At 74.1% G+C, this 57,671-nt stretch carries 47 protein-coding genes, 1 pseudogene and 4 riboswitches (2 of these 52 cut by a window edge); of the genes and pseudogenes, 29 read left to right on the top strand and 19 right to left on the bottom strand.

The window, feature by feature from the left end; genetic code table 11:
• From ACFQBR_RS13575 to ACFQBR_RS13520, 12 genes are all read left to right on the top strand, one after another.
• Positions 1-1,023: the 3' portion of an NADH-quinone oxidoreductase subunit D gene (locus tag ACFQBR_RS13575; RefSeq protein WP_267946789.1), read on the top strand. Its footprint begins 273 nt before the window's first position; 1,023 of the gene's 1,296 nt are visible here — the last part of the coding sequence; its start codon lies off the left edge, out of view; it ends in the stop codon at positions 1,021-1,023.
• On the top strand, positions 1,020-1,772 hold the full coding sequence (gene nuoE, locus ACFQBR_RS13570; RefSeq protein ID WP_344177196.1) for an NADH-quinone oxidoreductase subunit NuoE: 753 nt from the start codon (positions 1,020-1,022) through the stop codon (positions 1,770-1,772). The genes ACFQBR_RS13575 and nuoE overlap by 4 nt, the downstream gene beginning before the upstream one ends.
• Positions 1,769-3,088 (top strand): NADH-quinone oxidoreductase subunit NuoF, encoded by a 1,320-nt coding sequence (nuoF, locus tag ACFQBR_RS13565; RefSeq protein WP_344177199.1) that lies wholly within the window; start codon positions 1,769-1,771, stop codon positions 3,086-3,088. The genes nuoE and nuoF overlap by 4 nt, the downstream gene beginning before the upstream one ends.
• On the top strand, positions 3,085-5,565 hold the full coding sequence (locus ACFQBR_RS13560) for an NADH-quinone oxidoreductase subunit G (protein ID WP_267946786.1): 2,481 nt from the start codon (positions 3,085-3,087) through the stop codon (positions 5,563-5,565). The genes nuoF and ACFQBR_RS13560 overlap by 4 nt, the downstream gene beginning before the upstream one ends.
• Positions 5,562-6,929: an NADH-quinone oxidoreductase subunit NuoH gene (gene nuoH / locus ACFQBR_RS13555; protein WP_267946785.1), complete on the top strand. Its 1,368-nt coding sequence runs from the start codon at positions 5,562-5,564 to the stop codon at positions 6,927-6,929. Before ACFQBR_RS13560 ends, nuoH begins: the two co-directional genes overlap by 4 nt.
• The gene (gene nuoI / locus ACFQBR_RS13550) at positions 6,922-7,473 is read left to right on the top strand and encodes an NADH-quinone oxidoreductase subunit NuoI (RefSeq protein WP_267946784.1); all 552 of its coding nucleotides are present in this window, start codon (positions 6,922-6,924) and stop codon (positions 7,471-7,473) included. The genes nuoH and nuoI overlap by 8 nt, the downstream gene beginning before the upstream one ends.
• Positions 7,470-8,459: an NADH-quinone oxidoreductase subunit J gene (locus ACFQBR_RS13545; RefSeq protein ID WP_378553487.1), complete on the top strand. Its 990-nt coding sequence runs from the start codon at positions 7,470-7,472 to the stop codon at positions 8,457-8,459. Before nuoI ends, ACFQBR_RS13545 begins: the two co-directional genes overlap by 4 nt.
• The gene (nuoK, locus tag ACFQBR_RS13540) at positions 8,447-8,746 is read left to right on the top strand and encodes an NADH-quinone oxidoreductase subunit NuoK (RefSeq protein ID WP_013156051.1); all 300 of its coding nucleotides are present in this window, start codon (positions 8,447-8,449) and stop codon (positions 8,744-8,746) included. Before ACFQBR_RS13545 ends, nuoK begins: the two co-directional genes overlap by 13 nt.
• Positions 8,747-8,760: 14 nt before the next feature.
• A complete protein-coding gene (gene nuoL / locus ACFQBR_RS13535) occupies positions 8,761-10,704 on the top strand; it encodes an NADH-quinone oxidoreductase subunit L (protein ID WP_267950533.1) in 1,944 nt (647 codons plus the stop codon).
• Positions 10,705-10,707: 3 nt separating this feature from the next.
• Positions 10,708-12,366, top strand: a complete 1,659-nt coding sequence (locus ACFQBR_RS13530) for an NADH-quinone oxidoreductase subunit M (protein ID WP_267946783.1) — start codon at positions 10,708-10,710, stop codon at positions 12,364-12,366.
• Entirely contained in the window at positions 12,363-14,015 is a 1,653-nt protein-coding gene (nuoN, locus tag ACFQBR_RS13525) for an NADH-quinone oxidoreductase subunit NuoN (RefSeq protein WP_378553482.1), read from the top strand. Before ACFQBR_RS13530 ends, nuoN begins: the two co-directional genes overlap by 4 nt.
• 217 nt (positions 14,016-14,232) lie before the next feature.
• A complete protein-coding gene (locus ACFQBR_RS13520) occupies positions 14,233-15,237 on the top strand; it encodes a polyprenyl synthetase family protein (protein WP_267946782.1) in 1,005 nt (334 codons plus the stop codon).
• Positions 15,238-15,500: 263 nt separating this feature from the next.
• Here ACFQBR_RS13520 and ACFQBR_RS13515 read toward each other — a convergent pair whose 3' ends face one another.
• The 3 genes from ACFQBR_RS13515 to rarD form a co-directional block, all read right to left on the bottom strand.
• A complete protein-coding gene (locus tag ACFQBR_RS13515; RefSeq protein WP_344177205.1) occupies positions 15,501-16,634 on the bottom strand; it encodes a hypothetical protein in 1,134 nt (377 codons plus the stop codon).
• A gap of 208 nt (positions 16,635-16,842) precedes the next feature.
• Positions 16,843-17,784, bottom strand: a complete 942-nt coding sequence (locus tag ACFQBR_RS13510; RefSeq protein WP_378553478.1) for a flagellar associated protein — start codon at positions 17,782-17,784, stop codon at positions 16,843-16,845.
• Positions 17,785-17,906: 122 nt separating this feature from the next.
• Positions 17,907-18,884, bottom strand: coding sequence for an EamA family transporter RarD (rarD, locus tag ACFQBR_RS13505; protein ID WP_267946779.1), 978 nt, complete (start codon positions 18,882-18,884; stop codon positions 17,907-17,909).
• Between the two features lie 298 nt (positions 18,885-19,182).
• Between rarD and msrA the strand changes: the two genes are divergently transcribed.
• The 9 genes and pseudogenes from msrA (at position 19,183) to ACFQBR_RS13460 (ending at position 31,287) form a co-directional block, all read left to right on the top strand.
• Positions 19,183-19,839 (top strand): peptide-methionine (S)-S-oxide reductase MsrA, encoded by a 657-nt coding sequence (gene msrA, locus ACFQBR_RS13500; RefSeq protein ID WP_344177210.1) that lies wholly within the window; start codon positions 19,183-19,185, stop codon positions 19,837-19,839.
• A gap of 282 nt (positions 19,840-20,121) precedes the next feature.
• Complete coding sequence (locus ACFQBR_RS13495) at positions 20,122-21,204, top strand: alpha/beta fold hydrolase (RefSeq protein ID WP_344177213.1); 1,083 nt, start codon at positions 20,122-20,124, stop codon at positions 21,202-21,204.
• Positions 21,205-21,298: 94 nt separating this feature from the next.
• Positions 21,299-21,508: riboswitch (cobalamin riboswitch) on the top strand.
• 60 nt (positions 21,509-21,568) lie between these two features.
• The gene (locus tag ACFQBR_RS13490) at positions 21,569-22,627 is read left to right on the top strand and encodes an ABC transporter substrate-binding protein (RefSeq protein ID WP_344177215.1); all 1,059 of its coding nucleotides are present in this window, start codon (positions 21,569-21,571) and stop codon (positions 22,625-22,627) included.
• Positions 22,624-23,640, top strand: coding sequence for a FecCD family ABC transporter permease (locus ACFQBR_RS13485; protein WP_344177217.1), 1,017 nt, complete (start codon positions 22,624-22,626; stop codon positions 23,638-23,640). The genes ACFQBR_RS13490 and ACFQBR_RS13485 overlap by 4 nt, the downstream gene beginning before the upstream one ends.
• Positions 23,637-24,455, top strand: a complete 819-nt coding sequence (locus ACFQBR_RS13480; RefSeq protein ID WP_344177220.1) for an ABC transporter ATP-binding protein — start codon at positions 23,637-23,639, stop codon at positions 24,453-24,455. The genes ACFQBR_RS13485 and ACFQBR_RS13480 overlap by 4 nt, the downstream gene beginning before the upstream one ends.
• 14 nt (positions 24,456-24,469) lie before the next feature.
• Positions 24,470-24,607, top strand: a riboswitch (cobalamin riboswitch).
• A gap of 34 nt (positions 24,608-24,641) precedes the next feature.
• Positions 24,642-28,232: a cobaltochelatase subunit CobN gene (cobN, locus tag ACFQBR_RS13475; RefSeq protein WP_378553471.1), complete on the top strand. Its 3,591-nt coding sequence runs from the start codon at positions 24,642-24,644 to the stop codon at positions 28,230-28,232.
• Positions 28,229-28,954, top strand: coding sequence for a precorrin-6A synthase (deacetylating) (gene cobF / locus ACFQBR_RS13470; protein WP_344180448.1), 726 nt, complete (start codon positions 28,229-28,231; stop codon positions 28,952-28,954). The genes cobN and cobF overlap by 4 nt, the downstream gene beginning before the upstream one ends.
• Positions 28,951-30,360: pseudogene (locus ACFQBR_RS13465) on the top strand (cobyric acid synthase); the annotation flags it as partial. The gene cobF and the pseudogene ACFQBR_RS13465, both read left to right, overlap by 4 nt.
• Before the next feature lie 174 nt (positions 30,361-30,534).
• The gene (locus ACFQBR_RS13460; protein ID WP_344180454.1) at positions 30,535-31,287 is read left to right on the top strand and encodes a cobalt-precorrin-6A reductase; all 753 of its coding nucleotides are present in this window, start codon (positions 30,535-30,537) and stop codon (positions 31,285-31,287) included.
• Between the two features lie 110 nt (positions 31,288-31,397).
• Here the strand turns inward: ACFQBR_RS13460 and ACFQBR_RS13455 are convergent, their stop codons facing one another.
• The 6 genes from ACFQBR_RS13455 to ACFQBR_RS13430 all read right to left on the bottom strand — a co-directional run bounded on the left by ACFQBR_RS13455 (position 31,398) and on the right by ACFQBR_RS13430 (position 39,244).
• A complete protein-coding gene (locus tag ACFQBR_RS13455) occupies positions 31,398-32,078 on the bottom strand; it encodes a DUF2306 domain-containing protein (RefSeq protein WP_344180447.1) in 681 nt (226 codons plus the stop codon).
• A gap of 87 nt (positions 32,079-32,165) precedes the next feature.
• Positions 32,166-32,834, bottom strand: coding sequence for a response regulator transcription factor (locus ACFQBR_RS13450; RefSeq protein WP_267946768.1), 669 nt, complete (start codon positions 32,832-32,834; stop codon positions 32,166-32,168).
• Positions 32,831-33,970 carry a sensor histidine kinase gene (locus ACFQBR_RS13445; protein WP_344180444.1) on the bottom strand — a complete coding sequence of 380 codons (1,140 nt, stop codon included), beginning with the start codon at positions 33,968-33,970 and terminating at the stop codon, positions 32,831-32,833. Before ACFQBR_RS13445 ends, ACFQBR_RS13450 begins: the two co-directional genes overlap by 4 nt.
• A 77-nt stretch (positions 33,971-34,047) precedes the next feature.
• Positions 34,048-36,438 (bottom strand): cobyrinate a,c-diamide synthase, encoded by a 2,391-nt coding sequence (locus tag ACFQBR_RS13440; protein ID WP_344180442.1) that lies wholly within the window; start codon positions 36,436-36,438, stop codon positions 34,048-34,050.
• A 77-nt stretch (positions 36,439-36,515) separates the two neighbouring features.
• Positions 36,516-37,130, bottom strand: a complete 615-nt coding sequence (gene cobO, locus ACFQBR_RS13435) for a cob(I)yrinic acid a,c-diamide adenosyltransferase (RefSeq protein ID WP_344180440.1) — start codon at positions 37,128-37,130, stop codon at positions 36,516-36,518.
• Positions 37,130-39,244: a VWA domain-containing protein gene (locus ACFQBR_RS13430; RefSeq protein WP_378553465.1), complete on the bottom strand. Its 2,115-nt coding sequence runs from the start codon at positions 39,242-39,244 to the stop codon at positions 37,130-37,132. The genes cobO and ACFQBR_RS13430 overlap by 1 nt, the downstream gene beginning before the upstream one ends.
• 27 nt (positions 39,245-39,271) lie before the next feature.
• A riboswitch (cobalamin riboswitch) is annotated at positions 39,272-39,408 on the bottom strand.
• 56 nt (positions 39,409-39,464) lie between these two features.
• Between ACFQBR_RS13430 and cbiE the strand changes: the two genes are divergently transcribed.
• The gene (gene cbiE / locus ACFQBR_RS13425) at positions 39,465-40,703 is read left to right on the top strand and encodes a precorrin-6y C5,15-methyltransferase (decarboxylating) subunit CbiE (RefSeq protein ID WP_267946762.1); all 1,239 of its coding nucleotides are present in this window, start codon (positions 39,465-39,467) and stop codon (positions 40,701-40,703) included.
• Here the strand turns inward: cbiE and ACFQBR_RS13420 are convergent.
• From ACFQBR_RS13420 to ACFQBR_RS13400, 5 genes are all read right to left on the bottom strand, one after another.
• Positions 40,686-41,468, bottom strand: coding sequence for a cobalt-precorrin-4/precorrin-4 C(11)-methyltransferase (locus ACFQBR_RS13420; protein ID WP_344180438.1), 783 nt, complete (start codon positions 41,466-41,468; stop codon positions 40,686-40,688). The two genes, cbiE and ACFQBR_RS13420, sit on opposite strands and share 18 nt — an antisense overlap.
• Positions 41,453-42,967: a precorrin-2 C(20)-methyltransferase gene (locus ACFQBR_RS13415; protein ID WP_344180436.1), complete on the bottom strand. Its 1,515-nt coding sequence runs from the start codon at positions 42,965-42,967 to the stop codon at positions 41,453-41,455. The genes ACFQBR_RS13420 and ACFQBR_RS13415 overlap by 16 nt, the downstream gene beginning before the upstream one ends.
• Positions 42,964-43,629: a precorrin-8X methylmutase gene (locus tag ACFQBR_RS13410; RefSeq protein ID WP_344180434.1), complete on the bottom strand. Its 666-nt coding sequence runs from the start codon at positions 43,627-43,629 to the stop codon at positions 42,964-42,966. Before ACFQBR_RS13410 ends, ACFQBR_RS13415 begins: the two co-directional genes overlap by 4 nt.
• On the bottom strand, positions 43,626-44,561 hold the full coding sequence (locus ACFQBR_RS13405; protein ID WP_344180432.1) for a nitrite reductase: 936 nt from the start codon (positions 44,559-44,561) through the stop codon (positions 43,626-43,628). Before ACFQBR_RS13405 ends, ACFQBR_RS13410 begins: the two co-directional genes overlap by 4 nt.
• Positions 44,562-44,615: 54 nt before the next feature.
• Positions 44,616-44,819: riboswitch (cobalamin riboswitch) on the bottom strand.
• Positions 44,820-45,045: 226 nt separating this feature from the next.
• A complete protein-coding gene (locus ACFQBR_RS13400; protein ID WP_344180430.1) occupies positions 45,046-45,780 on the bottom strand; it encodes a PepSY domain-containing protein in 735 nt (244 codons plus the stop codon).
• A 159-nt stretch (positions 45,781-45,939) separates the two neighbouring features.
• Between ACFQBR_RS13400 and ACFQBR_RS13395 the strand changes: the two genes are divergently transcribed.
• The 5 genes from ACFQBR_RS13395 (at position 45,940) to ACFQBR_RS13375 (ending at position 50,899) form a co-directional block, all read left to right on the top strand.
• Positions 45,940-46,605, top strand: coding sequence for a response regulator transcription factor (locus ACFQBR_RS13395; protein ID WP_267946756.1), 666 nt, complete (start codon positions 45,940-45,942; stop codon positions 46,603-46,605).
• On the top strand, positions 46,602-47,975 hold the full coding sequence (locus tag ACFQBR_RS13390) for a sensor histidine kinase (protein ID WP_267946755.1): 1,374 nt from the start codon (positions 46,602-46,604) through the stop codon (positions 47,973-47,975). Before ACFQBR_RS13395 ends, ACFQBR_RS13390 begins: the two co-directional genes overlap by 4 nt.
• 182 nt (positions 47,976-48,157) lie before the next feature.
• A complete protein-coding gene (locus tag ACFQBR_RS13385; RefSeq protein WP_344180428.1) occupies positions 48,158-49,291 on the top strand; it encodes a hypothetical protein in 1,134 nt (377 codons plus the stop codon).
• Between the two features lie 54 nt (positions 49,292-49,345).
• A complete protein-coding gene (locus ACFQBR_RS13380; protein ID WP_344180426.1) occupies positions 49,346-50,239 on the top strand; it encodes a phosphorothioated DNA-binding restriction endonuclease in 894 nt (297 codons plus the stop codon).
• Positions 50,240-50,323: 84 nt separating this feature from the next.
• Complete coding sequence (locus ACFQBR_RS13375; RefSeq protein WP_344180424.1) at positions 50,324-50,899, top strand: TetR/AcrR family transcriptional regulator; 576 nt, start codon at positions 50,324-50,326, stop codon at positions 50,897-50,899.
• Positions 50,900-50,950: 51 nt separating this feature from the next.
• Here the strand turns inward: ACFQBR_RS13375 and ACFQBR_RS13370 are convergent, their stop codons facing one another.
• The 5 genes from ACFQBR_RS13370 to ACFQBR_RS13350 form a co-directional block, all read right to left on the bottom strand.
• On the bottom strand, positions 50,951-51,505 hold the full coding sequence (locus ACFQBR_RS13370) for a PIN domain-containing protein (protein WP_344180422.1): 555 nt from the start codon (positions 51,503-51,505) through the stop codon (positions 50,951-50,953).
• Between the two features lies 1 nt (position 51,506).
• On the bottom strand, positions 51,507-51,956 hold the full coding sequence (locus ACFQBR_RS13365) for a helix-turn-helix domain-containing protein (RefSeq protein ID WP_344180420.1): 450 nt from the start codon (positions 51,954-51,956) through the stop codon (positions 51,507-51,509).
• Positions 51,957-52,163: 207 nt separating this feature from the next.
• Complete coding sequence (locus ACFQBR_RS13360; protein ID WP_267946752.1) at positions 52,164-53,720, bottom strand: tripartite tricarboxylate transporter permease; 1,557 nt, start codon at positions 53,718-53,720, stop codon at positions 52,164-52,166.
• A complete protein-coding gene (locus ACFQBR_RS13355; RefSeq protein WP_344180418.1) occupies positions 53,720-54,376 on the bottom strand; it encodes a tripartite tricarboxylate transporter TctB family protein in 657 nt (218 codons plus the stop codon). Before ACFQBR_RS13355 ends, ACFQBR_RS13360 begins: the two co-directional genes overlap by 1 nt.
• Positions 54,373-55,365, bottom strand: coding sequence for a Bug family tripartite tricarboxylate transporter substrate binding protein (locus ACFQBR_RS13350; RefSeq protein WP_344180416.1), 993 nt, complete (start codon positions 55,363-55,365; stop codon positions 54,373-54,375). The genes ACFQBR_RS13355 and ACFQBR_RS13350 overlap by 4 nt, the downstream gene beginning before the upstream one ends.
• Before the next feature lie 210 nt (positions 55,366-55,575).
• Between ACFQBR_RS13350 and ACFQBR_RS13345 the strand changes: the two genes are divergently transcribed.
• The gene (locus ACFQBR_RS13345) at positions 55,576-57,240 is read left to right on the top strand and encodes a sensor histidine kinase (protein ID WP_267946749.1); all 1,665 of its coding nucleotides are present in this window, start codon (positions 55,576-55,578) and stop codon (positions 57,238-57,240) included.
• Positions 57,237-57,671: the 5' portion of a response regulator gene (locus ACFQBR_RS13340; RefSeq protein WP_267946748.1), read on the top strand. It continues 252 nt past the right edge of the window; the window shows 435 of its 687 coding nt (coding positions 1-435); its start codon is at positions 57,237-57,239; its stop codon lies off the right edge, out of view. The genes ACFQBR_RS13345 and ACFQBR_RS13340 overlap by 4 nt, the downstream gene beginning before the upstream one ends.

Raw genomic sequence — 57,671 nt, 5'->3', positions numbered from 1 at the left:
CTGACGCCGCTCTTCAACGAGACGGCGTACTGCCTGGCGGTCGAGAAGCTGCTCGGCATCACCGAGCGCGTCCCCGAGCGCGCCAGCGTCATCCGCGTGATGATGATGGAGCTCAACCGGATGGCCTCCCACTTCGTGGCGATGGCGACGTTCGGCATGGAACTCGGCGCGACCACGGTCATGACCAACGGGTTCCGTGAGCGCGAGATGATCCTGGACATCTTCGAGCTGGTCACCGGCCTGAGGATGAACCACGCCTACGTCCGCCCCGGCGGCGTGGCGCAGGACCTGCCGCCCGGCGCGGTCGGCCAGGTCCGGGAGCTGCTCAAGGAGATGCCCAAGCGCATCCAGATCATGCGCAAGCTCCTGGACGAGAACCCCGTCTACCTCGCCCGCACCAAGGACGTCGCCTACCTCAACCTGCCCGGCTGCATGGCGCTCGGCGTCACCGGGCCGCTGCTGCGCGCCTCCGGACTCGCGTTCGACCTGCGCAAGTCCAAGCCCTACTGCGGCTACGAGGGCTACGAGTTCGACGTCCCCGTCTCCGACGGCGGCGACGTGTACGCCCGCTACCGGGTGCGCATCGCCGAGATGGAGGAGAGCCTGAAGATCATCGAGCAGTGCCTGGACAAGCTCGGTCCCGGCCCGGTGATGATCCAGGACGCCAAGATCGGCTGGCCCGCCAAGCTGGCCCTCGGCCCCGACGGGCTGGGCAACTCGCCCGACCACATCGCGCACATCATGAGCAGCTCCATGGAAGCCCTGATCCACCACTTCAAGCTGGTCACCGAGGGCTTCCGGGTGCCCGCCGGCCAGGCCTACGCGGCCGTCGAGAGCGCCAAGGGCGAACTCGGCTGCTACGCCGTCAGCGACGGGGGCACCCGCCCCCACCGCGTGCACTTCCGCGACCCCTCGTTCACGCACCTCCAGGCCGTCGCCGCCATGTGCGAGGGCGGCACGGTGGCGGACGTGATCGCGGCCGTGGCCAGTATCGACCCGGTGATGGGAGGCGTGGACCGGTGAACCAGAACGACACCACACCCGACAGCGCGGACAGCGCGCAGGTCGTGCGCGAGAGGTTCCCCGACGAGGTCACGGCCCGTCTGGAACCGGACGCCAAGGAGATCATCGCCCGCTACCCCCGGCAGCGCTCCGCCCTGCTCCCCCTGCTGCACCTGGTGCAGTCCGAGGAGGGGCACGTGAGCACGGCCGGGATGCGCTTCTGCGCCGACCAGCTCGGCATCACCCTCGCCGAGGTCAACGCGGTCGCCACGTTCTACACCATGTACCGCCGCCGCCCCGGCGGCGACTACCAGGTGGGCGTGTGCACCAACACCCTGTGCGCCGTCATGGGGGGCGACGAGATCTTCGCGTCCCTCAAGGACCACCTCGGGGTCGGCCACAACGGGACCACCGAGGACGGCAAGGTCACGCTGGAGCACCTGGAGTGCAACGCGGCCTGCGACTTCGCCCCCGTCGTGATGGTCAACTGGGAGTTCTTCGACAACCAGACGCCCGACACCGCCAAGCGGCTGGTCGACGACCTGCGGCTCGGCAACGACGTCGCCCCCACGCGCGGCCCCGCGAGCCTGTGCACCTGGAAGCAGGCCTCCCGCGTGCTCGCCGGGTTCGACGACGGCCGCGCCGGCGAGGGCGTCCAGGCGGCGGGCGCCTCGCTCGCCGGACTCGACGTGGCCCGGCGCAACGGCTGGACCGCGCCCGACCCCGCGAACCTTCCCGCCCGCGACCAGGGTGAGGAGGGCGCCAAATGACCACCCTGACCCCGATCCTGTCCCGCAACTGGGACCGCACCGACTCCTTCACCCTCGACGGGTACCAGGCCACCGGCGGCTACGACGCGCTGCGCAAGGCCCTGGCCATGGAACCCGACGCCATCGTGGACCTGGTCAAGCAGTCCGGCCTGCGCGGCCGCGGCGGCGCCGGGTTCCCCACCGGGATGAAGTGGGGGTTCCTGCCCAAGGACAACCCCAACCCGCGCTACCTCGTCGTCAACGCCGACGAGTCCGAGCCGGGCACCTGCAAGGACATCCCGCTCATGCTCGCCAACCCGCACGTGCTGGTGGAGGGCGTGGCGATCGCGTCGTACGCGATCAAGTCCAACCAGGCCTTCATCTACGTGCGCGGCGAGGTCGTCCACGTCATCCGCCGCCTGCGCAAGGCCGTCGCCGACGCCTACGAGGCCGGACTGCTCGGCCGGGACATCCTCGGCAGCGGCTTCGACCTCGACGTCGTCGTCCACGCCGGGGCGGGCGCCTACATCTGCGGCGAGGAGACCGCCCTCCTGGACTCCCTGGAGGGCTACCGGGGCCAGCCCCGGCTCAAGCCGCCGTTCCCCGCCGTGGCCGGGCTCTACGCCTCGCCCACCGTGGTCAACAACGTCGAGTCCATCGCCAGCGTCCCCGGCATCGTCGCCAACGGCGCCGAGTGGTTCACGTCCATGGGCACCGAGAAGTCCGCCGGCTTCGGCTTCTTCTCCCTGTCCGGGCACGTCACCCGGCCCGGCCAGTACGAGGCGCCGCTCGGGATCACCCTGCGCGAGCTCCTCGACATGGCCGGAGGGGTGCGGGCCGGGCACAGCCTCAAGTTCTGGACCCCCGGCGGCTCCTCCACGCCCATCTTCACCGACCAGCACCTGGACACCCCGCTCGACTTCGAGTCGGTCGGGGCGGCCGGGTCCATGCTCGGCACCCGCGCGCTCCAGGTCTTCGACGAGACCACCTGCGTGGTCCGCGCCGTCGGCCGGTGGATCGCCTTCTACGCGCACGAGTCCTGCGGCAAGTGCACGCCCTGCCGCGAGGGCAACTACTGGATGGTCCAGGTCCTGGACCGCATCGAGCGCGGCGAGGGCACCGAGGCCGACCTCGACAAGCTCCTCGACATCTGCGACAACCTGCTCGGCCGCTCGTTCTGCGCCCTCGGCGACGGAGCGACCAGCCCGGTCATGTCCTCCATCAAGCACTTCCGCCAGGAGTACATCGACCACGTCGAACAGGGCGGCTGCCCGTTCGACCACGCCAAGTCCACCCTGTGGGGCGACCGCCCGGCCGCGACGGGAGGAAACCAGTGACCGTCACCTCCAACTCCTCCGGCGGATCGGCGCCGGCGCCGCCGCCCGAGGACCTGATCACCGTCACCATCGACGGGTTCCGGATCCAGGTGCCCAAGGGCACCCTCCTGATCCGGGCCGCCGAACTCCTCGGCATCCAGATCCCGAGGTTCTGCGACCACCCGCTCCTCGACCCGGTCGGCGCCTGCCGCCAGTGCCTGGTCGAGATCCCCGACATGGGCAACGGCCGCGGCATGCCCAAGCCGCAGGCCTCCTGCACCATCACCGTCATGGAGGGGATGGTGGTCAACACCCACCTCACCTCCCCGGTGGCGGAGAAGGCCCAGCGCGGGATCATGGAGTTCCTGCTCATCAACCACCCGCTGGACTGCCCGGTCTGCGACAAGGGCGGCGAGTGCCCCCTCCAGAACCAGGCCGTGTCCACGGGGCGGGGCGAGACGCGCTTCGTCGACGTCAAGCGCACCTTCCCCAAGCCGATCCCGCTGTCCACCGGGGTGCTGCTCGACCGGGAGCGCTGCATCCAGTGCGCCCGCTGCACCCGGTTCGCCGCGCAGATCGCCGGGGACCCGCTCATCGAGCTGATGGAGCGCGGGGCCCAGGAGCAGGTCGGCATCGCCGACGGCGAGGCCTTCAACTCCTACTTCAGCGGCAACACCGTGCAGATCTGCCCGGTGGGCGCCCTGACCGGCTCCGCCTACCGGTTCCGGTCACGGCCCTTCGACCTGGTCTCCACCCCCAGCGTGTGCGAGCACTGCGCCGGGGGCTGCGCCCAGCGCACCGACCACCGCCGGGGCAAGGTCACCCGCCGCCTGGCCGGGGACGACCCGCAGGTCAACGAGGAGTGGAACTGCGACAAGGGCCGGTGGGCGTTCACCTACGCCACCCAGCCCGACCGCCTCACCCGCCCCCTCGTCCGCGACGAGGAGACCAAGGCCCTGGAGTTCGCGTCCTGGTCCGAGGCGATCACCCTCGCCGGGCAGGGCCTGGCCGCCGCGCGCGGCCGGGTCGGCGTGCTCACCGGGGGCCGCCTCACCTACGAGGACGCCTACGCCTACGCCAAGTTCGCGCGGGTCGCCCTCGGCACCAACGACGTGGACATGCGCGCGCGCGACCACTCCGAGGAGGAGGCCGCGTTCCTGGCCGCCCACGTCGCGGGAACCCCCGTCGGCGTGGACTTCACCGCCCTGGAGAAGGCGCCCGCCGTGCTCCTGGCCGGGTTCGAGCCGGAGGACGAGTCGCCCTCCACGTTCCTGCGCCTGCGCAAGGGCGCCCGCAAGCGCAAGCTGAAGGTCTTCTCGGTCGCCTCGCACGCCAGCCTGGGCCTGACCAAGACCGACGGCACGCTCGTCCGCGCCGTGCCCGGCGACGAGGGCCGCGTCCTCAACGCCCTCGACGTCGACCACCCCGAGGTCGTGGAGGCCATCGGTCAGGAGGGCGCGGTCATCGCCGTCGGGGAGCGGCTCGCCGCCGTCCCCGGAGCGCTCACCGCCGCCGCCGCCCTGTCCCGCCGCACCGGGGCCCGGCTCGTCTGGGTGCCGCGCCGGGCCGGGGAGCGCGGCGCCGTCGACGCCGGAGCGCTGCCGGGCCTGCTGCCCGGCGGACGCCCCGTGGCCGACCCCGCCGCACGCGCCGAGGTCGCCCGCGCCTGGAACGTCGGGTCCCTGCCCGAGCGCCCGGGCCGCGACACCGCCGCGATCATCGCCGCCGCCGCGGCCGGGGAGCTCGACGCCCTGGTCGTCGCCGGGGTCGAGCTGGACGACCTGCCCGACCCGGACGCCGCCCGCGCGGCCCTGGCCAGGGTGCCGTTCATCGTCAGCCTCGAACTGCGCGCGAGCGAGGTCACCGACCGCGCCGACGTGGTCCTCCCCGTCGCCGCCGTCGCGGAGAAGTCCGGCACCTTCGTCAACTGGGAGGGCCGCCACCGGCCCTTCGGTGACGCGCTCAAGGTCCCCGGAGCCCTCTCCGACCTGCGGGTCCTCTCCGCCGTCGCGGACGGCATGGACGTGCACCTCGGCCTGCCCGACGCCGCGTCCGCCTACCGCGAACTGCTCGAACTGGGCCTGTGGACGGGGAACCGGCCCTCCGGCCCCTCCACCCGGCCGGTCGCCGTCCCCGAGCCGGAGGCCGGGCAGGCCGTCCTGTCCACCTGGCGGCAGCTGCTCGGCACCGGGCGCATGGAGGACGGCGAGCCGTTCCTCGCCGGCACCGCCAGGCCGCCCCGCGCCTACCTGTCCAGGACCACCGCGGACGAGGTCGGGGTCCCCGACGGCGGGATGCTCGGCGTCACCGGCGCACACGGCTCCGTCACCGTCCCGGTCGTCGTCGCCGACATCGCCGACCGCGTCGTCTGGCTCCCGGCCAACGCCCGCGGCTGCGTCGTCCGACGCGACCTCGGCAGCGGCGCCGGGGACACGGTCATCCTGTCCGCGCCCGAATCCGCGGGCGCGTCCCACCACACCGCCGGGAGGCAGCAGTGAGCCCCGCCGTCCACACGGGCGTCCTCCAGCTCGCCTCGGAGGAGACCCTGGGCGCCTTCGGCAACGACCCGTGGTGGATCACCACGATCAAGGCCCTGGCGATCTTCGTCTTCCTCATGCTCTGCGTGCTGATGATGATCATGGCCGACCGCAAGGTCATGGGCCGCATGCAGCAGCGCCACGGACCCAACCGGATGGGCCCCTTCGGCCTCCTCCAGTCCCTGTTCGACGGCATCAAGCTCTCCCTCAAGGAGGACCTGATCCCGCGCGGGGTGGACCGGTTCGTCTACATCGCCGCGCCGATGATCGCGGCCGTGCCCGCGTTCATCGCGTTCTCGGTCATCCCGATCGGGCCCGAGGTGAACATGTTCGGGGTCACCACCCCGCTCCAGCTCACCGACCTGCCCATCGCCGCCCTGGTCGTCCTGGCCACCGCGGCGCTCGGCGTGTACGGGTTCGTGCTCGGCGGCTGGGCGTCCCAGTCGCCGTACGCCCTGCTCGGCGGCCTGCGGGCCTCCGCCCAGGTGATCAGCTACGAGATCGCGATGGGCCTGTCCTTCGTCGCGGTCTTCATCATGTCCGGCACCCTCACCACGTCGGGGATCGTCGAGTCCCAGCGCGGGCTCTGGTTCGCCGTGCTGCTCCTGCCGTCCTTCCTCATCTACCTGGTGACGATGGTCGGCGAGACCAACCGGCTGCCCTTCGACCTCGCGGAGGGCGAGGGCGAGATCGTCGGCGGCTTCATGACCGAGTACGGGTCCATGAAGTTCACGATGTTCTTCCTCGCGGAGTACGTGAACATGTGCACGGTCGCGGCCGTGTCCGTCACGCTCTTCCTCGGCGGCTGGCTCGCCCCGCCCGGGGTCAGCGCGATCCTGCCCGGCGCCAACGAGGGCTGGTGGCCCGCCCTGTGGTGGCTGCTCAAGTTCCTGTGCGTCATGTTCCTGTTCATCTGGGCGCGCGGCAGCCTCCCCCGGGTGCGCTACGACCAGCTGATGAAGCTCGGCTGGAAGGTGCTCATCCCCATCCAGCTGGTGTGGATCACCGCCGTCGCCGTCGTCCGGATGCTCGTCCTGGACGGCGCGTCGCCGATCGTCATCGGCCTCGTGGTCGCCGGGTTCTCCGCCGCGACGATCGGGGCGTTCGCCGCCTGGGCGCGCTCCGCCCGCCGCGAACGCGCCGAGGAGGCGCGCCTGCGGGCCGAGAGCCGGCGCCGCGCCCACAAGGATCCCGCCTTCGGCGGGTTCCCGGTGCCGCCGAGCACCGCCCCGCACTACGGCAGCAGCGTGCTCGCCGAACCGCCGCGGACGGCCCCGGTCGCCGCCGAGAGCAACAAGAAGGGTGAGGAGGTTTCCGGTGCTTGAGTGGCTCAACCCCGTCAAAGGATTCGGCGTCACCTTCCACACCATGTTCAAGAAGGTGCCGACGGTCGAATACCCGGAGGTCAAGCGCCCCACGGCGCCGCGCTTCCACGGCCGACACCAGCTGAACAGGTGGGCCGACGGCCTGGAGAAGTGCATCGGGTGCGAACTGTGCGCCTGGGCCTGCCCGGCCGACGCCATCTACGTGGAGGCCGGTGACAACAGCGACGACGACAGGTACTCGCCCGGCGAGCGCTACGGCCGCATCTACCAGATCAACTACCTGCGCTGCATCCTGTGCGGGCTGTGCGTGGAGGCGTGCCCCACGCGCGCCCTCACGATGACCAACGAGTACGAGCTGGCCGACACCAGCAGGCAGAGCCTGATCTGGACGAAGGAGCAGCTGCTCGCCCCCCTCAAGGAGGGCATGGAGCAGCCGCCCCACCCGATGCGCCTCGGCGACACCGAGCAGGACTACTACGCCACCGGGCGCGGCCAGCACGGGACGCAGGGCGCCCCGGCGGAGAGCGCGGAGGGGGTCCGTTGAACCCGCTCTCCACGACCCACCACGGCGTCAACGTCCCGCTCGACGCGCCCGTGGACGCCCCGCTGTACCTCGCCGCGCCCATCACGGGCGGGGAGGCCACCGCGTTCTGGATCCTCGGCGCGGTCGTCCTCCTGGGCGCCCTCGGCGTGGTCTTCTCGCGCAAGGCCGTCCACTCGGCCATGTCCATGGCGCTGACCATGGTCGGCCTGGCCATCTTCTACGGCATCAACGCGGCGCCGTTCCTGATGGTCGTCCAGATCGTCGTCTACACCGGCGCCGTCCTCATGCTGTTCCTGTTCGTGCTGATGCTCATCGGCGTCAGCTCGGCCGACTCCCTCGTGGAGACGCTCAGCGGACAGCGGATCATGACCGCCGTCGTCGCGCTCGCCTTCGTGGGCGCCCTGGCCACCGGCATCACCCGCATCTCCGTGGGCGACCCGGTCGGGCTGGGCGCCGGGGCGGCGGCCGCCGGGGGCACCATCCCGTGGATCGCGGGCGAGCTGCTCCTGCGCTACGTGGTCGCCTTCGAGGCCACCGGCGCGCTGCTCATCACCGCCGTCCTCGGCGCCATGGTGCTCGCGCACACCGCCCGCACGAAGAAGCGGCGCACCCAGCGGGAGATCTCCGAGGACCGCATCCGCGGCGACCACCCGACCCCGCTGCCCGGACCGGGCACCTACGCCCGGCACAACGCGATCGACATGCCCGCGCTGCTGCCGGACGGCACGGTCTCCAAGCTCTCCCTCAACCCGGTGCTCACCGCCCGCGACCCCGAGTACCAGTCGCGGGTGCCCGCCGACGTCCGCACCGGCAGTCCCGCGCTGCCCGGCGGGGCCTCGGACCCGGCCTCCGCCAAGGAGGGCGAGCCCGTCTCCGACACCGGCGAGGGCCCCGGCGGCGACCCGGACGACGGCGCCGACGGGACCGGCGGCACCGAGAACAGCAACGGCAACGGGCAGGAGGTCGAGTCCTCGTGGACCCGATGAACTACATCGTCCTCGCGGCGCTGCTGTTCACCATCGGCGCCGTCGGCGTACTCGTCCGGCGCAACGCGATCATCGTCTTCATGTGCGTGGAGCTCATGCTCAACGCCTGCAACCTGGCGTTCGTCGCGTTCGCCCGGATGCACGGGGACATCGAGGGCCAGGTCATCGCGTTCTTCGTGATGGTCGTCGCCGCCGCCGAGGTGGTGGTCGGCCTCGCGATCATCATGCAGATCTTCCGAACCCGCAGGTCCGCGTCGCTCGATGACGCGAACCTGCTCAAGCACTAGAAGGCGACGTGGCAGTGACATCTCACGCGTACCTCGCCGCCGAACCCGCGGTGGCGACCGCCGCCGACAGCGCGGTGCTGTCGAACGCCTGGCTGCTGATCGCCCTGCCGCTCGCGGGCGCGGCGATCCTGCTGCTCGGGGGGAGGCGAACCGACAAGTGGGGGCCCTGGCTGGCCACGGCCCTCCCGGTCGCCGCCTTCGCCTGGGCGCTCCTGGCCCTGTTCGACCTCCTGGGCCGGGGCGCCGACGCCCGCAGCGTCGCCGTCCCCGTCTACCAGTGGTTCGCCGTCGGCGACTTCTCCGCCGGGGTGGACCTCCTGGTCGACCCGCTCTCGATCAGCTTCGTCCTGCTGATCACCTTCGTCGGCTCCCTGATCCACATCTACTCCCTCGGCTACATGTCCGAGGACCCCGGCAAACGGCGGTTCTTCGCCTACCTCAACCTGTTCGTCGCCGCCATGCTCGTGCTGGTGCTCGCGGACAACTTCGTCCTGCTGTTCCTCGGCTGGGAGGGCGTCGGCCTCGCGTCCTACCTGCTCATCGGGTTCTGGCAGTACAAGCCGACCGCGGCCACCGCCGCCAAGAAGGCGTTCCTGATCAACCGGGTCGGCGACATCGGCCTGCTGGTCGCCATCATGATCATGTTCACGGCGCTGGGCGCGGTCAGCTTCAGCGACGTGTTCGCGGCCGTCCCCGGGGCCGGCGACGGCGTCCTGCTCGCCGTCGGGCTGCTACTGCTCCTCGGCGCGTGCGGCAAGTCCGCGCAGCTTCCCCTCCAGGCCTGGCTCCTCGACGCCATGGAGGGCCCCACCCCGGTGTCCGCGCTCATCCACGCGGCCACCATGGTCACCGCGGGCGTGTACCTCATCGTGCGCGCCGGGCCCGTCTTCGAGGCCGCGCCCGTCGCCCAGACGGTCGTCACCGTCGTGGGCGCCGCGACCATGATCGCGGGCGGGATCATCGCCTCGGCCAAGGACGACATCAAGAAGTCCCTCGCCGGGTCCACGATGAGCCAGATCGGCATGATGGTCCTCGCCGCCGGGCTCGGCCCCGTCGGCTACGTGGCCGCCATCGCCCACCTGGTCACGCACGGCTTCTTCAAGGCCGGGCTGTTCCTCGGCGCCGGATCGGTCATGCACGCCATGAACGACGGCGTGGACATGCGCCGGTACGGGGCGCTCCGCAAGGCCATGCCGGTCACGTTCGCGACCTTCGGCCTCGGCTACCTCGCCATCATCGGGTTCCCGCTGCTGTCCGGCTGGTGGACCAAGGAGAGCATCATCTCCGCGGCCTTCGGCGTCGGCGGCACCCGGGGCCTGGTCCTCGGCACCGCCGTCATCGTCGGCGCCGCGCTCACCGCCTTCTACATGTCGCGGATGGTCTTCATGACCTTCTTCGGCGAGAAGCGCTGGGAGGAGGGCGTGCACCCGCACGAGTCGCCGGTCAGCATGACCGCTCCCATGGTGGTGCTGGCGATCGGCTCCGTCGCCCTGGGCGCGTTCATGACCCTCGGCGACCGGTTCGCGAACTTCCTGGCCCCGAGCATCGGGGCCCACCCGCACCACTTCGACGTGGCGCACGCGTTCACCGCCCCCTACGGGATCGCGGCCCTGGCCGTGATGGCGGGCGGTGTTGCCCTCGCCTGGGTGGTCTACCTGCGCAGGCCGGTGGCGAGGACCGCGCCCAAGGCCAACCTCGTCACCGCCTTCGCGCGTGAGGAGCTGTACGGAAACCAGATCAACGAAGGCCTGCTGATGCGGCCCGGACAGGTCCTGACCAAGGTCCTGCTCGTGGTCGAGGACAAGATCATCGACGGCGCGGTCAACGGGCTCGGCACGGGTGTGCGCGACTCCTCCCGCGGACTGGGCAGGGCGCAGACCGGCTTCGCCCGGACGTACGCGCTCACGATGCTCCTCGGCGCCGTCATCGTCGCCGCGACGCTGGCTGTGAGGTTCTAGACAATGATCCCCTGGCTCACTATCGCGATCGCGCTCCCCGTGATCGGCGCGGCCGTCATCTGGGCGCTGCCGCGCGTGAAGACGTCACAGGCCGCCGCCCCCGCGGAGGCCTCCGCGGGCGCCGCGGCCACGGCCGGGGCCGCTGCGGCCACGGCCACCAGGGCCCCGGCGGCCACCGCCGCGGGGGCCGCCGGGTCGCCCGCCGGGACCGCCAAGCGGGTCGCGCTCGGCTTCTCGGTGCTCACCCTCGTCGTCCTCGCCGCCATGGCGCTGAGGTTCGACACGTCCGCGGCGGGCGGCCTCCAGTTCGAGGAGGTCTACCCCTGGATCCCGCGCTTCGGCGTCCACTTCGCGCTCGGCGTCGACGGGATCGCGCTGACGCTGATCCTGATGTCGGCGGTCCTGGTGCCGCTCGTCATCCTCGCGGCCTGGAACGAGAACGAGGACAGGGAGGACGGCGGACGCGGCTACTTCGCGCTCATCCTGGTGCTCGAAGCCATGATGATCGGTGTCTTCGCGGCCACCGACGTGTTCCTGTTCTACGTGTTCTTCGAGGCCATGCTCATCCCGGTCTACTTCATGATCGGCCGGTACGGGCGAGGTGAGGACAGGGCCAAGGCGGCCGTCAAGTTCCTGCTGTACAGCCTCGCCGGCGGGCTGATCATGCTGGTCGCGGTGATCGGCGTGTACGTCATCGGCGGGACCTTCCTGTGGACCGACCTCGTGGGCGAGGGCAGCGCCCTCGCGGCGGTCGACCCGGGCACCGCGCGGTGGCTCTTCCTCGGCTTCTTCATCGCCTTCGCCATCAAGGCGCCGATGTGGCCCGTGCACACCTGGCTGCCCTCGGCGGCGGGGGCCTCGCGCCCCGGCACCGCCGTGCTGCTCGTCGGCGTGCTCGACAAGGTCGGCACCTACGGCATGCTCCGCTACTGCCTGGAGCTGTTCCCGTCCGCGGTCTCGTGGTTCGTGTGGCCGGTGGTCGCACTGAGCCTGGTGAGCATCGTCTACGGCGCGATCCTCGCCATCGGGCAGAGCGACATGATGCGCCTGGTCGCGTACACGTCCGTGTCCCACTTCGGGTTCATCACCCTGGGCATCTTCGCCCTGACGCCGCAGGCGCAGGCCGGAGCCGCCCTCTACATGGTCAACCACGGGTTCGCGACCGGCGCGCTGTTCCTCGTCGTGGGCTTCCTCGTCGCGCGGCGCGGGTCGTCGCTCATCGAGGACTACGGCGGCGTCCAGAAGGTCGCGCCCAAGCTCGCCGGGGTGTTCCTGGTCGCCGGCCTCGCGGGCCTGGCGCTGCCCGGCCTCGCCCCGTTCGTCAGCGAGTTCCTCGTGTTCGTCGGGGTGTACGCGTTCCACCCCGCCCCCGCGGTCATCGCCGCGTCCGGCGTCGTCCTGGCCGCGCTCTACATCCTGTGGATGTACCAGCGCACCATGACCGGCGAGACCCCGGCCCGGCTGTCCGGACTGCGGGACCTGTCCGGGCGCGAGATGTGGGCGGTCGCCCCGCTGCTCGCGCTCATCATCGCGTTCGGCCTCTACCCCCAGCCCCTGCTCAACGTGATCAACCCCGCCGTCGAGCGCACCGTGGAGGTCGGGACCGCCGACACCGCGGGCGCCGGGGCGGACGGGGCCTCTGAGGAAGGAGGCGAGGAGTGATCCCCCACATGGACCTCCCCGTCGTCACCGAGGGACCGCCGGAGATCAACTGGTGGCTGCTCGCCCCGCTGCTCACGCTGTTCGCGGCGGGCGTCCTGGGCGTGCTGTTCGAGGCGTTCGTGCCGGCCAGGCGCAGGCGCCGCCTCCAGATCGGGCTGGCGGCGCTCGCGCTGCTGGCCGCGTTCGTGCTGCTCGTGCTCCAGATCGGCACCCTCCCCGAGGGGCAGGCCGGGGTGACCGTCGCCGCCGGCGTGCTCGCCGTGGACCGTACGGTGATCTTCTTCCAGGGCACCATCACCGTGCTCGCGCTGATCAGCCTGCTGCTCATCGCCGAGAACCGGGACGGCCGGGACGCGTTCGCCGCCCAGGCCGCCACCGTCCCCGGCAGCGAGGAGGAGCGCGCGCACATCCTGGCGGGCTCCCAGCACACCGAGGTGTACCCGCTGGTCATGTTCGCCGTGCTGGGGATGCTGATGTTCCCCGCCTCGAACGACTTCCTGACGATGTTCATCGCCCTGGAGGTCATGAGCCTCCCGCTGTACCTGCTGTGCGGGCTCGCGAGGCGGCGGCGCCTGTTCTCCCAGGAGGCCGCGGTCAAGTACTTCCTGCTCGGCGCGTTCTCGTCGGCGTTCTTCCTGTTCGGCATCGCCCTCGTCTACGGGTACGCCGGATCGGTGAACTTCGGCACGATCAGGGCGGCCGTGGAGGCCGGCGGGGCCGAGATCTTCCAGGGCGAGGGGGGCGACGGCGAACCGCTCCTGCTGATGGGCATCGGCCTCGTCGCCATCGGACTGCTGTTCAAGGTCGGCGCCGTCCCCTTCCACAACTGGAAGCCCGACGTCTACCAGGGCGCCCCGACCCCCATCACCGCGCTGATGGCCTCCTGCACGCTGGTCGCCGCGTTCGGCGCCCTGCTGCGGGTGTTCTTCGTGCCGTTCGGCACCTCGGCGGCCAGCTGGGAGCCGATGCTGTGGGCGGTCGCGGTGCTGACGATGGTGGCCGCCGCGGTCATCGCCGTCACCCAGCGGGACATCAAGCGCCTGCTGGCGTACTCGTCGGTCGTGCACGCCGGGTTCATCCTGACGGCGGTCGTGGCCAACAGCACCGACGGGCTCGCGGGCGCCATGTTCTACCTGGCGGCCTACGGGTTCACGACCCTGGGCGCGTTCGCGGTGGTGACCCTGGTGCGCACCAAGGACGGCGGGCAGGAGCTCGGCGACCTGGAGCGGTGGGCCGGGCTCGGACGCCGCTCCCCGGCGCTCGCCGGTGCGCTCGCCCTGTTCCTGCTGGCCTTCGCCGGTATCCCGCTGACCAGCGGTTTCATCGGCAAGTTCGCGGTGTTCGAGGCGGCGGTCGCGGCCGGGGCCACGCCCCTGGTGGTCGTGGGCGTGCTCAGCAGCGCGGTGACCGCGTTCTTCTACGTGCGGATCATCGTTGTGATGTTCTTCCGGGATCCGGAGGGCGACGGCCCGACCGTGGTGCGCGCGGGCGCGGCCACCGGCGGGGTCATCACGATCGGGGTGGCGGCCACGCTGCTCCTCGGCCTGTACCCCGGTCCGGTGCTGGACCACCTGCTGCCGTCCTCCGAGACGGGCCCGGAACCGGTCGCCGTCATGGTGGACCAGGCCTCCACGGACACCGACGGGTGAACACCGCCGGTCAGAGATCCGGATCGCCCGTGAAACCCGGGTGATCCGGATCCGGCCGCCGTGTACCCGGGTGTGGCTTTGGCTGAGCATTCCGGGTCGGATACCGTGGCAAGTCGGATCATGTTCATGTGCTGAGCACGCGGCGGCCCCCGGGCCTCCTTCCGAGGGTCTCCCCGAGAGGCCGCCGACGTGCCCGTTCAACAGGTGGAGCTTTACGGTGAGCGGTGCTGTCCCGAGCGGGTTTCTCGCTCTGCCGAGAGTCGACCCGACCCTCGCCCGGGAGGTCCAGGACAACCTCGAGAAGGTCGAGGACCTGCTCCGGGACTCTGTGGCCTCCAGTGACCCCCTGCTGTCCGAGGCGGCGTCCCACCTGCTCGCCGCGGGCGGCAAGCGGTTCCGGGCCACCCTCGTGCTCCTCGCGGCCCACTTCGGCGACCCCACGGTCCCCGACCTCATCCCCGCCGCGTCCGTCGTGGAGCTGACCCACGTGGCCACCCTCTACCACGACGACGTCATGGACGAGGCGGAGATGCGCCGGGGCGAGCCCAGCGCCAACCAGCGCTGGGGCAACAGCATCGCCATCCTCACCGGCGACTACGTGTTCGCCAAGGCCTCCGAGATGCTCGCCGACCTGGGCACCGAGGCCGTCCGGCTCCAGGCGGTCACCTTCGGCCGCCTCGTCCAGGGCCAGATCCTGGAGACCTCCGGACCCAGCGAGGGCACCGACCCCCTGGACCACTACCTGCGGGTCATCAGCGACAAGACCGCCTCGCTCATCGCCTCCTCGGCGGAGTTCGGCGGCATGTTCGGCAAGGTCGACCCGGAGACCATCGGGACCCTCACCCGGGCGTGCGACGCGCTCGGCATGGCCTTCCAGCTCTCCGACGACATCCTGGACGTCGCCAGCGAGAGCACCGACTCCGGCAAGACGCCGGGCACGGACCTGCGCGAGGGCGTGCTCACCCTGCCGATGTTCTACGCGCTGCGCTCGCAGGACCCCGCCGACGCGCGGCTCCGGTCGCTCCTCGGCCGCCCGCTGGGCGACGAGGAGGCCGAGGAGGCGCTCAAGCTGCTGCGCGTCCACCCGGCCATGGCGGAGGCGGAGGCCACCCTGAGGGGCTGGGCCGACAAGTCCCGCGGAGAGCTGGCCACGCTCCCGGAGGGACCGGCCAGGAATGCCTTCGAGGCGCTCTGCGACTACGTGGTCGAGCGCTCCGGCTGACACCGGGACGCCGGGCGGCCGCCCCCCGTGACCCCGGCCCCATCGGAGGCCGGACGCGGCGCGGCGCCGCCCCGGGAGGGGACGGCGCCGGCGGTCGGGCGGTCCGGTCGGGCGGCGCGGTGGCCCGAGGGGTTCCCAGACCCGCCCCTCTCGGCAACGTCCCCCGTACCCGCGGCCCGCAGGGCGTCGAGCCCGTCCGCAGGTCCTGGTCCGTCGGGGCAGGTCCCCCTCGGGTCGCACCGGTCACCGTCCCGGACGGCCCGCTAGCTGATGACGGGAAGCGCCTCGGAGCCCGGCAGCTGGGTGAAGGTCGGGTGCTGGACCATGTTCGCGGGGACCTCCTGCTCCTTGGTCCCCCCGTCGATCGACACGATGTCGCTGGTGTCGATGTCGTTCAGCAGGTCGGTGCCCCGGCCCAGGCTCGCCACGAGCTCCTCCGCGGTCTCCGTGTTCGCGCCCTCCACCAGGGTGGGCAGGCCCGTGTCGGCGGCGGCCCGGGGCAGCGCCTCGGCGGCCTGCGGCAGGGCCTCGGCGGCCTGCGGCAGCGCCTCGTCCACCGGGGCGATGCCGGTGCCCGTGATGCGGGGCACGCCGGCGTCGGCCAGCGGGCCGCCCAGCCCCAGGACTGTCGTGCCCTCGGGGGCGGAGAACACGGTGTCGGTCAGGCCGGCCAGGGGCTCCACGGGGGCGCTCTGCCGGACGGTGCCCCGGCCCAGCGGGGCCACGACCTCGTCCAGGACGATGCTCCCGTTCCCGGTCAGGGCGGTCAGGTCCGAGGGGTCGGGCAGCTCGGCGGCCTGCGGCAGCGTGGTGAGTTCGCGCGTGCCCGGCAGCTCGATCCGGTCGCGCAGGGCGTAGGTGGCCTCCACGGTGTGCGGCACCACCTCGACGAGGGTCGCCTCGGCCTCGGACCCGACGCCCCGCGCGGTGTCCTCCAGCACCCCCCCGGCCGCCACGGCGCGCTCCTCCACGACGGCGCCCGCGGTGTGGCCGACGGTGTCGTGGGGGTTCCCGTCCAGCCCCGTGGCGTCCTGGGCGCCGGACACGGTGTCGGCCAGGGCGGGGACGGGGTTGGGGACGGTCCCGACCGGGGTGGCGACGTCCGTGCCCCGGGGCAGCGGCGCGGAGAGGTCGGGGGCGGGCCGGTCCGGGTTGTGCGCGCTGTCCTGGAGCTCGGACAGGGCGGTGCCCGCGATGGGGCCGACCCCTCCGGGGGCCAGGCTGTTCACGGTGGGGGCGACGCCCTCCACCAGGGCCCGCTCGACGAGCGGCGTGATCTCGCGGACGGGGGAGTCGAGTCCCTCGGCGCCCGCGATCCCGGCGCCGAGGGCGACGAAGCCCGCGGTGCCCGCGGCGAGCAGGACGGCCCTGGCTGAGATTCGCTTGGCCTGCGTCATGGAATTCCTTCCGGAAGCTGTGGTCGGTGCATTCGTGGAAGCCGTGCGCCCGGGGCGCCGACGACCTGGGCCGGAGGTGGACCACCGGCTGACATGAATCACGTGAACGGCGGCACGGGACTCAGGTCAGCTCCCAGGAGGTGCGGCGGGGACGCCGCGCTGGGAACGGTCCGCGCGCGGGAAAGGGACACCGCGCGGTGGGACCGCCCTAGTCGGGGGAGACGGTGGGGTCGTCGCTGGGACCGCTCGGCACGGGGTGCAGCGAGCGGGAGGCCAGGAGCACGGCGGAGGCCGCGGGAGCGGTGACGGGCGGGGCCGTGAGGTAGCCGGCGACCGCGGGGGCGGCGCCGCCCGCGGGCGCGGCGGAGCCGGTGGCCAGCTGGGCGGAGGGCGCCGTCGCGGAGGAGGCGCCGGTGTCACCGGGCTCCCCGTCCGCCTCGGCGGAGGGGACCTCGACGGCGGGTGCGGCGGACGGTGCGAAGGCGTACACGGGCCCGTGCCCGCCGGGGGTCCCGGCGGAGGCGGACGGGGCGTCATGGCGCCCGTTCCGCCCACGGGCGTGGTCGGCGGATTCCGGCTCCCCCCCGCGGGCCCGGGCCCCACCCGGGGCCGGGGCGTCCTGGACGCCGGACACGGCGTCGACGGCGGGGGAGAGGAGGTTCTGGGCGGTGTCCCGACGGGTCCGGTCGAGGTCCCCGACCACCCGGCGGGCCCCTTCGCGGAGCTCGTCCACCGGCCAGCCGGGATCGTCCAGGAGCCCGGCCGCGTCGTCCCCGTCATGGCGGCCCAGGCCCTGGTGGACGGTGCCGAGGGTCCGGGAGACCGGTTCGGCGACCCGCTCCGGGACGACCTCGTCGAGGGAGCCGGGGCGGTCGAGCCCGAGCGCGCCGGCGTTCCCCAGCGCGTCCGCGCCGGTGCCGCCGAGCGCGGCGCCGGTCCCGGTGAGCGCGCCCGTCCCGGTCCGCGCGAGGGCCCCGGTCCCGTCGAGGGCGCCGCCGAGGGCGTCCGCGTGGACGGGTGAGGCCCCGAAGAGCCACAGGGTGGTGAGGAACGCCCCCACGAGGAGCGGCAGGCCGAGCAGGGAGGGGCTCATGGAGCACGCGGCCGAGGCGACGCGCATGGCGCGGGCCGTTCGGCTGGTGCGGGGCATGAGGGACCCTCCGGGACGTGCTGCCTGGTCGGAACCGGTACGGTGACCGGTTCGCGACCTGACGTTAGCACAGTGTCACGCAGGGTAGTTTGTGTTCTCCGAAACGGGGAAATCCGTCCGGGTCACTCCTCGTTGTCCGGTCGGGCGTGCTTCTCGGGCTCCCTCTCCCGTTCGGCCTCCTGCGCCATGAGGTCCAGCCTGGCCCTGGTCCGTGCACGGGAGCGTGAGCGGACGCCGCTCAGCTGGTCGAGGGCGAACACGCACAGCGCCGACCAGACCAGGGCGAAGCCGATCCAGCGGGCGAGCGGCATCTCCTCGCCCTGGACGAGCCAGCCGATGAAGAACATCATGGTCGGGGCGATGTACTGGAGCATGCCGATGATGCTCAGGGGCACCTGGCGGGCGGCCACGCCGAAGAGCAGCAGGGGCAGGGCGGTCACGAACCCGCCGCCGACCAGCAGCGCCGTGTGGGCGGGCGACACCGAGAACGCGGTCCCGGCCCCCGTGGCCTCCAGGTAGACCACGAAGCCCAGCGCCGGCAGGAACATCACCAGCGTCTCGACGGTCAGGCTCTGCATCCCGTCGAGGTCGACGTACTTCTTGACCGCGCCGTACGCGGCGAACGAGGAGGCCATGAGCAGCGCGAGCCACGGCGTCACGCCGTAGCCGACCGTCATCACGGCCACGGCGAGGACGCCCAGGCCGACCGCCACCCACTGGGCCGTGCGCAGCCGCTCGGAGAACAGCAGCACCCCCAGGCACACCGACATCAGGGGGTTGATGAAGTACGCCAGGGAGGCCTGGAGGGTCTGCTCCACGGAGACGGAGTAGATGAACCCCCACCAGTTGAGGGAGATCAGGACGGCCGCGGCGGCGACGGGCAGGAGGCGCCGGGGGCTGCGGAGCACGGCGGGGAGCCAGGACCAGCCCCGGCGGGCGAACAGGAGGATGACGCACATCGCCAGCAGGGCCCACACCATGCGGTGGGCGAGGATCTCGCTGGGTTCGGAGGCGGAGAGGAACGGCCAGTACAGGGCCGCGAAGCCCCACAGGAGGAAGGCGCTTGCCCCGAGGGCGACGCCGCGGTTGGATTCCGGCACGTACGCAATGGTAGGACGAATCCTCGGGCGTGTCTGCCTCATATCGGGCGATACCCGGACTCGTGAGACGGGTCATGCTCCCAGTGGTCGGGGTGGTCGGGGGGCGCCATCGACCGCCCGCCCGGGCAGACCTTCGACGCCGGGCCGCGGGCGGGGAGGGGGCGCGCCCGTGCCGGGCCGGTCGGGGGGAGGTCCTCCGCGCCGCAGGAAGGGGCCCGCCCGCCCCGGTCGCGGCGGGGTCGTCCACAGGCGGGAACAGGGTCGTGCGCCGCGCCCTCGCCGCGGATAGCCTGGGGTCATGTTCGGGAGAAAAGCGACCATGGTCGACCCAGCGCGTGCCCTGCCCGGCCGGGACACCCCGATGCCGGTGCACGCGGTGCACACCGTGCTCGGCACGCCACTCACCCCGCCCTACCCCGAGGGGAGCGAGATCGCCGACGTGGCGATGGGCTGCTTCTGGGGGGCCGAGCGGATCTTCTGGCGCCTCGGCGCCGAGCGCGGCATCGTCACCACCGCGGTCGGCTACGCGGGCGGCTACACGCCCAACCCCACCTACGAGGAGGTCTGCTCCGGCCTGACCGGGCACACCGAGGTCGTGCGGGTGGTGTTCGATCCCAGCCGGATCACCTACCCGGAGGTCCTCAAGGCCTTCTGGGAGGGCCACGACCCGACCCAGGGGCTGCGCCAGGGCAACGACGTCGGCAGCCAGTACCGCTCGGCGATCTACTACCACGACGAGGCCCAGAAGGCCGTCGCCGAGGCCACGCGCGACGCCTTCCAGCCGGTGCTGACCGCCGCCGGGTACGGCCCGATCACCACCGAGATCGCGCCGCTCAAGGCCTTCTACTTCGCCGAGGAGTACCACCAGCAGTACCTGTCCGACGCCAAGAACCCCAACGGGTACTGCGGCATCGGCGGTACGGGCACCAGCTGCCCCATCGGCGTCGTGGGCTAGCCGTCCGGGACGGGCCCGGCCGCAGGAGCGCGGCCGGGCGGGGTCCCGGTGCGCCGGAGCCGTCCGACCGCGGCCGGGCCCCTGTGTCCGCCTCGGCCCGCGACCGGGTGAGGGGCCTCGCCGTCCCGGGGCCGCGCACGCCAGCGGTCCCGGCCGCCTGCCTCCCCACGGTGTGGAGTTCGCCTTGCCCACGCCCCGGGGCAACTTGCCGGAACCGCAATTTTTAGTGCCATAAGTGGAGATCCTGTCGAGACTGGGCGCACCTCGACAGAAAGAGCCCCCATGAGCACCGACCAAGCGACCACGTCCGGGGACGGCGTCCGCGCCCCCGGACCGACAACCACCCCGCGGCCGTCCCCGTGCGGCCTCCTCCGATCCGCGCGGGCGACGGTGGCCCTCCTGCTCGCCCTCCTGCTCATGGTCGGCGCCGCGGCCTGCGCCACGCCGGCCCCCGAGGAGGAGGTTCCCCCCTACGCGGCCGCCACCCGGGGCGACCCCGAGTTCGAGGGCACGTTCCGGCACGAGTTCGCCGACGTCGACGGGGTCCGCATGCACTACGTGACCGGCGGCAGCGGCACGCCGCTGGTGCTGATCCACGGCTGGCCGCAGACCTGGTACGGCTGGTGGTCGATCATGCCCGAACTCGCCGAGCACCACACCGTCTACGCCGTCGACCTCCCCGGACTGGGCGACAGCGCCGGTTCGCCGACCGGTTACGACAAAGCCACTCTGGCCGGGTACGTACACACCCTGATCGCCGACGAGCTCGGGGTGGACGACGCCGCTGTCGTCGGGCACGACCTCGGAGCCGCGGTGGCCTTCCAGTACGCCGCCCGGTTCCCCGAGGACACCGAACACCTCGGCTACCTCGACCTGCCGCTCCCCGGACCCGGGATCGACGCGTCCGCCTACCGCTCGATGAGCTGGCACATCGCCTTCCACTCCCAGCCCGAGGTCCCCGAGACGGTGGTCGGCGACGACGTCCGCGACTACCTGGCGCTGTTCTACCCCCAGGTCTCCTTCAACGGGACGGCGTTCGGGGGCACCTCGGACCGGTCCCCGTTCACCGAGGCCGAGATCGACGAGTACGCGCGGACCTACTCCAGGCCCGAGGCCCTCACCGGCGGTTTCGACCTCTACCGCACCCTCGACGAGGACGTCCGCGACACCGTTGAGGCGGAACCGGTCGACGTCCCGGCCCTGGTCATGACCGCCCAGGGGCAGCTCGACCCGGTCCGGGCCACCGTGGACACGCGCATGACCGACATCGTGCGCGCGGTGGAGGTGCCGGACGCGGGGCACTGGCTCGTCGAGGAGAACCCCGAGTTCGTCACCGCGGAGCTGCTCCGCTTCCTCGACGGGTGACCCGGCCCCGGGGCGGCGTTCCGGCACGTCGCCAGGGCGCCCGCGCCGGTGCGCCGCCCGGGCCCCGCCCGCCCCGGAGGGCGCGCGGGGCCCTTGGTACCCTTCCGGGGCCAGTCGTACCACCTAGGTGGTCAGGGAATCCGGTGCGAATCCGGAGCTGACGCGCAGCGGTGTGGGGGACGGGCGGGGTACACGAGCCACTGGGGCACGCGCGCGGACGGAAGCGCCCGCGCGCACCGCCCTGGGAAGGCACCCCGTCCGGACGAACCCGAGTCCGAAGACCTGCTGGCCCCTCCGCGTCGAGTGCGCGGAGGCGCATCCATGCCAGGCTCCGCGTTCGAGTCCCGACACCTGAGGCATACCCATGTCGCGCCACGCCCTCCTGTCCTCCGCCCTCCCCTCCCTCGCCCTCCTGCTCGCCCCCGTCCTCGCCCTCACCGCCTGCGGCCCGCAGGACGACCGGGGCGGCGACGGCACCGAAGCGGCCGCCGGGTCCGGCTACCCCCGCACCGTCGACAACTGCGGCCACGAGGTCACCCTCGACGCGCCCCCGCAGCGGGCGGTCTCCCTCAACCAGGGCACCACCGAGATCCTCCTCTCCCTGGGCCTGGAGGACCGGGTGGTCGGCACCGCCACCTGGACCGACCCGATCATGGAGGGCCTGGAGGAGGCCAACGGGGACATCCCGCGGCTGGCCGAGAACAACCCCTCCTTCGAGCGGGTCCTGGAGGCCGAGCCCGACCTCGTGACCGCCTCCTTCGTCTCCACACTCGGCGCCGGCGGGGTCGCCACCCGCGAACAGTTCGAGGAGCTGGGCGTGCCCTCGTACGTCTCCCCGACCGACTGCGCCGCGGGCAAGGACAACGAGGGCGGCGGGGACGGCTCCCGGAGCGAGCCGCTCACCCTGGACGCCGTCTACGGCGAGATCCACGACCTGGCCGAGATCTTCGGCGTGGAGGAACGCGGGGAGGAGCTCGTCGGGGAGCTCCGGGACCGGGTGGGCGCCGCGACCGAGGACCTGGAGGTCGAGGACGTCTCCCTCATGTACTGGTTCGCCAACGCGCAGTCGCCCTACCTCGCGGGCTGCTGCGGCGCCCCCGGCGCCATCACCGGCGCCGTCGGCGCGCAGAACGCCTTCGACGACACCCACAGCGAATGGCCCCAGATCAACTGGGAGACCGTCGCGGACCGCGACCCCGACGTCATCGTGCTCGGCGACCTGACCCGCGACTCCCAGACCGCGGAGAGCGCGGCGGCCAAGATCGAGTTCCTGGAGGACAACCCGGCCACCCGCAACCTCACCGCCGTGCGGGAGGAGCGGTACGTCCTGCTCAGCGGCCAGGCGATGAACCCCTCGATCCGCACGGTCGAGGGCATCGAACTGGTCGCCGACGGCCTGCGCGAGCTCGGGTACGCCCGTTGAGCGGTGCGCGCCCGGCGCTGCTCGTCACCTCCGGCCTGCTGCTCCTCGGCCTGTCGGTCTCGGTCGCCGTCACCATCGGGCCCGCCGACCTCACCCCCGCCGAGGTCTGGAGGTCGGCCGCCGCCCGGTTCGGGTGGGGCGAAAGCCCCCTGACGCGGTTGCGCGAGGGCATCGTGTGGAACCTGCGCATGCCCCGCACCCTGCTCGCCGCGGTCTGCGGGGCCGGCCTGGCCGTGTGCGGCGCGGTCATGCAGTCCCTGCTCCGCAACCCGCTGGCGGACCCCTTCGTGCTCGGGGTCTCCTCCGGCGCCTCCACCGGGGCGGTCCTCGTGACCGTGCTCGGCTGGGGCGCCGGAGCGGTCTCGCTCCCGGCGGGGGCCTTCGCGGGCGCCCTGCTCTCCTTCGGCATGGTGATGCTGCTCAGCCACAGCCTCGGCGGGAGCATGGACCGCGTCGTGCTGTCCGGGGTCGCGGCCATGCAGCTGTTCTCGGCGCTGACCTCGTTCATCGTGCTGACCTCGGCGGACGCCGACACCACGCGCGCGGTGCTGTTCTGGCTGCTGGGCTCCCTCGGCGGCGCCGGATGGACCGACGTGCTCCTGTGCGCCGCGGTGCTGTGCCTCGTGCTCGCCGTCTGCCTCGCCCACACCACCACCCTGGACGCCTTCGCCTTCGGCGAGGAGGCCGCGGCGAACCTGGGCGTCCGGGTGGGCCGGGCCCGCGTGCTGCTGCTGAGCGCCACCGCACTGCTCACGGCGGTGCTGGTCAGCTCCACGGGCGCGATCGGGTTCGTGGGCCTGGTCCTGCCGCACGCCGCACGGGCCCTCACCGGCTCCTCCCACGCCCGGCTGCTGCCGGTCACCGCGCTGGCGGGGGCGGTCTTCCTGGTGTGGGTGGACACGGTCGCCCGGACCGCGCTGGACCCGCAGGAGATCCCGGTGGGGGTGGTCACCTCCCTCATCGGGGTGCCCGCCTTCATCGCCGTGCTGTACCGAGTGAGGAGGAAGACGTGAACCACCCGGTCCGGGACCCGGGGGAGGGGCTGCGCGCCGACCGGGTCAGCCTCGGGATCGGCGGCCGTCTCGTGCTCGACGGCGTCACCCTCGCCACCCGCCCCGGTGAGACCGTCGGCCTGCTGGGACCCAACGGGTCGGGCAAGTCCACCCTGCTGCGGCTGCTCGCCGGGGTGCTCGCCCCCTCCGCCGGGGCGGTCACCCTGGACGGCCGGCCGCTGGACCGGGTCGGCCGCCGGGCCGTGGCACGGCGGGTGGCCACCGTCCAGCAGCAGGCGCACACCCAGACCGAGCTGACGGTCCGCGAGGTGGTGGCCCTGGGACGCATCCCGCACCGCCGGTCCTGGACGCCCATGACCCCGGCCGACCTGGAGGCCGTGGCGCGGGCGCTGGAGCGCACCGGACTGGCGGACCGGGCCGACCAGTCCTGGCACACCCTGTCCGGCGGCGAACGCCAGCGCGCCCAGATCGCCCGGGCCCTGGCCCAGGAACCCGGTGAGCTCCTGCTCGACGAACCCACCAACCACCTCGACATCCAGTACCAGCTCGACCTGATGGAGCTGGTCACGGGCCTGCCGGTGACCACCGTGATCGCCCTGCACGACCTCAACCTGGCGGCGATGTACTGCGACCGCCTGGTCGTGCTCCGGGACGGCCGGGCGGTCGCCGGGGGCACGCCCTCCGAGGTCCTGACCTCCGACCTCATCGGAGAGGTGTACGGGGTCCCGGCCGAGGTCACCCCGGGGGCCGACGGCCCGGTGGTCCGCTTCCTGCGCCGGGGCGCCGTCCCCCCGGGGCGGGCCGACCGCTCCTGACGTCCCCGCCGGGACCGGAGGAGGGGCTCCCGGCTACAGTGTGAATCCTTTGCCCGTGGTACAGGAACCCGGTGAGATTCCGGGGCGGTTCCGCCACTGTGACACCCCGACGAGGGGTGCAGCCAGACACTGGCCCGGGCAGTCCGACCGCCGACGGGGCGAGAACCCCGAGGGAGGAGCCCGGCCATGACGGTCCGGATCGCTCTGCTGTCCACGTCCGACACCGACCTGCTGTCCGCGCGGGCCAGCGGCGCCGCCTACCTGTGGGCCAACCCGTCCCGCGCCTCCGACGCCGAACTCACCGGCGCCGTCGGGCGCGCCGACCTCGTGGTGGTGCGCCTGCTGGGCTCCTCGCACGACCTGTGGCCCGGTCTGGCCGCCGTCCGCGAGCGGGGCACGCCCCTGGTGGTCCTCAGCGGCGAGCAGCAGCCCAGCGCCGAGCTCATGGAGCACTCCACCGTGCCCATCGGGGTGGCGACCGAGGCCCACCGCTACCTGGCCGAGGGCGGTCCGGCCAACCTCGGCCGCCTGCACGCCTTCCTGTCGGACACCGTGCTGCTGACCGGGGAGGGGTTCGAGCCCCCGTCGGCGCTCCCGCCGTGGGGCTTCGCCGAGCGCGAGCGGCCGCACGGCCAGGGCCTCCCCGAGGTGGGAATCCTCTACTACCGGGCCCACGAGGCGGGCGGCAACACGGCGTTCGCGCACGCCCTGGCCGACGCCGTCGACGCGACCGGCCGGGCCGTGGGCGTCCCCGTCTTCGCCGGGTCGCTGCGCTCGGCCCCCGACGACCTCTACGAGGCGCTCGGCGGCTTCGACGCCCTGGTGGTCACGGTCCTCGCGGCGGGCGGCAGCGTGCCCGCGTCCGCGAGCGCGGGCGGCGACGACGAGGCCTGGGACGTGGAGCGCATGGCCGCCCTGGACGTCCCCGTCCTCCAGGGCCTGTGCCTGACCAGCTCACGCGCGGACTGGGAGGGTTCCGACGACGGGGTCACCCCGCTCGACTCGGCCACCCAGATCGCCATCCCCGAGTTCGACGGCCGCATCATCACGGTGCCGTTCTCCTTCAAGGAGATCGACAGCGACGGGCTGCCCCGCTACGTCGCCGACCCCGAGCGCTGCACGCGGCTGGCCGGGACCGCCGTCGCCCACGCCCGGCTCCGGCACGTGCCGCCCGCCGAGAAGCGGATCGCCGTGGTCCTGTCCGCCTATCCCACCAAGCACGCGCGCATCGGCAACGCCGTCGGGCTCGACACCCCCCGCTCCCTGGTGCGCCTGCTGCGCCGCCTGCGCCGGGAGGGCTACGACCTGGGCGCGCCCGACGCCCTTCCCGGCCTGGACCTGCCCGACGAGACCGAGGCGGGCGACGCCCTGATCCACGCCCTGATCGCGGCGGGCGGCCAGGACGAGGACTGGCTGACCTCCGTCCAGCTCACCGAGGCCCACGTGCGCATCACCCCCGAGCAGTACGCCGCCTGGACCCGGGACCTGGACCCGGCGCTGAAGGAGGCGATGACCGAGGCGTGGGGCGCCGCACCCGGCAAGCTGTACGTGAACGAACAGGGCGAACTCGTGCTGGCCGCCCTCCGGGCGGGCAACGTCGTCGTGCTGGTCCAGCCCCCGCGCGGTTTCGGCGAGAACCCGATCGCGATCTACCACGACCCCGACCTGGCCCCCAGCCACCACTACCTGGCGGCCTACCGCTGGCTGGAGCACGGGTTCGGCGCGCACGCCGTCGTGCACCTGGGCAAGCACGGCTCCCTGGAGTGGCTGCCCGGGAAGAACGCCGCGCTCTCCGCCGGCTGCGCCACCGACGCGGCCCTGGGCGACCTCCCGCTGGTCTACCCGTTCCTGGTCAACGACCCGGGGGAGGGGGCCCAGGCCAAGCGCCGGGCCCACGCCACGGTCGTCGACCACCTCATCCCCCCGATGGCCCGGGCCGAGAGCTACGGCGACATCGCACGCCTGGAGCAGCTCCTCGACGAGCACGCCAACATCGCGGCGATGGACCCGGCCAAGCTGCCCGCGGTCCGCGGCGAGATCTGGGCCCTGATGCGCGCCGCCGAGATGCACCGCGACCTCGGTCTGGACGAGCGGCCCGGCGACGAGGAGTTCGACGACTTCCTGCTGCACGTCGACGGCTGGCTGTGCGAGATCAAGGACACCCAGATCCGCGACGGCCTGCACGTGCTGGGGGCGGCGCCGGAGGGCACGGCCCGGGTGAACCTGGTCCTGTCCGTGCTCCGCGCCGCCCAGGTCTGGGGAGGCGTGGGCGGCGCGGTGCCCGGCCTGCGGGCCGCCCTCGGCCTCAAGGAGGACGCGCCCACCCAGGAGGTCGACGCGGTGGAGGCGCTGGCACGCGGCCTCGTCGAGCGCATGGAGGCCGCAGGGTGGGACCCGGCGGCCGCGCAGGACCTGCACGACGACCCCGGGGTGCGCCGCGTCCTGGAGTTCGCCGCCGAGCAGGTCGTCCCCCGGCTGGCCCGCACCACCGACGAGATCGACCACGTCCTGCACGCCCTGAACGGCGGTTTCGTCCCGGCGGGCCCGTCCGGCTCCCCGCTGCGCGGACTGGTCAACGTGCTGCCGACCGGCCGCAACTTCTACACGGTCGACCCGCGCGCGGTCCCCTCCCGGCTCGCCTGGCAGACCGGCCAGGCCATGGCGGAGTCCCTGCTGCGCCGCCACCTGGACGAGACCGGCGCCTACCCGGAGTCGGTCGGCCTGTCGGTGTGGGGCACCTCCGCGATGCGCACCTCCGGCGACGACATCGCCGAGGTCCTGGCCCTGCTCGGGGTCCGGCCCGAGTGGGACGAGGCCTCCCGGCGGGTCGGCCGGCTCCACGTGGTGCCGCTGGAGGAGCTGGGGCGTCCGCGCATCGACGTCACGGTGCGCATCTCCGGCTTCTTCCGCGACGCCTTCCCGCACGTGGTCGCCATGCTGGACGACGCGGTCGGCCTCGTCGCCGGGCTCGACGAGCCGGACGAACAGAACTACGTGCGCGCCCACACCAACGCCGACCTGGCCGAGCACGGCGACCGGCGCCGCGCCACCACCCGGATCTTCGGCTCCGCCCCCGGCTCCTACGGCGCGGGCATCCTCCAGGTCGTGGAGTCCGGCAACTGGCGCGACGACCGCGACCTCGCCGAGGTCTACACGGCCTGGGGCGGTTTCGCGTACGGCCGCGACCTCGCCGGCGTGCCCGCGGCCGACGACATGCGGACCAACTACCGCCGGATCAAGGTCGCCGCGAAGAACATCGACAGCGCCGAGCACGACATCGCCGACTCCGACGACTACTTCCAGTACCACGGCGGCATGATCGCCACCGTGCGCGCCCTCAGCGGGGCCGACCCCAAGGCCTACGTCGGCGACTCCACCTCGCCCGACGCGGTGCGCACACGGCCCCTGGCGGACGAGACCGCCCGCGTGTTCCGGGCCCGGGTGGTCAACCCCCGCTGGATCGCGGCCATGCGGCGGCACGGCTACAAGGGCGCCTTCGAGCTGGCCGCGACCGTCGACTACCTGTTCGGCTTCGACGCCACGGCCGGGGTCGTGCACGACTGGATGTACGAGAAGCTCGCCGCCGAGTACGTCCTGGACGCCGAGACCCAGGAGTTCCTGCGCCGCTCCAACCCCTGGGCGCTGCACGGCATCGTCGAGCGCCTGCACGAGGCCGCGCGGCGCGGGCTGTGGGCGGAGCCGGACCCGGCCACCCTGGAGGCCCTCACCGAGGTCTACCTGGAGGTCGAGGGGGACCTGGAGGAGCGGTCCGAGTGAGGGTGCGGATCCTGGGGATCGGCATGGGCCCCCACCACGTCACCGGCGAGGTCGCCGAGGCCCTCCGGGACTGCGACTACGCGGTGGCCGTCGACAAGGGGGCGGACGACGGGCTGCTCGCCCTGCGCCGGGCCGTCTGCGACGCCTTCGGCGTCCCGCTGGCCACCGTGGCCGACCCCGAGCGCGACCGCGACGACCCCGCCGACTACCCGGCGGCGGTCGCCGACTGGCACGAGGCCCGCGTGGCCGCCTTCGAACGGGTGCTCGGCGAGCGCGGCGGCACCGCGGCCTTCCTGGTCTGGGGCGACCCCTCGCTGTACGACTCCACCCTGCGGATCGTCGCGCGGATCGCCGAGCGCGGGAACGTCGGCGTGGACTACGACGTGCTGCCCGGGATCAGCGCGCCCCAGGTCCTGGCCGCCCGGCACCGGATCGTGCTGCACGAGGTCGGCCGTCCGGTGCACGTGACCCCGGCGCGGCGGCTGGGCGAGGCCGTCGAGGCGGGGCAGGACAACATCCTCGTCATGCTCGGCGGACGGCACGGGTTCGAAGGCCTGGAGGACTGGTCCCTCTGGTGGGGGGCCAACCTGGGCGCCGACTCCGAGGAACTGGTCGCCGGACGCGTGGGCGAGGTACTGCCCGAGATCGCGGCGGCCCGCCGGAGGGCCAGGGAGAGGGCCGGCTGGATGATGGACACCGCGCTGCTGAGGAGGCCGGAGTGACAGGGCTCCTGGTCGCCGGGACCACCTCCGACGCGGGCAAGAGCGTGGTCACCACCGCCCTGTGCCGGGCCTTCGCCCGCCGGGGCGTGCGGGTGGCGCCGTACAAGGCGCAGAACATGTCCAACAACTCGATGGTCTGCCACGGCCCGGACGGGCGCCCGGCGGAGATCGGCCGCGCCCAGTGGGTGCAGGCGCTGGCCGCCCGCGCCCTCCCCGAACCCGCGATGAACCCGGTGCTGCTCAAACCGGGCAGCGACCGGCGCAGCCACGCCGTCCTGCTCGGCCACCCCGCCGGGGAGGTGTCCTCCTCCGACTGGGAGGCGGGGCGGCGCCACCTGGCCGAGGCCGCGCACGCCGCCTTCGACGACCTGTCCGCGCGCTACGACGTCGTCGTCGCCGAGGGCGCGGGCAGCCCCGCCGAGATCAACCTGCGCGCGGGCGACTACGTGAACATGGGCCTGGCCCGCCACGCGGGGATGCCCGTGGTCGTGGTCGGCGACATCGACCGGGGCGGGGTGTTCGCCGCGATGTACGGGACGGTGGCGCTGCTGGAGCCCGAGGACCAGGCCCTGATCGCCGGTTTCGCGGTCAACAAGTTCCGTGGCGACCACGCCCTGCTCCGGCCGGGGCTGGACGATCTCGAACGGATCACCGGCCGCCGGGTGTTCGGGACCCTGCCGTGGGACCCGGGGCTGTGGCTGGACTCCGAGGACGCCCTCGACCTGGAGGGACGGCGGGCCGACGGGGAGGCGGCGCTGCGGGTGGCGGTGGTGCGCCTGCCCCGGATCAGCAACTTCACCGACGTGGACGCGCTCGGCCTGGAACCCGGGCTCGACGTGGTCTTCGCCTCCGGTCCGCGCGACATCGCCGACGCCGACCTCGTGGTGCTGCCGGGCACCCGTTCCACCCTCGCCGACCTGGCCTGGCTGCGCTCGCGCGGACTGGACACGGCGATCACCGGACACGTCCGCCGCGGACGCCCGCTGCTCGGCGTCTGCGGCGGCTTCCAGATGCTCGGGCACACCGTCACCGACCCCGAGGGGGTCGAGGCCGCCCCCGGGGCGTCCGCCGAGGGGCTGGGCCTCCTCGACGCGCGCACCGAGTTCACCGCCGACAAGGTCCTCCGCCTGCCGGAGGGGAAGGCCCTGGGCGCGCCCGCGAGCGGTTACGAGATCCACCACGGCCGGATCACGGTGGGCGGGGGCGCGGAGGAGTTCCTGGGCGGGGCGCGTTCGGGCAACGTCTTCGGGACCATGTGGCACGGCAGCCTGGAGGGCGACGCCTTCCGGGCGGCCTTCCTCGCCCGGACGCTGGGGTACGGGCCGTCCGGGACGGACTTCCCCGCGGCGCGCGAGCGGCGCATGGACCTGCTCGCCGACCTGGCGGAGCGGTACCTGGACGTCGACGCCCTGCTCGGGCTGGCCCTCGACGGGGCTCCCGCCGGTCTGGCCGTGCTCGGTCCGGGAGCCTCCCTCCCGTCACCCTCCACCACCCTCAACGGACGGCCTGCGGCCGCGGTGCCTCCCTCTTCGTCACCCTCCACCACCCTCGACGGACGCCTTCGGCACAGCCCTTCTTCTGTGCGGCTCCTGCTCCTGGGGGGTACGTCCGAGGCCCGTGAACTGGCCGCCCTGCTGGTCGGGGCGGGCGTGGACGTGACCACGTCGCTGGCCGGCCGGGTGGCCCGGCCGCGCCTGCCGGTGGGGAAGGTGCGGATCGGCGGGTTCGGGGGAGTGCCCGGACTGCGCGCCGCCCTGGCCGACTACGACGCGGTCGTGGACGCCACCCACCCCTTCGCGCTCGGCATGACCGCCAACGCGGCCGCCGCCTGCACGGACCTGCCGCTGCTGCGGTTGGAGCGGCCGGGGTGGGAGCCCGACCCGGCCTGGCACCACGCCGACACCCACGAGGAGGCGGCTGAGCTGGCGGCCGGGCTCGGCGAGCGGCCGTTCGTGACGGTCGGCCGCCAGGAGCTGGCCCGCCTCGTGCCCGCCCTGGGCGGGCACGCGGTCCTGGCCCGGGTGGTGGACGTGCCCGGACTCGAACTCCCCGCCGCCTGGCGGCTGGTGACCAGCCGGGGGCCGTACCACCTCGACGGTGAGCTGGAGCTGATGGCCGGGCACCGGGCGGACGTGCTCGTCACGAAGGACTCCGGGGGAACCTACACCTGGCCGAAGATGGAGGCCGCCGCCCGGCTCGGCGCCCCGGTCGTGGTGGTGCGGCGCCCGCCCGGCCCCCGGGGCGTGCCCACCGTCCACGACGTGGCGGACGCCTTCGACTGGGTGACCGGCCTGGGCGGGTCCCCGAGGGAAGTCCCCCGGGTCAACCCCTGAGGGCGATGCGTGCCCGGGCGTCGGCCGGACAACCCCCTCTCCCCCGGCCCGGCGCTCCCGGGACCCGTCGGGACCGCCGGGACCGCCCGCCGACGACCCGGCCACCGCCTTCATCCCGGTGAGCGCTCCGGAACGCGCCGGACGCCGCGGGGGCGACGAAGGGTCCTGTGGATGACCCACTCGGCCACCACCATGTTGATCGCCCACCCCGCTCCCATGAGCAGACCCCTGCTGAGCTCGTCGTACTCACCGACCAGGAGTGTCCAGGGCACGTGGGTCAGCACCTGCGTCCCGGCCCCCTGCCCGATCGCGTAGGCGCGGATCATCCAGGCGCCGTGCCGGGCGAACTCCCGGCGCCGCGCCGCCACGAAGCCCAGGACCAGGGCTGCGGCCATGGCCGTCCCGAGCACCAGCCGCTGCACAGTGAGGAAGCCCGTGTCGATCGCCGGAACCGCGTAGAACAGCGTCATCCACACTCCCGACAGCGCGGCGATCAGCCCCAGGGGGACGAGTATCCGGCCGGAGACCCTGTGCCAGCGGGGACGTCGGCGGCGCAGTGTCGAGGAGAACTGGAAGGCGCCCAACAGGCAGTAGGGGCTCGCGGTGAGGATGTGCAGCACGACGGGCAGGGGCGAGGCGGCGAAACGGGCGTTGTCGGCGGTGACCGGCGCGCCGGTGGCCAGCTCGCCGAGGCGGAAGGCCCCGGCGATGAGGGGGACGACGCTCAGCACGATCAGGAGGGCGATCACGGTCCACTCGGCCCGGGCCGGGGGTCTCACGGTGGTGGTCATGCCCCGATCGTGGCCGTCGGGAGGGGGCCCGCACATCGGAGGAGGGGCCCGGTTCCGCTCGGCCGAAAGTACGGGTGCCGCACCGTACTACCGGCCCCGGCGCCCCCGCACGCGGCCGGTCTCGTAGGCCCACATGGCGATCTCGACGCGGTTGCGGGCCCCGAGCTTGGCCATCAGGCTCGTGATGTGGGTCTTCACCGTGCTCAGCGCGATGTGGAACTCCTCGCCGATCTCGGTGTTGGTACGACCGTGCGCCACGGCGGCGAGGACCTGCTCCTCCCGGCCGGTCAGGGGCTGCAGGGGCTGGGCCGGGGGCCCGGTCGGCCCGGAACCGGCGAACGCGTCGAGCAGCCGGGCGGTCACGCTCGGGGCGATGAGCGCCTCACCCGCCGCGGCGGCGTGCACGGCCCGGGTGAGCAGGTCGGTACCGGCGTCCTTGAGCAGGAACCCCCGGGCACCCGCCCTGAGGGCGGCGTAGACGTACTCGTCGAGATCGAAGACGGTGATGACGACCACGGCGAGGGGGTCCTCGACCTCCGGTCCGGCGAGGGCGCGGGTCGCCTCCACACCGTCGAGGACGGGCATCCGGATGTCGAACAGGCACACGTCCGGGCGCAGCCGCCGCCCCAGTTCCACGGCCTCGCGCCCGTCGGCGGCCCGGCCGACCACCTCGATGCCGGGTTGGGCGTCCAGGATCATGGACAGGCCGGTACGCACGATCTCCTGGTCGTCGGCCACGACCACCCGGATACTCACGCGGGCGCCCCCGAACGGGGCAGCACGGCGGTCACGGTCCAGCCCCCGTCAGGGTTCGGGGCCGCTTCGCAGGTGCCTCCGAGCAGTTCGGCGCGCTCCGCCATGCCGATGATCCCGTACCCCGGCGGAGCGGCCGGTCGCAGGCGGCCGGTGTCACCGTCGTCGCTCACACTCAGGCGCACCGAGGCGTCGTCGGCGTCGACGCGGACCCTGACGAGGCCGGCGTCGCGGGCGTGGCGCCGGGCGTTGGTGACCGACTCCCGGGCCAGGCGGTGGAGAGCGGCCGTGACCGCCGGTGCGAGGTCGTGGAGAGCGCCGCCGATCTCCACCTCCACGGCCGGGCCGGGTCCGGCCCGGCAGGCGAGTTCCTCCAGGTCACCGAGGTGAGGGCTGGGCGCCCGTTCGGCGGGTTCGCCCCGGCGCAGGGCGCGGACCATGGTGCGCATCTCGCCCAGGGCGCGCGAGGCCTCGGACTCGATCACCGCGAGGGCCTCGACGGCGGCCTCCGGCCTGGTCCGGGCGACCGCCTGCCCGGCCTGGGCGCGGATCGCCATGGCCGAGACGTGGTGGGCGATGGTGTCGTGCAGTTCACGGGCGATGTCTTCGCGTTCGAGCAGTCGGGCGCGGTCGATCTCGCGCGCCCTGGCCCTGCCCCGGTACCGCAGCGCCGCGCCGAGGGCGCCGGTGGCGAACAGGACGGCGGCACCGCCCAGGAGGTCCGCCGCCTGCGCCGCGTCGAGGAACAGGTCGACGGAGGAGGACAGGAGGACGATCGCGGCCCCCGCCGCGACCTCCCTGCCGGACCCCCACCGCACCAGCGCGTAGGGCAGTGCCAGGAAGTACACCGTCGTGTACATCTGCCCGGCCCCTCCACCGGTCGCCAGGGTGAGCACGATCGCGCTGCCGAAGACCGCCGCGACCACGAGCAGCGGGCGGGTCCGCCGCCACAGCAGGGCGGGGGCCAGGCCGGCGACCACCGCGACGGTCGGGACCGGCCAGGGCAGGTCCGGCCGCAGGGCGCCTTCGGTCAGCGCCGCCAGTGCGCACACCACGACGAGGGCCCCGTCCCACCACGTGGGCCCCCGAGCGCCGGGAGGGCGGGGTTCGTTCCACAGGGAACGGAGTAAGCCGTGCACGGCATCAGGCTAGCCGGACCGCTCCTCCGGCGGATCGGCCGAAAGTCGGAGGAGAGGTCGCCCGGGTGGACGTTCCGCTACTCCGCAGACAGGGCGGCGAGCAGCTTCCGTGTGGTCTCGGGCGGGCGCACGGCCACGCGCACCCAGTCGGCGTCCAGACCCGGGAAGGTGTCGGCCCGGCGTACGGCGATGCCCTGTTCGCGCAGCCGCGCGTGGACCCCCTCGCCCGCCTTCACCAGCACGAAAGGCGCCCGGGAGGGCACGAACCCGATCCCCGCTCCGCGCAGCCCCGCCTCCAGGCCGGTGCGCCACTCACCGAACTCCGCCGCGCGGCGCTCCGCCTCCGCGCCCGCCTCCTCGCCCGTGCAGGCGACGGTGGCGGCGATCGCGGGCGCCGACACCGACCAGGGCGTCTGCACCCGGGCCAGACCGCGCACGACGGCCTCGTCGCCGACCGCGTACCCGGCGCGGATACCCGGGACCGACCAGTGCTTGGTGAGACTGCGCAGCACCACCAGGCCCCCGATCCGCTCACCGGCCAAGGACTCCGGCTCCCCGGGCAGGGCGTCCATGAACGCCTCGTCCACCACGACCAGCCGGCCGGGCCGGCACAGCCCGCGCAGCGCCTCGGCCGGGTGCAGGACACCGGTGGGGTTGGTGGGGTTGCCGACCACCACCAGGTCCGCGTCCTCGGGGACGGCGGCGGGATCGAGGGCGAAACCCCGGCTCTCCGGGCAGAGCACGGCGGTGACGGTGTGCCCGGCCTGCTCCAGGGCGGCGTGCGGCTCGGTGAACTGGGGGTGCACGACGACGGGCCGACGCCACGGCCGCAAGCGGGCGACCAGGGTGAACGCCTCTGCCGCGCCCGCCGTCGGCAGGACCTCGGCGGGCCGCCGCGCGTGCCGGCGCGCGACGGCCTCGCGCGCGGGCGCGGGGTCGGGGTAGACGTCCGCGTGGTCCAGGCTCTCGCGCAGGGCCCGGTCGAGCCAGGCGGGCCGTTCCCCCGGATAGACGTTGACCGCGAAGTCGAGCATGCCGCCGCGCGCCTCCACGTCGCCGTGGTGGCGCAGCGGGTCGGCCACCGGTCCGGCGCCGGGGACGGCCGCCGTCCGGGCGGCGGGGGAGGGCACGGCGGGAGCCGGAACCGGAGCCGGTGCTCTGTGCACGGCCTCGGCGAACCTCGCGGCGAGCTGCGGGTGCCCGGCCCAGTGCACGTGCAGGTAGGAGGCGTGCAGGGTCGGGGAGGCGAAGCCCTCCGGCGAGCCGTCGACCACCCAGGCCGGGTGGTCCCCGTGCCCGGGTGTGAGCGCCGTGCGGTGGAACTCGTGGCCGGTGACCCGCTCCCCGGCCCGGGTCAGCAGCGTGTCCCCCGGCGAGACCGCCTCGGGGTAGCGCAGGGTGAGCCGCTCCGTCATGCGGGCGACGGCCGGGACGGCACCCGCCATGGCGTGGCCGTCGAGCGCGCCGGCGAGGTAGAGCAGGCCGGCGCACTCGGCGACCGTCGGGACCCCGCCGCGGACCGCCTCGCGCAGCTCGGCCAGCAGGCCCCGGTTCGCGGCGAGCTCGCCCGCGTACACCTCCGGGAAGCCGCCGCCCAGGTAGAGGCCCCGGGTACCGGCCGGCAGGCCGGCGTCCTCCAGGGGGTCGAACGCGACGACTTCGCACCCGGCGGCCGTGAGCAGCTCCTCGGTCTCGGTGTAGCGGAAGGTGAAGGTCCGGCCCCCGGCCACGGCGACCACCGGGCGCGGGCCCGCGCCCGGGCCCGCCACCTCCGCGGCCGGGTCCCAGGGGCGGGCGTCCAGCGCGGGCGCGGAGCGGGCCGCCTCCAGCAGCGCGTCCAGGTCGACATGGCCCGCGATGTGCTCGCCGAGCCGCTCGACCACCCGTGCCGAGTCCTCCCGCTCCGACGCCGGGACGAGCCCGAGGTGGCGGGACGGGCTGGCGATCCGCTCGTCGCGGGGGATCACGCCGAGGACCGGCAGGCCGACCGAGCGGGTGATCTCGGCGACGTTGCGCGCCGAACCGGCCTTGTTGAGGAGCACGCCGACGACCTCGACCGCCGGGTCGTAGGCGGCCATGCCCGCCACCAGCGCGCCCACCGACCGGGACATGCGGGACACGTCCACGACCAGGACCACGGGCGTGCGGGTCAGGGCCGCGACGTGCGCGGAGGAGGCGAAGCCGTCGGCGCCGATCCGCCCGTCGTGCAGCCCCATCACCCCTTCGACGACGGCCGCGTCCGCGCCCCGGGCCCCGTGCAGGAGCAGCGGCGCCACCCGCTCCTCCCCGACCAGGTGGGGGTCGAGGTTGCGGCCGGGACGGCCGGTGGCCAGGGCGTGGTACCCGGGGTCGATGTAGTCCGGGCCGACCTTGTGGCCGCTGACGGCGAGCCCGGTGTCGCGGAGCGCGGCCATCAGGCCGGCGGCGACCGTGGTCTTGCCCTGCCCGGTCATGGGCGCGGCGACCATCAGCCTCGGCAGGGCCGTCGGCCGTGCCGGGGGCGCCGGCCGGGGCGGCCCCGTCGGCCCCGGGGCCGACGGGGTCCTCACCACTCGATCCCCCGCTGGCCCTTGCGGCCCGCGTCCATCGGGTGCTTGACCTTGGTCATCTCGGTGACCAGGTCCGCCGCCTCCAGGAGTTCGGGGGCGGCGCGGCGGCCCGTGACGATCACGTGCTGGCGGCCCGGACGGTCGCGCAGGGCGGTCACGACGTCCCCGACGTCGACCCACCCCCAGTGGATCGGGTAGGTGAACTCGTCGAGGATGAGCAGGTCGTGCGTCTGCTCGGCGAGCCTGCGCTTGATCTCCGCCCATCCCTCGGCCGCGTCCGCCGCGTGGTCCTCGTCGCTGCCCCGGCGGCGGCTCCAGGACCAGCCCGAGCCCATCTTGTGCCACTCCACGGGACCGCCCTCGCCGGTCTCCTCGTGCAGCCTCCCCAGGCGTTCGAGCACGGTCTGCTCGCCGATGCGCCACTTCGCCGACTTCACGAACTGGAACACCCCGATCCGCCAGCCCTGGTTCCAGCCGCGCAGCGCGAGCCCGAACGCGGCGGTCGACTTGCCCTTGCCGTCCCCGGTGTGGACGGCGAGCACGGGCTGGTTGCGGCGCTGCCGGGTGGTGAGCCCGTCGTCGGGGACGACGGACGGTCTGCCCTGGGGCATCAGGCGGCCCTCTCTCTCACGGCGTTTCCCAAGGCGTCGGCGCTGACCTCGTCGACGGGCAGGTGTTCGGCGCCCATGCGGGCGGCGAGGGCGGCGGCCAGGCCCAGGCGCAGCGGGCCGGACTCGCCGTCCACGACGACGGTGGCCACACCCAGGCCGGCGACGTGGTCGGCGGCCTGCAGCGACCGGCCGACCGCTCCCCGTCCGCCGGTGGCCCGGCCGTCGGTCACCAGGACGAGCAGGGGGCGCTGCCTCGGGTCGCGCAGGCGCTCGCGCCGCAGGACCCGGGCGGCCTCCAGCAGGCCCTCGGCGAGCGGTGTGCGCCCCCCGGCGGGCAGTGCGTCCAGGCGGGCGGCGGCGGTGTCCACCGAACGGGTCGGGGGCAGCACCAGGTCGGCCGCCGTCCCCCGGAAGGTCACGAGCCCGACCTTGTCGCGGCGCCGGTAGGCGTCCAACAGCAGGGACAGGATGGCGGTCTTGACCTCGCCCATGCGCTTGCGCGCCGCCATGGAGCCGGAGGCGTCGACGCAGAACAGCACCAGGTTGCTCTCCTGGCCCTCGCGCACCGCGACGCGCAGGTCGCCGGGGAGCAGGCCGATCCGGCCGCCGCCGTGCGGGCGGGAGGCCGCCGCCCTGACGGTCTCGACCAGGTGGAGCGGGCCGCCGGAACCCCCGCCGGGCGGTGCTGCCCCGATCCGGCGGCCCCGGGCGCCGAGGGCGCGGCTGCGCCGGCCGTCGGCGCCGGTCCCCGTGCCCCGCGCGGTGAACGTCCGGGGGCGGTAGGGGGCGCCCGCCCCGACCGTGGTGCCGGCCGTGGGCTCGGGCCCGGCCCCGTCCCGCTCGGCGTCCCCGCGGTCCCGGGGGGCTTCCGCCTCCCGGGCGTTCTCCGGCCCACGGGGCGGGACGGAGGACCGGTCCGGTTCGCCGGCGCCGACCTCCGGGGGCCGGGAGGGGGCCCCGTCCGCGTCCTCGGGGGCGCCGTCCCCGCCGTCCCCGCCGTCATCGGCGGGGGAAGCGGGGTCGTCGGAGCCGGTGGGGCCGTCGGAGCCGCCCGGCGGCTCGGGGCCGTCCGGCGGCGGCTCCTCGTCCCCCAGGACGCGGTCGAGGAGCTCCTCGTCGAGGCCCGGCGCGTCGAAGGGGTTGCGCCGGCGCCGGTGCGGCAGGGCCAGCAGGGCCGCGCGGCGGATGTCGGCCAGGGAGACCGAGGTCCGGCCCTCCCAGGCGGCGTGCGCCAGGGCCGTGCGCGCGGTCACGATGTCGGCGCGCAGGCCGTCGACCTCGAACGCCGCGCACACCTGCGCGATCTTCAGCAGCGCGGCGTCGGACAGCCGGGCGCGCCGGGCCGTCTCCCGGGCCGCCGCGATGCGCTCGGCGAGGGCCTTCTCGGCCCGGTCGTAGCGTTCGGAGAAGGCGGCGGCGTCGGCGTCGTAGGCCATGCGCCTGCGGACCACCTCCACGCGTGCGGCGGGGTCGGAGGGCGCGGCGACCTCGACGGTCAGCCCGAACCGGTCCAGGAGCTGCGGGCGCAGCTCGCCCTCCTCGGGGTTCATCGTCCCGATGAGCAGGAAGCGCGCGGCGTGCTCCACGGAGAACCCGTCGCGCTCCACGGTCACCCGGCCGGTCGCGGCGGCGTCCAGGAGGAGGTCGACCAGGTGGTCGTGGAGCAGGTTGACCTCGTCCACGTAGAGGAGGCCGCGGTGGCCGCGCGCCAGCAGCCCGGGTTCGTAGGCGACCCGGCCGTGCGTGAGCGCCTGTTCCAGGTGCAGCGAGCCCAGGACGCGGTCCTCGGTGGCGCCCACCGGCAGTTCGACCAGGCGCACCGGGCGGCGCTCCACGGCCGTGCCGGGAGGGAAGGGACCGTCCGGCGACTTCTGCGCGGGGTCGGCGGGGTCGACGGAGAAGCGGTCGCCCCGGTAGACCTCGACCGGGGGCAGGAGGGGGGCCAGGGCCCGCACCGCGGTGGACTTGGCGGTGCCCTTCTGGCCGCGGACCAGGACGCCGCCGATCTCGGGGGAGACGCTGGCCAGGACGAGGGCCAGGCCCAGGTCGTCGAGCGGTTCGGCGTCGCAGCCGACGATCGCCGAGAAGGGATAGTGGGACGTCCGCAATGGCATGTGAGGCTCCCGCTCGTTTCGCCATCGGTCATGGGCGGGTGCGGGGCCGGTCTTCGGACTCACCGAGTCCTCCTGTACGGAGGCTCGGCTCACCGCAGCGGGCCTGTGCCGGATTCTCACCGGGCTTCCCAGATTCTCCCCGGACGCCGTCCCCACCGTTTCCGATGGCTGGGCAGCCGGGGCACCTCGCACCTTCGGCCGCCACGATAGCGTCCTGCCCATGAAGGTCGAGATGTCCCCTCCCCGAATCACCGTCGTCGGCATCGGCGCCGACGGCTGGCCGGGCGTGCCCGAGAGGCTGCGCGGGCTGGTCCTGGCGGCCGACACGGTGCTGGGCGGGCCCAGGCACCTCGCCATGCTGCCGCGGGCACCGGGCCAGCGGCGCCGGGCCTGGCCCTCCCCGCTGCGCGAGGGCCTGCCGGACCTGCTCGCCTCCCTGGAGGGCCGCGCCGTCGTCGCACTGGCCTCCGGCGACCCCCTGGTCTCGGGCATCGGCAGCACGCTGATCGACCTGCTCGGAGCGGACGCGGTGCGCGTGGAACCGGCCGTCTCCTCGGTCGCCCTGGCCCGCGCCCGGATGGGGTGGCCGGCGGAGGGGAGCACGGTGCTGTCCCTGGTGGGGCGAGACCCGCACCTGCTGATGCGCGACCTGGCCCCGGGACGCCGCGTCCTGGTGCTCTCCTCGGACGCCGCCACCCCCGGGACGGTCGCCGCCCTGCTGGTCGGAGCGGGCTACGGCGGCAGCCGGATGACCGTCCTCGGCGACCTGGGGGCGGCCGGGGAGTCGCGGTCGGCGAGCAAGGCCCGCGACTGGCTCGGCTCCCCTCCGGAGGAGGTGCCCCGGCTGCACGTACTGGCGCTGGAGCTCTCCGGGCCGACGGGCCTCGGACTGGTCGCCGGGCTGCCCGACGACGCGTTCGAGCACGACGGCCAGCTCACCAAGCGGGACCTGCGCGCCTCGGCGCTGGCCCGGCTGGCGCCCTCCCCGGGGCAGCACCTGTGGGACGTGGGCGCGGGCGCGGGCTCGGTCGGCATCGAGTGGATGCGCGCCCACCCCTCGTGCACGGCCACGGCGGTGGAGGCCGACGCCGGGCGCGCCGAGCGGATCGGCCGCAACGCCGACAGGCTCGGCGTCCCGGGCCTGCGCGTGGTCGCCGGCCGTGCGCCGGACGCGCTGGAGGGGCTGGCCCCGCCCGACGCGGTGTTCGTCGGCGGCGGCGCGACCCGGCCCGGCGTGCTCGACGCCTGCCTGGAGGCGCTGATACCGGGCGGCCGACTCGTGGTGCACGGGGTGACGCTGGAGACCGAGCGGCTGCTCGCGGACGCCTACCGGCGCCACGGCGGGGAGCTGACCCGCACCGCCGTGGAGACCGCCGCGCCCATCGGCGCGTTCACCGGATGGTCCCCCGCCCGCACCGTCACCCAGTGGAGCCTGGCCACGTCACCCGGAAGCGCCTGACGAGGGGGCGGCGCCCCTGGGCCGCGCGGGGTCGTACAGGTAGGACTCACCGCCCCCCTCGGGGTCGAGCGCCCACCCGACCAGGACCACCGCCGCCTGCCGGAGCCCCGCCTCCTCCACCAGGCCGGCGACGGTGGAGACCGTCCCGCGCAGCACCGCCTCCTCCGGCTGGCTGGCCCGGTACACGACCACCGCGGGACAGTCCGCGCCGTAGGCGGGGACGATCTCGGCCATGAGCTCCCGCACCCGCCGGATCGCCAGGTGCAGCACCAGCGTGGCCCGCGTCGCCGCGAACGCGCCCAGCGCCTCGGTCTCCGGCATCGCCGTCGACCGGGCGCCGGTCCGGGTCAGCACCACCGACTGGGCCACCAGCGGCACGGTCAGCTCTCGGCCCACCAGCGCCGAGGCGGCCGCGTAGGCGGGCACCCCCGGCGTGACGTCCCACGGGACCCCGTGCGCGTCGAGCCTCCGGGTCTGCTCGGCCAGCGCCGAGTACAGCGAGGGGTCCCCGGAGGTCAGCCGTACGACGTCCCGGTCCGCGGCGTGCGCGGCGACCAGGCGTTCGGTGATGCGGTCCAGGTCCAGACCCTGGGTGTCGACCAGTTCCGCGCCGGGGGCGCAGTGGGAGAGGACCCCGGGGTCCAGGTACGTGCCGGGGTAGAGGACGACGTCGGCCGCGTTGAGCATGCGCGTGGCGCGGACGGTGAGCAGGTCGGCGGCTCCGGGCCCCGCCCCCACGAAGTGCACGGTCACGGCTGCACCCACCTCGGCGTCCAGACCCGGCCCGCCCCGGAGACGCGGGTGCCGGAGGCGCCGACGATGAGCAGGCAGCGCATGTCGACTCCGGCGGGGTCGAGCTCCCCGAGCGTGGTCACCGCCAGGGACTCGCCCTCCCTGCCGACGCTCCGTCCGACGACGACCACGGTGTCGGGCTTGCGGTGCTCCAGCAGGACCTCGCGGGCGGCGGCGACCTGCCCGGTCCGCGAGCGCGAGGCCGGGTTGTAGATCGCCAGCGCCAGGTCGGCCTCGGCGACGGCGCGCAGGCGCCGTTCGATCACCTCCCAGGGCTTGAGCCGGTCCGACAGGCTCATCACCGCGAAGTCACCGCCGACGGGGGCGCCCGCCCGGGCGGCGACCGCCTGCACGGCGCTGACGCCCGGCAGCACCCGGACCGGGACGTCCCGGTAGGCGGGGTCCTCGGCCGCCTCGAACACGGCGGTGGCCATGCCGAACACACCGGCGTCCCCGCCCGAGACCACCGCCACGCTCTCCCCGTCGCGGGCGAGCCCGAGGGCGAGGCGGGCGCGGTCGATCTCGACGGTGTTGCCGGAGGCGTGCCGGGTCAGGCCGGCCCGCTGCGGGACCCGGTCGACGTAGGGGCCGTAACCCACCACGTGGTCCACCCCGGCCAGCGCCGCGGAGGCCTCGGGGGTGAGCCAGCGGCCGGGACCGGGCCCCAGGCCGACGACCAGCAGCTCGGCGGCAGGGCCGGCGGGCTCCACGGCCGCGGGTTCCGGCAGGGGCCGGTCGCGCGACCTCCTGCCGTTGCGGCTGTCCCCGGTGACCAGGACCAGGGAGAAGTAGGGCACCGTCGCCGGATCGACCTCGGCCACGGGCAGCCGCCGCTCCCCGTCCATGGAGGCGCGCTCCACGTACACGGCGTGCTCCAGCCGCCCCGCGGACTCCAGCGCCCGGCGCACGGCGGGGAAGGTCCGGCCCAGCTTCATGACCACCGCGGCGTCGGTGTCGGCCAGCCGGCGGGCCAGCTCCGGCTCGGGGAGGGTTCCGGGCAGCACGGTGAGCACGTCGGTCTGCCGGGCCAGCGGGGCCGCCGCCACCGCCGTGGCCGCGGCGAACGCCGGGACCCCGGGCACGATCTCCGTCTCGTACCGCTCGGCCAGCCGGTCGTGCATGTACATGTACGAGCCGTAGAACAGCGGGTCGCCCTCGGAGAGGAGCACGACGTCGCGGCCGGCGTCCAGGTGCGCGGCCAGCCGGGCGGCGGACTCCTCGTAGAAGTCGGCCAGCACCCCCGTGTACCCGCCCGGGTGGTCGGTCGCGCCGGTGGTGACCGGGTAGGTGAGCTGTTCCTCGACCGCCGAACCGGGGATCAGCGACGCGGCGATGCGGCGGGCGTTGGACGCCTTGCCGACCCCGGCGTGGTAGGCGACGACGTCGGCCGCGGCGATGAGCCGTGCGGCCTTGAGGGTGATCAGCTCGGGGTCGCCGGGGCCGACGCCCACCCCGTGGAAACGTCCGGTCACTCCTCCTCCTTGGCGAGTGCGTTGAGAGCGGAACAGGTCATCGCGGAGCCTCCGCGGCGGCCGCGGGCGGTCACGTAGGGGATGTCGGCGCCGAACCGGTCGCCGAACTCCGTCAGCGCCTGCTTGGACTCGGCGGCCCCCACGAAACCGACGGGGCAGCCGACGATCGCGGCCGGGCGCGGCGCCCCGTCGGCCAGCATCTCCAACAGGTGGAAGAGGGCGGTGGGCGCGTTGCCGACGGCGACCACGGCGCCCTCCAGGAACGGTTCCCACAGGGAGACCGCGGCGGCGCTGCGCGTGGTCCCCCACTCGGCGGCGAGGCCGGGTACGCGTCCGTCGCCCAGGAAGCAGAGCACCTCGTTGTCACACGGAAGGCGGCTCGCGGTCACACCGCTGGCCACCATGCGCGCGTCGCACAGGATCGGCGCCCCGGCACGCAGGGCGGAGCGCGCCGCGGACACCAGGCCGGGGTGGACCACCAGGTCCCCGGCGAGGTCGACCTGGCCGGTGCCGTGGATCATCCGCACGGCGAGCCGCTCCGCGTCGGCGGGCAGGTGCCCGAGCTCGGCCTCCTCCCGGATGACGGCGAAGGAGTCCGTGTAGATCGCGGGCCCGTCGTCGATGTAGTCGTAGTGCCGGCCCGGCCGGCGTGGGGCGGTCACCGCGCCTCCCCGGGGGCGGAGCCGGGCTTTCCGGGTACCAGGACGCCGCGCCAGGGTGTGACGACGAGTTCGCCGGACCCGGCGGCGAGCGCCTCCGCGGCGAGGGCCTCGGCGGCCGGACGGTCCAGGCCCTCGTCGGGCACACGCACATGCCGTGCGCCCCCGGGCAGCGGGCCGTACGGCAGCGGCGGGGCGGGAGGCGGGAGCCGCCGGTCCGGTTCCACCGGCCCGGCCAGCGGCGCCGGGAGCTCGGCGACGTGCCACGGCGCCGTGGGCCCCTCCCCGCGACGGTCCAGGAACGCGTCCGCCAGGCGCAGGAGCGCGGCGGGCGCCTCGTCGACCGGCACCAGCGGGCCCCAGCTCTCGCCGATCCTCAGCTGGGCGACGCCCTCGTCCAGGGCGACGAGCCCCAGGTCGCACGGGTGGCCGATCAGGTCGCCGCGCCCGTCGTCCAGGACGAACAGGAAACGGCCGGGCAGGTCGGCGCGGCGCGGGACGGAGCACAGCATCGTGTCCAGGTCCGAGGCGACGGGTCGCAGGTCGGCCCGGCCTCCGCCCGGTCCGGTCCCGGCGGGGCCCGCCGTGCCCGTGCCCGTGCCCGGGGAGACCATCACGTTGCGGACGAGTTCGTGGCTGACGGAGGGCAGCAGGCCGGTCTCCGCCAGGGCCCGGACCACCTCGGGCCCCAACCGCCCCGCGTTTCCCGGCAGCGCGCGCAGTTGCAGGTTCGCGCGGCCGGTGACGTGGACACGGCCGGAGCCGTACCGGTCGGCCACCGCGGCGAGGGCGCGCAGCGAGGAGGCGCCGACACGGCCGCCGATGAGCCGGAGCCTGACCAGCAGGCCGTCCTCGGCGGGCCAGGGTCTCAGCACGCCGGGGCAGCGGTCACGGCGCGTACGGCGCGTGGAGGGGGGAGAACCGGGCGGGGACATGCGCGTCCTTCGGGTCAGGGACTCGTTCGCGGAGCCCGCGGATGACTCGGCGGACCGTGGCCGCCGGTGCCAGCAGGTCTTCGGACTCGGATTCGACCGGTGCGGAGCGCCTTCCCGGAGCCGTGCTCCAGTGGCTGTCCCGGGGAGTGCTCCCCGGACGTGCCCGCCCGTCATCCTCACCGCTGCGCGTCAGTCCCGGATTCCCACCGGGTTCCCTGACCCCACCAAGTGGAGTTCGACTGGCCCGACGAGGGTACCCCGACCCCCTCCTGCCTGCTCCGGGGGACGTCGCCTTGCCGTGCCGGCCTCCGGCGGCGGCCCCGGGCGGTCCGGCCGGGGCGGACCGGGCGACCGGCCCCGCCCCCGGGCCCGCAGACCGGATGACCGGACGACATGAAGGGGCCCCGCCCCCCGAGGAGGGCGGGGCCCCGACCGCGCGGACACGGGGACGGGCCGCGGGACGGCCGCACGGGGTCCTCGCAGGTCAGTCCTCGGCGCGCACGTCGACGACCTCGCCGGCCGCGTCGAGGATCACCTCGTACTCCTGGCCGCCGGCGTCGAGCACCTCGGCGTCCCAGCCGTCCCAGCCGTCCTCGTCCTGGCGCTCGACCTCGACGGTGCGGGCTCCCTCGCCGACCGCCTCGGCGGCGTTCGCGGACACCGTGTCGCGGTCGGCCTCGGTCTGCCCGCCGGTGTTCTGCCACGGGGCCGGGCCGTCGTCGGTGTCCCGGAAGGCCAGCCCGTTGATGGTGTACACGTCGGCGTCGTCGCGGTCGTCGTCGGCCTCGTAGCGCACGCCCAGCGTCACCTCGGTGCCCTCCAGGCCGCGCAGCTCGTCCAGGAGCGGCTGGACGGTGCCGTTGCCGTCGAAGTCCTCCAGCTCGGGGTCGGTCAGCAGCCACTCCTCGGGGCCGAAGTCGACCTCGACACCGGACACCGTCCAGTCGTCGGTGTCGTCGCCGTCGCCGTCGTCGTCACCGTCGGCGCGCAGCTCGCCCACGAGCTGCTCCAGGCCGTCCACCGACTGGGTCGAGGGGGGGTTCTGCCCCGACGCGTCCCCCCCGCTCGCCGAGGGGGCCGAACCGGAGGTCACGCCGGTGAGCTCGATCGAGTCGACCTGCTGCTCGGGGTCGTCCACCACGAGGTAGCCGATCGTGCCGACGGCCAGCAGCCCGGCCGCGGCGGCGGAGGAGAGGAGGATGACGGTGTTGCGCTGCATCGGCGTTTCCTTTGCTCGAAGGTTTCTACTGCCCCAAGCATGCGGCGGCAAGATGATGGAGTCCTGAAAGCCACCTGAAGAACGTCTTCATGTGGCTCTCAGGAACGGTTCAGCGGTTCCTGCCAAGGTAGGGGGACCACGGGCGGAGAGGACACGGCGTTGGCGATTCTGGTGGTGGAGGACGAGGAGGGCATCGTCTCCTTCGTGCGGCGGGGCCTGGAGACGGCCGGGTACCAGGTGCTCTCGGCCGCGGACGGGATCGACGGGCTGACGATGGCCCTGTCCCCCGACGTCGACCTGGTCGTCCTGGACCTGGGACTGCCCGGCATCCCGGGGGAGGAGGTGCTGCGCCGCCTGCGGCAGCGCCGCCCCTCGGTCCCCGTGATCGTGCTCACCGCCAAGGACGCGGTCAGCGACCGGGTGGCCAACCTCGACGCCGGGGCCGACGACTACATGGTCAAGCCCTTCAGCGTGAGCGAGCTCCTGGCCCGGGTCCGGGCGCGCCTGCGCACGGGCGGACAGGAGCGCGGCGACGTGCTGGCGGCCGGCGGCGTCGTGCTCGACCTCGGGGCCCGCACCGCCTCCGTCGACGGCCGGACCGTCAACCTGTCGACCCGCGAGTTCGGCGTCCTGGAGGTCCTCATCCGCAACCCCTCACAGGTGTTCTCCCAGCCCCAGCTGCTCGACCGCGTCTGGGGCTACGACTTCGACGGCGCCTCCAACGTGGTCGAGGTCTACGTCAGCCAGCTGCGCCGCAAGCTCGGCGCCGACCGCATCCAGACCGTCCGCGGCGCGGGCTACCGCCTCGCCGGGGGTACCCGGTGAGCCTCACCGGCCGCGTCGTCCTGCGGTCGCTGCTCGTCATGGCCCTCGTCATCGGCGGGGTCGCCCTGCTCACCTACGAACTCGTGCGCGTCTCGGGCCTGACCGACATCGACCGCCTGCTCCGGGAGGAGTCGGCGCTGGTCGGCGACGCCCTCGCCGACCAGGTCCCCGCCGCCGCGGGGCTCGACGGGGTGGTCTCGGGGCCCGAGGCGGAGCGCGCCGCACGTCAGGCGCTCGCCGTGCGCCCCAGCGGAGCCCGCCACGTGACGCTGGTGACCGCCAACGGGGCGCGCCTGCAGAGCACGGGAGGCCCCACCCGCGTCGCCGGGCTGATGCGCGGCGGCGACGCCCCCGCACCCGAGCCGGGGACGATCCGCACCCTCGACACCGACGCCGGCCCGGTCCGGGTGCTCGACACCGAGGTCGCCGACGGGGCCGGGGTCCCCCTCGCCGTCGTCACCGTCGTCGCCCCCCTCGACTCCACCCGCGACACGGCGGCCACGGTCCTGCTGCTCTCCGCCCTCGCCGGCGGGATCGGCGTCGTCGGCGGCGGCATCGCGCTGTGGCTGGTGGTGCGGCGCACCCTGTCGCCCGTGCGGGAGGTCTCCGAGGCGGCCAAGGCCATCTCCCCCTCCGACCTGGACACCCGCGTACCGGTGCCCGCCACCCGCGACGAGATCGCCGAACTGGCCACCGAGATCAACCAGATGCTCGTGCGCATCGAGCAGGCCGACACCAACCGGCGCCGCTACCTGGCCGCGATCTCGCACGAGGTGCGCACCCCCCTCGCCGTCGCGGAGGGGCACCTGGAACTGCTGGGCACGGCCGACGCGGCCGTCGTGCGCGCCGAACTCGACCGCCTGCGCCGGGTCCTGGAGGACCTCATGGCGGTCGCCCGGGGAGGCGACGAGATCGACGTCCGGGTGGAGGCGGTGTTCCTGCCCGACCTCTTCCACGCCGTGCGCGCCCGGCTGGACTCCCTGCCCTACGCCGGCGCGGTCACCCTGGAGGAGCCGCCGCCCGACGTGCTGCTCGGGGACCAGTCACGCCTGGAGCAGTGCCTGGCCAACCTGGTCGCGAACGCCGTCGACCACAACCCGGAGGGCACCCGCGCCACCGTGGCCGCCCGCGGCGAGGGCGACTCCCTCGTCCTCACGGTGTCCGACGACGGCCCGGGCATCGACCCCGCGCTGCTGCCCCACGTGTTCGAGCCCTTCGTGACCTCGCGGGACGAGGGCGCCGGCCGCATCTCCGGCCTCGGGCTGGCGGTCGTCAGCTCCCTGGTCCAGGCCCAGGGCGGCCGGGTGGGGATCGACAGCGGGCCCTCCGGCACCGGCGTCGCGATCACCCTGCCCAGGGCCACGGCCTGACCGTCGGCCGACACGCCGCGGCGGCCCGGGGAGCGCAGTGCGTGCGGGAAGCGCCGGGACGCGCGGGGACGGGCCCGTGCGAAGGCATGCCGGACCGGGGCGGCGGGAGGGAAGGGAAAAGCCCCAGGCGCATGTCAGCAGAGGCGGCACTGGGGCGTTCCCCAGGACAGTAGCATCGGGCGATGTCCTCCGTCGAAGCAGACACCGACGCGGTCCTGAGCCTGGTCCCCGCCCCGCGCCTCGCGCCCTACCTGGCGCTGGCCGGGGGAGACCGCGGCCGCGCCCTCGCCCTGTACGAGTGGGGCGCGCGCGTCTCCGCGGCGGCCTTCGAGGACATCGCCCACCTGGAGGTCCTGCTCAGAGGGGGCATGGACAGGGTCCTGCGGGCCCACTTCCGGGAGGCCGAGCGGGGCATCCCCTGGTTCCTGCTCCCCGTTCCCGGCGGCGAGTACGTCGCCGAGGCGTCCGGCCGCGTCCGTGAGCGCCTCCGCCAGGAGGGGCGGGAGACGCGCGACCAGGTCGTCGCCGCGATGAGCTTCGGGTTCTGGTCCGGGATGCTCGGGCCCGGGTACGAGGAGCTGTGGCGGGCCTGCCTGCACCGGGCCTTCCCCGGGTCGTCCGGGAGGCGCGCGGAGGTGGCCGCCACCGCGGAGGGGGTCCGCCGGTTCCGCAACCGGATCGCCCACCACGACTCGGTGCTCGGCGTCGACTTCCCGTTCGAGGTCCGCCAGGTCGCGGAGCTGGCGGCGTTCGTCGACCCGGCCGCGGGGCGCTGGCTCCGAAGCCGCAGCCGGACCATGGACGTCTACGCGCAGCGCCCCGCCACGCCCGACGACACGCTGGTGGTCTCGGCCCCCGGCGCGCTGTTCCTCTACGAACGCTGCCGGGCCCACGTCACACGGGCGGGACAGGCCTTCGCCGGGGTCGACCGCATGGCCTTCCGCGTGGACGACATGATCGCCCCGGACCTCCCGCGGGTCCTCCTGCGCCGGGACAACGTGGAGTGGACCGAGCGCGGCGCGATCCGGCTGCGCCGCACCCGCGACCCCTGGGACCGCAGGATCGCCGAGGTCGTCGAGGACTCGCTCGTGACCGGGCGGGACGGGGGCCGGCGCCAGGTCTTCCTGCTGACCGGGCCGGACGAGCCCGGTCACCGCCGCCTGGCCGGGCCCCTCCCCGTGAACGGGGACGTGTCCGGGACCGCGGCGGCCGGGAAGGACGGTTCCGGCGGGGGCGGGGAGGGGCTCGCCGGGCGGCCCGTGCCGGAGTACGCCTACACCCGCCTCCACGCCCTGGAGACCGGCGCCGCCGGCTGACCCGGAAGGGCCCGGACACGCGGCCCCTCCGGTCCGCGTACTAGGGTCCTGCGCATGGATTGGCTCGACCGGTTCGACAGGATCAGGCGCTGGCAGCGCGGTGGCGTCCGTGCTCCGCACAAACCCCTTCTGCTCCTCTACGCGCTGGGACACCACCAGCGGCACGGCGACGCGCCCATCTCCTACAGCGAGGCCGAGGCTCACCTCGCCCGCCTGCTCAGGGAGTTCGGCCCCCCGGGGCGCACCACGCCCGCCTATCCTTTCCACCACCTCACCGGTGACGGGCTCTGGACGGTCACGACCGTCGACGGCGGCGGATCGCCGGGGGCGAGCCCACGGCAGCTCCGGGAGAAGGAGGCGATGGGAAGGCTCGCCCCGGAGCTGGTCGAGGATCTCGCGCACGACCCCGGTCTCGTCCCGCGCCTGGCACTCCACCTGCTCGACACGGGCTTCCCGCCCTCCCTCCACCAGGAGATCCTGACCGGTACCGGGTTGCGGCTCGGCACCCTCGCGGCGGAGCAGCCCGGTCCGGGCGGTGCACGCGACCCGAAGTTCCGCGACCTGGTACTGACCGCCTACGAGCACCGTTGCGCGTTCTGCGGCTACGAGGGCCTTGTCGACAGGGTGTCGGTGGGCCTGGAGGCCGCGCACGTGCGGTGGTGGGCCTACCGGGGACCCAACTCCCTCGACAACGGGCTCTGCCTCTGCTCGCTCCACCACCTGCTCTTCGACCGGGGCGTCGTCGGCCTCACGGCCGACCTGAACGTCACGGTGTCCAGCCGTTTCGAGGCCCGCTCCCCCGAGGCGGGACGGCTCGTCCACGCTCTCGCCGGACGCCCCGCCCTCCGGCCGGGCGACGGCTCCCCGACCGTCGCCCCCGAGCACATCGCCTGGCACGTGGACCAGGTCTTCCGGGCCCCGGCGCGCGAGGACGCGGCTCCCGGGTGACGGGGACCGCGTTCCCGGAGCCCCCTAGGATGTGGACCATTGGTCCGTTTGAAGCGGTGGACCCGTCTCACAGGGGGAGTGGAAGTGAGCCCACGCAGGGAGCGCGCCGACGCGCAGCGCAACAGGGAGGCGGTGCTCGCCGCCGCGGACCGGCTCTTCGCCGCGAGCGCGAGCCCCGGCGGCGTGTCGATGGACGACGTCGCGGCGGCCGCGGGCGTCGGCAAGGGCACGCTCTTCCGCAGGTTCGGCGACCGCGAGGGCCTGATCCAGGCGCTCATGGAGAAACGGATCGCCCCCCTGCGCGAGGCCGTCGCCGAAGGGCCCGCGCCCCTCGGCCCCGCCACGCCCGCGCGCGAGCGCGTCCCGGCGCTCATGGCCGCGCTGCTGCGGTTCAAACTCGACAACCGCCACCTGGCGCTGGCGCTGGAGACGGGCGGCGGGAACAGCCCCTACCGGGCGGGGCACTACACGTGGTGGCACACCCTCCTGCGGGACGCCGTGCGCGGGATCCCGGGCGCGCCCGACGCCGACTTCACCGCCCACGCGCTCCTGGCCGCCGTCCGCGCCGACCTGGTGGAACACCTGGCCGGCGGGGAGGGGGCCCCGCCGGAGCGGCTGGAGGAGCGGCTGGAGGCGTACGTCGCCAAGGTGCTCGCCTGAGGGCCCTCCCCGGCAGCGGCCCCCGGCGGTCGGCGCCGGGGGCCGCGGGGACTACTCCGACTGGAGCTCCGCGACGGTCTGCGTGAGACGGTCGCGTTCCAGGCTGGACAGGACGTCCTCCACCGTGGCGGGCGGGTCCCGCCACGAATCGGCGATCTGCTGCACGCAGGACCACACCACCTTGCGGTTCAGATGTACCTGGTCGAGCAGGAACGCGTCCGGACTCCGTGCCTCGACGTCCCAGGGGGCCAGCGCCAGGGCCGGGAAGTCGCCGAGGTCCCAGGTGACGATGACCTGGGCGTGGGCCCGAACAGCCGCCGCGAGCACGTGCCTGTCGTCGGGGTCGGGGAGGACGAGTGCGTCGACGAGGGGTTCGAAACCCGTGACCAGGCAGTCCCGGACGGCCCGGATCATCAGCTCCCGGGTCCGGACGAGACTCTCCGCCGGGATGTCCGGGCGGTTCCGCCCGAGGTTGTCGAAGACCTCGTCGAGGATCTTGTGGGACCACTTGGCCTGGACCAGGCCGGCGCGGGCCACCCGTATGAGGAGGTCGCGCAGGGTGCTCGGGTAGAGGACGTTGGCGTCGTAGACCACGACGAAGGGCATGTCAGTCGAGTCCCAGTTCCCTCGTCATGGCAGAGAGCTCGTCGGCGGCCTCACGTCGACGCTGGTCGTCCCGGCGCAGGTAGTCCATGAGCGAGTCCGCCCGTACCCGGCGGTGGGTGCCGACCTTGCGGTACGAGATCTCACCCGCCTCCAGCAGGCCGATGAGGTAGGGCCGGGAGACGTTCAGCATGTCCGCCGACTCCTGGGTCGTCAGCTCGGCGTGGGCGGGCACCACGGACACGCCCCGCCCGGCCGCCATGTGCGCGAGCACCCCCGCGAGAAGCTCGACCGCCGAACGCGGAAGGACGAGTTCCTCACGGCTGTCCTCCACGAGGACGGGCACGCTGGACAGTTCCTCCGGATGCTCCCGGAGATATCTGCGCACACGCGTCAGGGCGCTCTGCGCGGCCCGCGCCTCACGCTCGTCCGGTCGGCTCGACAGTACGCTCATCGGCCCTCCCCCTTCAGGACTGGATAAACGCATTATCCGATGCAAGCGCAACAAACGCAATAAGTGAAACGGTATGGCCACGGGAGTCGGGCCTCGGGCCGCCACCGCAAGCGGGTTTCCGCCGGGGGCGGACGGCGGCGGCCCCCGGCGGTCGGCGCCGGGGGCCGCGGGGGAGGGGCGCGGTGGGAGGGGAAGCTCCTATGGATGTCAGCCGAGGTCGGCGGACTCCCGCTCCGGGGCGGCCCCCTGCCCGCGCGCGGCACGGCGGCGCCGCACCCCGGCGATCACCGGGACCACGGCCGCCAGCAGCACCAGCGCGTACAGGGTGATCGAGATACCGCTGCCGACCAGGATCGACGGGTCGCCAGAGGAGGCGGCCAGCGCGCGGCGGAACTCGGTCTCCGCGATCGGGCCGAGCACGACGCCGATGAGCGCGGGGGCCACCGGGACGCCGAACGTCCGCATGGCCAGGCCGAGCAGCGTCACCCCCAGCAGCATTACCAGGTGCACCACCGACGTGTTGATCGCGTACACCGCCAGCACCGAGAACAGCGTGATGCCCGCGTACAGGTACGGCTTGGGCAGCTTCAGCAGCTTCGCCCACAACGGCGCGAACGGCAGGTTGATGACCAGCAGCAGGACGCTGCCGATCAGCAGGCTCGCCAGGAGGGTCCACACCAGGTCGGCGTTGCGCTCGAACAGCACCGGCCCCGGCTGGAGGCCGTACTGCTGGAAGGCGGCCAGCATGATCGCGGCCGTCGCCGAGGTCGGCAGCCCGAGCCCCAGCAGCGGCACCATCGTGCCCGCCGCGCTGGAGTTGTTCGCGGCCTCCGGCCCGGCCACGCCCTCGATCGCTCCCCGGCCGAACTCGTTCGGCACGCCCCTGCGCTTCGCCCGGCGCGCCGCGAGCCTGCGCTCCAGGCCCAGGGACAGGAAGGTCGGGATCTCCGCGCCGCTGCCCGGGATCGGGCCGAACGTGCTGCCCAGGGCGGTGCCGCGCAGCCACGGCTTCCACGACCGGGCCCAGTCCCGGCGGCTCAGCCACGCGCGGCCGGTGCGGATCGCGGACAGGTCCGCCCCGGAACTGCCGCGCGCCGCCACGTACAGCACCTCGCCCAGGGCGAGCAGGCCCACGGTGACGACGACGATGTCGATCCCGTCCAGCATCGCCGACGACCCGAAGTCGAAGCGCGCGGCGCCGCTCTGGCCGTCGATGCCGACCATGCCGATGGCCAGGCCGATGAGCAGCGAGGCCAGCCCGCGCAGCACCGAGCCCGACACGACCGCGGCGACCGCGACGAACGAGAACACGGTCAGCGCGAAGTACTCGCCCGGACCGAAGTTCAGCGCCAGGGACACCATGACCGGTGCGAACAGGGCCACCACCAGCGTGCCGATGACGCTGGCCACGAACGAGCCGATGACCGCGGTTCCCAGGGCCTGCGCCGCCCGGCCCTTGAGCGCCATCTTGTGGCCCTCGTAGGTCGTGGCGATCGACGACGCCTGGCCGGGGGTGTTCAGCAGGATCGACGTGGTCGCCCCGCCGAACATGCCGCCGTAGTACACGCCCGCGAACAGGATCAGGGCGCTCGTCGGGTCGAGCCGGAACGTCACGGGCAGCAGCAGCGCCACCGCCATCGCCGAACCCAGGCCCGGCAGCACGCCCACGGCGGTGCCGAGCAGCACGCCGAGGAAGGCCCACATGAGGTTCATCGGCGTCAGCGCCGAGACCAACCCGTCGAGGAGGAGGGGAAGAGCGTCCATCAGAGCACCAACTCCAGGAAACCGCCGGGCAGGCTCAGCCCGAGCCCGAGCGAGAAGCCGACCTGCACGGCCGCGGACATCGACAGCGCCACCACGGCGTCACGCACGTGGGCGCGGGCGCCGAACGCGTAGGCCACCACCCAGAACAGCAGCGCCCCCGACAGCAGCCAGCCCACGTACTCCAGCACGGCGATGTGCACCACCAGCCCGGCCAGGATGAGCAGTACGGGGCGGCCCTCGAACCACGCGAGGCCGTTCCCGCCGGAGCCGGCGCCCGACCGGAGGTGGCGCAGGTTGACCGCGCTCAGGCACGCGGCGACCAGCAGCAGGAGGCTGCCGACCGCCCCGGGGAAGGCCGCCGGTCCGGGCCGGGTCACGTTGGGCGGCGCCTCGACGGTGAACGCGCCCCACAGACAGACGGCGCCCAGGGCCGCGACCAGGGCGGGGACGACCCACATGGTCGGTCCGCTCCACGGCGCGGTTTCCGGGTCCGGGGCCTCCACGGCCTCCGCCCCGGCCTCCGGGGTCCCCGGCGCCGCAGCGGCCCCGTCCGCCCCGGTGGCGCCGGTTCCGGCGGACTCCCCGGTCACGGTCGCCGTCCCCGGTCCGGGGTCCCCGGCGGTCCCGGGGACCGACTGCTCGCTGTCGGTCGTCACAGCCCCAACTCCTCTACGGTCTCCTGCGTCACTGCCACCTCGGCGTCGAGGAACTCCTCGAACTCCTCACGCGGCTGGAAGGTGTCGGTCCACCGGTTGCGCTCCAGGGTGTCCGCCCAGGCGTCCGAGGCCAACAGTTCCCGGACCAGCCCCTCCAGCCGGTCGGCCTCCTCCCCGGTGAGCCCGGGAGGGGCGATGACCCCGCGCCAGTTCGACATCTCCACGTCGTAGCCCTGCTCGGCGAGGGTCGGCACGTCCACCCCGTCCATCCGCTCGGGGGAGGAGACCGCGAGCGCGCGGAGCGGGCCGCCCTCGTCGACCTGGTCGCTGAAGTCGCCCAGCGTTCCGAAGCCGACCTCCGACGTCCCCGACAGCAGCGAGGTCAGGACCTCGCCGCCGCCCGAGTACGGCAGGTAGTTGATCTCCCCGGGGGCGATGTCCATGGACCGGGCCACCTGGGCGGCGAAGATCTGGTCCACACCGCCCATGGAACCGCCGGCGACCGGCAGCGTCCCCGACCGCTCGCGCCAGTCCCCGGCCAGGTCGTCCAGGGTCTCGTACGGGGAGTCGGCGGGGACGACGACGGCCAGGTACTCCGACGCCAGCTGCGCGATCGGGGTCGAGTCCTCCATCGTGTACAGCGAACCGGTGGTCTCCACCGCGCCGACCATGCCCAGGCCCGTCATCGTGAGGACGTTCGCCTGGCCCTCGCGGCCCGCGGTCTGCGCGAGGCCGATCGTGCCGCCCGCGCCCTCCGCGTTGCGTACCTCGACGTTGAAGCGCAGGTCCTCCTCGCGCAGCCCGTTCTGCATCTCCCGGGCCAGCGTGTCCCAGCCTCCGCCGGGTCCGGCGGGGGCGATCAGCAGGAGCTTCTCCTGCTGGCCGCTCCCCGACGCCGCGCTCTGCCGCACGTCGAACAGCGCCGTCCCCACGAGGAGGAGGGCGCACAGCCCGCCCCCCACGCGGAACAGCACGCCGCGATCGCGCATGGGTGCTCTCCTCTTCGGTCGTCCAGGGCGTCACAGGCCTCCCCGGCGCACCGGCGACGAGGAGATCCAGGCCACAGTGTGACCCGGGGCACGCCGATGTCAGATCTTTGTTAAAACTGGGGGCATATTGGTCGTATTGTTCGTGACACGCCCACCTGGGCGTTTGCCCGGCCGGGTCCCCGCACCCCGGCGAAGGCGACTGGAGGACACATGACCACGCTCCCCGCGCGCGGCCGCCTCTCGCTCACAGGTTCCCTGTTCATCGGCTACGTGCTCCTGCTGACGGTGGCCCTGGCCGCCGTCGGAACCCTCTGGGCGGTCCACCTCGACCGGGCCACCGACCGCCAGTACACCGAACGGGTCCTCGGCGTGGCCCGCTCCGTCGCCGTCATGCCCCAGGTCGTCGACGGCCTCCAGACCGCCGAGCCGAGCACCGTCCTCGACCCGCTCGCCGACCGGGTCGCCGCCGCGACCGACGCCGACTTCGTGGTCATCGCCTCCCCCGACGGCATCCGCCACACCCACCCCGACAAGGACCTCATAGGCCGGACCGTGTCCACCCCGCCGGGGCCGGCCGCCCGGGGCGAGGAGTGGACCGGCGTGGAGAACGGGACCCAGGGGCGCACCGTCCGGGCCAAGGTCCCCGTGTTCTCCGGGGGCGGCTCGGTCAACGGCGGAGACGCCGGGGGCGACGTGGTCGGCTACGTCTCCCTCGGCATACTCACCTCCAGCGCCGCCACCGAGGTACGCGCCTCCGTCCCGGCGATCCTCGGCATGGTCGCCGTGGTCCTGGTCCTCGGCGTGGGCGGGGCCTGGGCGCTCTCGCGCCAGGTCCGAACCAAGACCCACGGGCTCGAACCGGCCGACATCACCGCGCTCCTGGAGAGCCGGGAGGCCCTGCTCTACGCGGTCCGCGAGGGGGTCCTCGCGGTGGACGGCGCCGACCGCCTCGTCCTGGCCAACCTGCCCGCGCGCGACATGCTCGGCCTGCCCGACGACGCCGAGGGGCGCCACCTCGACGAACTCGGCCTGTCCGAACGGGTCCGCGACATCGTCTCCGGCGACGACCCGGGGGACGACCGGCTCCTGCTGGCCGGGAACCGCATCCTGGTCGCCAACCGCATGCCGGTCCAGGTGCGCGGCGAGGACGCGGGAGCGGTCGTCACCCTGCGGGACCGCACCGAGCTCGACCGGCTCACCGGGGAACTCGACGGAGCCCGCACCGTCACCCGGGGGCTGCGCGCCCAGACCCACGAGTTCGCCAACCGGGTGCACACCGTCGCGGGCCTGCTCGAACTCGGCGCCTACGACGAGGCCCGCGCCTACCTGGCGGACCTGTCCGCCACCCACACCCGCACCAGCACGGACATCTCCGAGCACGTCCGCGACCCCGCCGTGGCGGCCCTCACCATCGCCAAGTCGGCGCAGGCCTCCGAGATGGGGGTCGACCTGCGGCTCTCACCCATGACGAGCGTCCCCGCCCTCGACAGGGAGGTACGCTCCGACGCACTGCTCGTCCTCGGGAACCTGGTCGACAACGCGCTCGACGCGGTGGCGTCCGCCCCCCACGGGTGGGTCGAGCTGATGGTGCGCCTGCACACCGCCGACAGCGGCCTGCCCCACGACCTGCTGGAGATCCGGGTGACCGACTCCGGCCAGGGGGTGGCCGACGACGTGGCGGAGGAGATCTTCCGGCTCGGGTTCACCACCAAGGCGTCCCGGGACGGCGGCACGCGCGGGCTCGGACTCGCGCTCGTGAAACAGGTGTGCGAGAGCAGAGAGGGAAGTGTCGAGATGGAGGCGCCCGACGCCGACGAGGGCGCGGTGTTCACCGCCTGCCTGCCCGTGCGGACAGCGGCGGTGGTGCCGTCGTGATCCGCGTGCTGGTCGTGGACGACGACGTGCGCGTGGCCCGCAACCACCAGGAGGTGGTGGAGTCGCAGCCCGGGTTCTCCGTGGTGGGGGTCGCGCACACCGCCGCGGCCGCCCTCACCCAGATCCACGGCCACCGGCCCGACCTGGTCCTGCTCGACCTGCACCTGCCCGACGCCTCCGGGATCTCGGTGATGCGCGCGCTGCGCGCGTCCGCGGCCGCCGCCGCGCCCCAGCAGACCGACTTCCTGATGATCACCGCGGTACGCGACATCGCGCAGGTCCGCTCGGCCCTGCACGGCGGTGCCGTGCACTACCTGCTCAAGCCGTTCCCGCTGAGCGCGCTGCGCGACCAGCTGGAGCGGTACGCGGTGGCGCGGCGGCAGATGGACGCCTTCGGGGAGGCCACCCAGCAGGACGTGGACCGGCTGTTC

The organism is Nocardiopsis tropica, from assembly GCF_042660575.1.
Lineage (GTDB): Bacteria > Actinomycetota > Actinomycetes > Streptosporangiales > Streptosporangiaceae > Nocardiopsis > Nocardiopsis tropica.
The sequence above is the reverse complement of the archived record's forward strand: the minus strand, read 5'-3'. Positions and strand labels throughout refer to the sequence as shown.

Bases quoted from the DNA above. Each gene is read 5' to 3' on its own strand.
- ACFQBR_RS13510 (WP_378553478.1), bottom strand. From the start codon at position 17,784: ATGCCCCGCACCAGCCGAACGGCCCGCGCCATGCGCGTCGCCTCGGCC.
- cbiE (WP_267946762.1), top strand. From the start codon at position 39,465: ATGAAGGTCGAGATGTCCCCTCCCCGAATCACCGTCGTCGGCATCGGC.
- cobN (WP_378553471.1), top strand. From the start codon at position 24,642: ATGACGGTCCGGATCGCTCTGCTGTCCACGTCCGACACCGACCTGCTG.
- ACFQBR_RS13350 (WP_344180416.1), bottom strand. From the start codon at position 55,365: ATGCGCGATCGCGGCGTGCTGTTCCGCGTGGGGGGCGGGCTGTGCGCC.
- ACFQBR_RS13455 (WP_344180447.1), bottom strand. From the start codon at position 32,078: ATGACCACCACCGTGAGACCCCCGGCCCGGGCCGAGTGGACCGTGATC.
- ACFQBR_RS13490 (WP_344177215.1), top strand. From the start codon at position 21,569: ATGTCGCGCCACGCCCTCCTGTCCTCCGCCCTCCCCTCCCTCGCCCTC.
- ACFQBR_RS13495 (WP_344177213.1), top strand. From the start codon at position 20,122: ATGAGCACCGACCAAGCGACCACGTCCGGGGACGGCGTCCGCGCCCCC.
- ACFQBR_RS13345 (WP_267946749.1), top strand. From the start codon at position 55,576: ATGACCACGCTCCCCGCGCGCGGCCGCCTCTCGCTCACAGGTTCCCTG.
- ACFQBR_RS13380 (WP_344180426.1), top strand. From the start codon at position 49,346: ATGGATTGGCTCGACCGGTTCGACAGGATCAGGCGCTGGCAGCGCGGT.
- ACFQBR_RS13370 (WP_344180422.1), bottom strand. From the start codon at position 51,505: ATGCCCTTCGTCGTGGTCTACGACGCCAACGTCCTCTACCCGAGCACC.
- ACFQBR_RS13400 (WP_344180430.1), bottom strand. From the start codon at position 45,780: ATGCAGCGCAACACCGTCATCCTCCTCTCCTCCGCCGCCGCGGCCGGG.
- ACFQBR_RS13515 (WP_344177205.1), bottom strand. From the start codon at position 16,634: ATGACGCAGGCCAAGCGAATCTCAGCCAGGGCCGTCCTGCTCGCCGCG.
- ACFQBR_RS13365 (WP_344180420.1), bottom strand. From the start codon at position 51,956: ATGAGCGTACTGTCGAGCCGACCGGACGAGCGTGAGGCGCGGGCCGCG.
- ACFQBR_RS13530 (WP_267946783.1), top strand. From the start codon at position 10,708: ATGATCCCCTGGCTCACTATCGCGATCGCGCTCCCCGTGATCGGCGCG.
- ACFQBR_RS13430 (WP_378553465.1), bottom strand. From the start codon at position 39,244: ATGCCATTGCGGACGTCCCACTATCCCTTCTCGGCGATCGTCGGCTGC.
- msrA (WP_344177210.1), top strand. From the start codon at position 19,183: ATGTTCGGGAGAAAAGCGACCATGGTCGACCCAGCGCGTGCCCTGCCC.
- ACFQBR_RS13360 (WP_267946752.1), bottom strand. From the start codon at position 53,720: ATGGACGCTCTTCCCCTCCTCCTCGACGGGTTGGTCTCGGCGCTGACG.
- ACFQBR_RS13385 (WP_344180428.1), top strand. From the start codon at position 48,158: ATGTCCTCCGTCGAAGCAGACACCGACGCGGTCCTGAGCCTGGTCCCC.
- ACFQBR_RS13405 (WP_344180432.1), bottom strand. From the start codon at position 44,561: ATGTCCCCGCCCGGTTCTCCCCCCTCCACGCGCCGTACGCGCCGTGAC.
- cobO (WP_344180440.1), bottom strand. From the start codon at position 37,130: ATGCCCCAGGGCAGACCGTCCGTCGTCCCCGACGACGGGCTCACCACC.
- nuoF (WP_344177199.1), top strand. From the start codon at position 1,769: ATGACCACCCTGACCCCGATCCTGTCCCGCAACTGGGACCGCACCGAC.
- ACFQBR_RS13440 (WP_344180442.1), bottom strand. From the start codon at position 36,438: ATGGTCGCCGCGCCCATGACCGGGCAGGGCAAGACCACGGTCGCCGCC.